At 61.8% G+C, this 57,091-nt stretch carries 50 protein-coding genes (2 of these 50 running past the window's edge); 23 read left to right on the forward strand and 27 right to left on the reverse strand.

What is annotated here, in order from left to right:
- The 3 genes from AC1DZ5_RS03995 to AC1DZ5_RS04005 form a co-directional block, all read left to right on the forward strand.
- Positions 1 to 88, forward strand: the 3' portion of a protein-coding gene (locus AC1DZ5_RS03995) for a sigma-70 family RNA polymerase sigma factor (RefSeq protein WP_477886281.1). 482 nt of this gene lie to the left of the window's left edge; the window shows 88 of its 570 coding nt (coding positions 483-570); its start codon lies off the left edge, out of view; its stop codon occupies positions 86 to 88.
- A complete protein-coding gene (locus tag AC1DZ5_RS04000; protein ID WP_477886283.1) occupies positions 85 to 318 on the forward strand; it encodes a zf-HC2 domain-containing protein in 234 nt (77 codons plus the stop codon). The genes AC1DZ5_RS03995 and AC1DZ5_RS04000 overlap by 4 nt, the downstream gene beginning before the upstream one ends.
- 165 nt (positions 319 to 483) lie before the next feature.
- Positions 484 to 933 carry an RNA recognition motif domain-containing protein gene (locus tag AC1DZ5_RS04005; protein ID WP_477886284.1) on the forward strand — a complete coding sequence of 150 codons (450 nt, stop codon included), beginning with the start codon at positions 484 to 486 and terminating at the stop codon, positions 931 to 933.
- Between the two features lie 72 nt (positions 934 to 1,005).
- On the opposite strand, the gene AC1DZ5_RS04010 is transcribed toward AC1DZ5_RS04005, so the two are convergent.
- The 4 genes from AC1DZ5_RS04010 to AC1DZ5_RS04025 are packed head-to-tail and all read right to left on the reverse strand — an operon-like array spanning position 1,006 to position 3,958.
- A complete protein-coding gene (locus AC1DZ5_RS04010; RefSeq protein WP_477886286.1) occupies positions 1,006 to 1,782 on the reverse strand; it encodes an SDR family oxidoreductase in 777 nt (258 codons plus the stop codon).
- Between the two features lie 21 nt (positions 1,783 to 1,803).
- Positions 1,804 to 2,415: an LPS export ABC transporter periplasmic protein LptC gene (gene lptC, locus AC1DZ5_RS04015; RefSeq protein ID WP_477886288.1), complete on the reverse strand. Its 612-nt coding sequence runs from the start codon at positions 2,413 to 2,415 to the stop codon at positions 1,804 to 1,806.
- Complete coding sequence (locus AC1DZ5_RS04020; RefSeq protein WP_477886291.1) at positions 2,412 to 2,957, reverse strand: KdsC family phosphatase; 546 nt, start codon at positions 2,955 to 2,957, stop codon at positions 2,412 to 2,414. Before AC1DZ5_RS04020 ends, lptC begins: the two co-directional genes overlap by 4 nt.
- A complete protein-coding gene (locus tag AC1DZ5_RS04025; protein ID WP_477886292.1) occupies positions 2,957 to 3,958 on the reverse strand; it encodes a KpsF/GutQ family sugar-phosphate isomerase in 1,002 nt (333 codons plus the stop codon). Before AC1DZ5_RS04025 ends, AC1DZ5_RS04020 begins: the two co-directional genes overlap by 1 nt.
- 44 nt (positions 3,959 to 4,002) lie before the next feature.
- Between AC1DZ5_RS04025 and AC1DZ5_RS04030 the strand changes: the two genes are divergently transcribed.
- Both AC1DZ5_RS04030 and AC1DZ5_RS04035 read left to right on the forward strand, forming a co-directional pair.
- On the forward strand, positions 4,003 to 5,988 hold the full coding sequence (locus tag AC1DZ5_RS04030) for a monovalent cation:proton antiporter-2 (CPA2) family protein (RefSeq protein ID WP_477886293.1): 1,986 nt from the start codon (positions 4,003 to 4,005) through the stop codon (positions 5,986 to 5,988).
- Between the two features lie 72 nt (positions 5,989 to 6,060).
- The gene (locus AC1DZ5_RS04035; protein WP_477886295.1) at positions 6,061 to 6,615 is read left to right on the forward strand and encodes an adenine phosphoribosyltransferase; all 555 of its coding nucleotides are present in this window, start codon (positions 6,061 to 6,063) and stop codon (positions 6,613 to 6,615) included.
- Between the two features lie 20 nt (positions 6,616 to 6,635).
- On the opposite strand, the gene AC1DZ5_RS04040 is transcribed toward AC1DZ5_RS04035, so the two are convergent.
- The 6 genes from AC1DZ5_RS04040 to rpmH are packed head-to-tail and all read right to left on the reverse strand — an operon-like array spanning position 6,636 to position 11,428.
- Positions 6,636 to 7,349, reverse strand: coding sequence for a hypothetical protein (locus AC1DZ5_RS04040; RefSeq protein WP_477886297.1), 714 nt, complete (start codon positions 7,347 to 7,349; stop codon positions 6,636 to 6,638).
- A 43-nt stretch (positions 7,350 to 7,392) separates the two neighbouring features.
- On the reverse strand, positions 7,393 to 8,775 hold the full coding sequence (mnmE, locus tag AC1DZ5_RS04045; RefSeq protein WP_477886299.1) for a tRNA uridine-5-carboxymethylaminomethyl(34) synthesis GTPase MnmE: 1,383 nt from the start codon (positions 8,773 to 8,775) through the stop codon (positions 7,393 to 7,395).
- A gap of 45 nt (positions 8,776 to 8,820) precedes the next feature.
- On the reverse strand, positions 8,821 to 10,515 hold the full coding sequence (gene yidC / locus AC1DZ5_RS04050; RefSeq protein ID WP_477886301.1) for a membrane protein insertase YidC: 1,695 nt from the start codon (positions 10,513 to 10,515) through the stop codon (positions 8,821 to 8,823).
- On the reverse strand, positions 10,512 to 10,784 hold the full coding sequence (gene yidD, locus AC1DZ5_RS04055) for a membrane protein insertion efficiency factor YidD (protein ID WP_477886303.1): 273 nt from the start codon (positions 10,782 to 10,784) through the stop codon (positions 10,512 to 10,514). Before yidD ends, yidC begins: the two co-directional genes overlap by 4 nt.
- Complete coding sequence (locus AC1DZ5_RS04060) at positions 10,781 to 11,257, reverse strand: ribonuclease P protein component (protein WP_477886305.1); 477 nt, start codon at positions 11,255 to 11,257, stop codon at positions 10,781 to 10,783. Before AC1DZ5_RS04060 ends, yidD begins: the two co-directional genes overlap by 4 nt.
- Positions 11,258 to 11,293: 36 nt before the next feature.
- Positions 11,294 to 11,428: a 50S ribosomal protein L34 gene (rpmH, locus tag AC1DZ5_RS04065; RefSeq protein WP_006299042.1), complete on the reverse strand. Its 135-nt coding sequence runs from the start codon at positions 11,426 to 11,428 to the stop codon at positions 11,294 to 11,296.
- 262 nt (positions 11,429 to 11,690) lie between these two features.
- Between rpmH and dnaA the strand changes: the two genes are divergently transcribed.
- From dnaA to AC1DZ5_RS04105, 8 genes are all read left to right on the forward strand, one after another.
- Entirely contained in the window at positions 11,691 to 13,103 is a 1,413-nt protein-coding gene (gene dnaA / locus AC1DZ5_RS04070; RefSeq protein WP_477886309.1) for a chromosomal replication initiator protein DnaA, read from the forward strand.
- Positions 13,104 to 13,225: 122 nt separating this feature from the next.
- On the forward strand, positions 13,226 to 14,332 hold the full coding sequence (gene dnaN, locus AC1DZ5_RS04075) for a DNA polymerase III subunit beta (RefSeq protein ID WP_477886311.1): 1,107 nt from the start codon (positions 13,226 to 13,228) through the stop codon (positions 14,330 to 14,332).
- A gap of 84 nt (positions 14,333 to 14,416) precedes the next feature.
- Positions 14,417 to 17,020 carry a DNA topoisomerase (ATP-hydrolyzing) subunit B gene (gene gyrB, locus AC1DZ5_RS04080; RefSeq protein ID WP_477886314.1) on the forward strand — a complete coding sequence of 868 codons (2,604 nt, stop codon included), beginning with the start codon at positions 14,417 to 14,419 and terminating at the stop codon, positions 17,018 to 17,020.
- Positions 17,021 to 17,087: 67 nt separating this feature from the next.
- Positions 17,088 to 18,137 carry a GSU2403 family nucleotidyltransferase fold protein gene (locus AC1DZ5_RS04085; RefSeq protein WP_477886317.1) on the forward strand — a complete coding sequence of 350 codons (1,050 nt, stop codon included), beginning with the start codon at positions 17,088 to 17,090 and terminating at the stop codon, positions 18,135 to 18,137.
- 34 nt (positions 18,138 to 18,171) lie between these two features.
- On the forward strand, positions 18,172 to 19,671 hold the full coding sequence (locus AC1DZ5_RS04090; protein ID WP_477886319.1) for a DUF3375 domain-containing protein: 1,500 nt from the start codon (positions 18,172 to 18,174) through the stop codon (positions 19,669 to 19,671).
- Between the two features lie 74 nt (positions 19,672 to 19,745).
- A complete protein-coding gene (locus AC1DZ5_RS04095; protein WP_477886322.1) occupies positions 19,746 to 20,468 on the forward strand; it encodes a DUF4194 domain-containing protein in 723 nt (240 codons plus the stop codon).
- A complete protein-coding gene (locus AC1DZ5_RS04100) occupies positions 20,465 to 23,758 on the forward strand; it encodes an ATP-binding protein (RefSeq protein ID WP_477886324.1) in 3,294 nt (1,097 codons plus the stop codon). The genes AC1DZ5_RS04095 and AC1DZ5_RS04100 overlap by 4 nt, the downstream gene beginning before the upstream one ends.
- Before the next feature lie 42 nt (positions 23,759 to 23,800).
- Complete coding sequence (locus tag AC1DZ5_RS04105) at positions 23,801 to 24,994, forward strand: Wadjet anti-phage system protein JetD domain-containing protein (RefSeq protein ID WP_477886326.1); 1,194 nt, start codon at positions 23,801 to 23,803, stop codon at positions 24,992 to 24,994.
- Between the two features lie 16 nt (positions 24,995 to 25,010).
- Here the strand turns inward: AC1DZ5_RS04105 and AC1DZ5_RS04110 are convergent, their stop codons facing one another.
- From AC1DZ5_RS04110 to AC1DZ5_RS04165, 12 genes are read right to left on the reverse strand one after another with little or no spacing between them, the layout of a single operon-like run.
- Entirely contained in the window at positions 25,011 to 25,751 is a 741-nt protein-coding gene (locus AC1DZ5_RS04110; RefSeq protein ID WP_477886328.1) for an ABC transporter ATP-binding protein, read from the reverse strand.
- Position 25,752: 1 nt separating this feature from the next.
- A complete protein-coding gene (locus AC1DZ5_RS04115; protein WP_477886330.1) occupies positions 25,753 to 27,594 on the reverse strand; it encodes a branched-chain amino acid ABC transporter ATP-binding protein/permease in 1,842 nt (613 codons plus the stop codon).
- Between the two features lie 4 nt (positions 27,595 to 27,598).
- A complete protein-coding gene (locus AC1DZ5_RS04120) occupies positions 27,599 to 28,657 on the reverse strand; it encodes a branched-chain amino acid ABC transporter permease (protein WP_477886332.1) in 1,059 nt (352 codons plus the stop codon).
- Between the two features lie 38 nt (positions 28,658 to 28,695).
- Positions 28,696 to 29,832, reverse strand: a complete 1,137-nt coding sequence (locus AC1DZ5_RS04125; protein ID WP_477886334.1) for an ABC transporter substrate-binding protein — start codon at positions 29,830 to 29,832, stop codon at positions 28,696 to 28,698.
- 40 nt (positions 29,833 to 29,872) lie between these two features.
- Complete coding sequence (locus AC1DZ5_RS04130; protein WP_477886337.1) at positions 29,873 to 30,838, reverse strand: alpha/beta hydrolase; 966 nt, start codon at positions 30,836 to 30,838, stop codon at positions 29,873 to 29,875.
- A 44-nt stretch (positions 30,839 to 30,882) separates the two neighbouring features.
- Entirely contained in the window at positions 30,883 to 32,004 is a 1,122-nt protein-coding gene (locus tag AC1DZ5_RS04135) for an ABC transporter substrate-binding protein (protein WP_477886338.1), read from the reverse strand.
- Positions 32,001 to 34,430, reverse strand: a complete 2,430-nt coding sequence (locus AC1DZ5_RS04140) for an efflux RND transporter permease subunit (protein WP_477886340.1) — start codon at positions 34,428 to 34,430, stop codon at positions 32,001 to 32,003. Before AC1DZ5_RS04140 ends, AC1DZ5_RS04135 begins: the two co-directional genes overlap by 4 nt.
- 10 nt (positions 34,431 to 34,440) lie before the next feature.
- Positions 34,441 to 35,517 carry a WD40/YVTN/BNR-like repeat-containing protein gene (locus tag AC1DZ5_RS04145; RefSeq protein WP_477886342.1) on the reverse strand — a complete coding sequence of 359 codons (1,077 nt, stop codon included), beginning with the start codon at positions 35,515 to 35,517 and terminating at the stop codon, positions 34,441 to 34,443.
- Positions 35,517 to 36,875: a DUF1329 domain-containing protein gene (locus AC1DZ5_RS04150; protein WP_477886344.1), complete on the reverse strand. Its 1,359-nt coding sequence runs from the start codon at positions 36,873 to 36,875 to the stop codon at positions 35,517 to 35,519. The genes AC1DZ5_RS04145 and AC1DZ5_RS04150 overlap by 1 nt, the downstream gene beginning before the upstream one ends.
- Positions 36,876 to 36,896: 21 nt before the next feature.
- On the reverse strand, positions 36,897 to 38,552 hold the full coding sequence (locus tag AC1DZ5_RS04155) for a DUF1302 domain-containing protein (RefSeq protein WP_477886346.1): 1,656 nt from the start codon (positions 38,550 to 38,552) through the stop codon (positions 36,897 to 36,899).
- Between the two features lie 55 nt (positions 38,553 to 38,607).
- Entirely contained in the window at positions 38,608 to 39,375 is a 768-nt protein-coding gene (locus tag AC1DZ5_RS04160) for a coniferyl-alcohol dehydrogenase (protein ID WP_477886347.1), read from the reverse strand.
- A 36-nt stretch (positions 39,376 to 39,411) separates the two neighbouring features.
- On the reverse strand, positions 39,412 to 40,866 hold the full coding sequence (locus AC1DZ5_RS04165) for a benzaldehyde dehydrogenase (protein WP_477886349.1): 1,455 nt from the start codon (positions 40,864 to 40,866) through the stop codon (positions 39,412 to 39,414).
- 257 nt (positions 40,867 to 41,123) lie between these two features.
- Here AC1DZ5_RS04165 and AC1DZ5_RS04170 point away from each other — a divergent pair, with 257 nt between their 5' ends.
- The gene (locus AC1DZ5_RS04170) at positions 41,124 to 42,959 is read left to right on the forward strand and encodes a sigma 54-interacting transcriptional regulator (protein ID WP_477886351.1); all 1,836 of its coding nucleotides are present in this window, start codon (positions 41,124 to 41,126) and stop codon (positions 42,957 to 42,959) included.
- 62 nt (positions 42,960 to 43,021) lie between these two features.
- On the opposite strand, the gene AC1DZ5_RS04175 is transcribed toward AC1DZ5_RS04170, so the two are convergent.
- On the reverse strand, positions 43,022 to 44,038 hold the full coding sequence (locus AC1DZ5_RS04175) for a LacI family DNA-binding transcriptional regulator (protein WP_477886353.1): 1,017 nt from the start codon (positions 44,036 to 44,038) through the stop codon (positions 43,022 to 43,024).
- Between the two features lie 360 nt (positions 44,039 to 44,398).
- On the opposite strand from AC1DZ5_RS04175, the gene AC1DZ5_RS04180 reads away from it, so the two are divergent.
- From AC1DZ5_RS04180 to AC1DZ5_RS04205, 6 genes are read left to right on the forward strand one after another with little or no spacing between them, the layout of a single operon-like run.
- Positions 44,399 to 45,673 carry an ABC transporter substrate-binding protein gene (locus AC1DZ5_RS04180; RefSeq protein ID WP_477886355.1) on the forward strand — a complete coding sequence of 425 codons (1,275 nt, stop codon included), beginning with the start codon at positions 44,399 to 44,401 and terminating at the stop codon, positions 45,671 to 45,673.
- Between the two features lie 30 nt (positions 45,674 to 45,703).
- The gene (locus AC1DZ5_RS04185; RefSeq protein ID WP_477886357.1) at positions 45,704 to 46,600 is read left to right on the forward strand and encodes a carbohydrate ABC transporter permease; all 897 of its coding nucleotides are present in this window, start codon (positions 45,704 to 45,706) and stop codon (positions 46,598 to 46,600) included.
- Between the two features lies 1 nt (position 46,601).
- Positions 46,602 to 47,420, forward strand: a complete 819-nt coding sequence (locus AC1DZ5_RS04190) for a carbohydrate ABC transporter permease (RefSeq protein ID WP_477886359.1) — start codon at positions 46,602 to 46,604, stop codon at positions 47,418 to 47,420.
- 9 nt (positions 47,421 to 47,429) lie between these two features.
- Entirely contained in the window at positions 47,430 to 49,667 is a 2,238-nt protein-coding gene (locus AC1DZ5_RS04195; RefSeq protein ID WP_477886361.1) for a glycoside hydrolase family 2 protein, read from the forward strand.
- Between the two features lie 14 nt (positions 49,668 to 49,681).
- Positions 49,682 to 50,782: an ABC transporter ATP-binding protein gene (locus AC1DZ5_RS04200; RefSeq protein ID WP_477886363.1), complete on the forward strand. Its 1,101-nt coding sequence runs from the start codon at positions 49,682 to 49,684 to the stop codon at positions 50,780 to 50,782.
- Between the two features lie 2 nt (positions 50,783 to 50,784).
- On the forward strand, positions 50,785 to 52,959 hold the full coding sequence (locus tag AC1DZ5_RS04205) for an alpha-galactosidase (RefSeq protein WP_477886364.1): 2,175 nt from the start codon (positions 50,785 to 50,787) through the stop codon (positions 52,957 to 52,959).
- 6 nt (positions 52,960 to 52,965) lie between these two features.
- Here the strand turns inward: AC1DZ5_RS04205 and AC1DZ5_RS04210 are convergent, their stop codons facing one another.
- Entirely contained in the window at positions 52,966 to 53,547 is a 582-nt protein-coding gene (locus AC1DZ5_RS04210; protein ID WP_477886367.1) for a TMEM175 family protein, read from the reverse strand.
- Between the two features lie 82 nt (positions 53,548 to 53,629).
- On the opposite strand from AC1DZ5_RS04210, the gene AC1DZ5_RS04215 reads away from it, so the two are divergent.
- A complete protein-coding gene (locus AC1DZ5_RS04215; protein WP_477886370.1) occupies positions 53,630 to 53,944 on the forward strand; it encodes a rhodanese-like domain-containing protein in 315 nt (104 codons plus the stop codon).
- A gap of 6 nt (positions 53,945 to 53,950) precedes the next feature.
- Positions 53,951 to 54,457 (forward strand): DNA-deoxyinosine glycosylase, encoded by a 507-nt coding sequence (locus AC1DZ5_RS04220; protein WP_477886371.1) that lies wholly within the window; start codon positions 53,951 to 53,953, stop codon positions 54,455 to 54,457.
- Here AC1DZ5_RS04220 and AC1DZ5_RS04225 read toward each other — a convergent pair.
- Positions 54,454 to 55,296: an NmrA family NAD(P)-binding protein gene (locus AC1DZ5_RS04225; RefSeq protein WP_477886373.1), complete on the reverse strand. Its 843-nt coding sequence runs from the start codon at positions 55,294 to 55,296 to the stop codon at positions 54,454 to 54,456. The genes AC1DZ5_RS04220 and AC1DZ5_RS04225 overlap by 4 nt on opposite strands.
- Positions 55,297 to 55,422: 126 nt before the next feature.
- Between AC1DZ5_RS04225 and AC1DZ5_RS04230 the strand changes: the two genes are divergently transcribed.
- A complete protein-coding gene (locus AC1DZ5_RS04230; protein WP_477886375.1) occupies positions 55,423 to 55,881 on the forward strand; it encodes a winged helix-turn-helix transcriptional regulator in 459 nt (152 codons plus the stop codon).
- Between the two features lie 14 nt (positions 55,882 to 55,895).
- Here AC1DZ5_RS04230 and AC1DZ5_RS04235 read toward each other — a convergent pair whose 3' ends face one another.
- Positions 55,896 to 56,420: a retropepsin-like aspartic protease family protein gene (locus tag AC1DZ5_RS04235; RefSeq protein WP_477886377.1), complete on the reverse strand. Its 525-nt coding sequence runs from the start codon at positions 56,418 to 56,420 to the stop codon at positions 55,896 to 55,898.
- A gap of 73 nt (positions 56,421 to 56,493) precedes the next feature.
- Positions 56,494 to 57,091 carry the 3' portion of a helix-turn-helix domain-containing protein gene (locus AC1DZ5_RS04240; protein ID WP_477886380.1) on the reverse strand. The gene runs 530 nt beyond the window's last position, so 598 of the gene's 1,128 nt are visible here — the last part of the coding sequence; its start codon lies off the right edge, out of view; the stop codon is at positions 56,494 to 56,496.

Below are 57,091 nucleotides of genomic sequence, written 5' to 3' on the forward strand. Positions count from 1 at the left end.
CAATCTCTACGTCCAACTGCACCGCGCCCGTCTGCGCTTGCGCGAATGCCTTGAAATGAACTGGTTTGCGAAGGCCCTCACCCCATGATGCCACTCAGAAGAACATGCCGCGAAGCCGCTGCCCTGATGGTGGGCCGTGAAGACCGCGCCCTGGGCCTGGCCGACCGCGTAGCCCTGCGCCTGCATTTGATGGCCTGTGACGCCTGCCCAAAGTTCGAGCGGCAGATACTGGCCATGCGCAATGGCTTGCGCCAATGGCGCAATTACGCCGAAAACGACGATTCCAACGGGGTTTTGCCGGAAAAGTTCAAAAATTAGCTTGCTTTTTTAAAAACAGGCGCATAATGGTCTTGCATTGCCGTAAATACGACGGTGCAAGTTTGCGGTGATTAGTCAGTTTCGCGTCTGCTTTAAGTCTTCATTGGTTTGTTGATTGCGGTTAAGGACTCCATCGCGTTTTGAGTTATTTAGAGGAGTCCTTTCATGGGCAACAAACTTTACGTAGGCAACCTGCCTTATTCTTTCCGTGACGAAGACCTGCAACAAGCTTTTGCAGCACACGGTTCCGTTTCCAGCGCCAAAGTCATGATGGAACGCGACACCGGTCGCTCCAAGGGTTTCGGCTTTGTGGAAATGGGCAGCGACGCTGAAGCGCAAGCCGCTATCAACGCCATGAACGGTCAACAATTCGGTGGCCGTGGCCTCGTGGTGAACGAAGCCCGTCCTATGGAACCCCGTCCTCCCCGCTCCGGCGGCTTCGGCGGTGGTGCTGGCGGTGGCGGCTACGGCGGCGGCGCTGGTGGCGGCCGTTCCGGTGGTGGCGGCTACGGCGGCGGCGGTGACCGCTCCGGTGGCGGCGGCTACGGTGGTGGCGGTGGCCGTTCCGGCGGTGGCGGCGGTGGTGGTTACGGCGGTGGTCGTAGCAGCTACTAAGCACTGAACTGCTTGCAGCTCAAACAAAAGGGACCTTAGGGTCCCTTTTTTATTCCCGGTGATTACTGCGGGTCAGGCTTCGTCTACGCGACGCTTACGCGGACGCCCCGCAAGCGCCTTGTCGTACAGCGCATTCGGCAGGCAGCGCATGAGCTTGGCCACCCAACCCATTTGCCAGGGAATCACCCGGTAGGATGCTCCCGCCGCAATGGTGGCAAAAGCCTTGTCGGCAAATACTTCCGGTTTCATCAAGAACGGCATCGAATACCGATTGGCCTGGGTCAACGGCGTATCGATATAACCCGGACAGATCGTCACCACCTTCACCCCGCTGGCGCGCAACTCCCCGCGCAGGGACTCGCAGTAGCTGATGACCGCAGCCTTGCTTGCGCAGTACGCACCGTGGCCTGGCAGCCCGCGGATACCCGCCACACTGCCAATGCCCACCAGCGCGCCGCTGCCGCGCTGCTCCATCGCCCGCACAAACGGGTGGAACGTGGCAGCCAGCCCCAGGTTGTTGGTGGCAAACGTGCGCGCCATCACCTCCAGGTCCCCACGCACCGCGGTGTCCATGCCAATACTGATGCCCGCATTGGCAATCACCACATCGGGCACGCCCTGCTCACGCAAGCAGCTCTGGCCTGCCGCCACGATGCTGTCCACATCCGCCACATCCGCACCGTAGATGCGGAACCGCGCAGGCTCTAACCGCTGGGCCTCGGCCCAGGCCTGCATGTCCTGTGTACGCCGGGCTACCAGGGCCAGCGCATAACCTGACTGGTAGAACCGCCAGGCCAGGGCCTGTCCGATGCCGCTGGAAGCGCCAGTGATGAAAATCAGTTTGGACATGGACGCCTTTCGGTGCAGGGACTATTTGTTTTCTGGCACCAACGTGCCGCGCACGCGACCACGCAGCTGCATGACCTGGTCCACATTGTCAAACTCCATGGCGTCGGCCGTGAAGCGGTCTTTGCCACGCAGCAACTCCACCGGCTTGTGGGATTTGACTTGCTCGGTGTCCATAAAGGCGTGCAGAAATTCGCCGCGGTATTCCATGCGGGGCGTAGTTTTGGCGGCCGTCGCATCCGCCTCGCGCACCACGACCGCATTGCCAATCAGTTGCACCTCGGAACCGCCCTCATTGGTCAGCCCGCGCAATGCCGTGGCCGTGGTCAGGCGACCCTGGGCATCAAAAGAGCGTATACGAATGCCATCGATCTCCAACCACTGGGTGTCCGGGTAGTGGCGTGCCACATCGCCCTGCACTTCGGAACGCATGTGGCCGGCGGTGTCAAAGGTCTTGATGGAGAAGCCGTGCATGAAGTAGTCGGGCTCATGGCCACGCACGCGCTCCGCTTGGGCCACGTCTTGCACCGGCGTGCTACGCACCAGCCAGTAGGTTCCCAACGCCAACACGCCCATGATGGCAATGGGCAGGTACAGGAGCGCCCGCTCCCAGGCATCGTAGAGAAAACGGTTCACTGGGTGTAGGCTTCCAGCAGGCTGGCGTAGCGGCCACTTGCCACCATCAGTAGGTCGCAAAGCTCACGCACTGCGCCGTGGCCACCCTCGGCCCGGGTGACGTAGTGGGCCATCGCCGTTATCTCGACATGGGCGTTGGCTGGCGCGCAGGCAAATGCAGCGCGACGCATCATGGGCAGGTCGGGCCAGTCGTCGCCCATGGCCGCTGCCTGCGTCCAATCCAGCCCCAGCGCTTGTAGCGTTTGCTCGGCAGCAGGGCGTTTGTCTTCTGTACCGAAGTGCGCGTGCTCAATGCCCAATGCCTTCAAACGCACGCGCAGCGGCTGGGAGTCACGGCCGGTGATCACCGCAGGCATGATGCCCGCCTTTTGCAAGAGCTTCAGGCCGTGACCATCCAGGGTGTTGAAGCGCTTGATCGTCTCCCCGGCATCCGAGAAGTACAAGCCACCGTCGGTCAACACACCGTCCACGTCCAGAAACACTACTTTGATGCCCTGGGCTTGCAGCAGCAACGGAGGTGGAAATTGAATATGCGGTTGCATCAGATCACCTTCGCCCGCATCAGGTCGTTGCTATTGAGGGCGCCGCACAGCACGCCCGCATCGTCCAGCACCAACACACTGGTGATGCGCCGCGCCTCCATGAGGTCAGCCGCATCCACCGCCAGAGCATGGATGCTGATGGTGCATGGCGACGCATGCATAACCTCTTGCGCGGTCTTGGCCCGCAGGTCTACACCCTGCTCCACCCAGCGACGCAAGTCGCCATCGGTGAAGATGCCCAGCACCTGGCCTTGCACATCCACCACCGAGGTGGCACCCAAGCCCTTGGTGCTCATCTCCCGCATCAGCTCGCTGAACGAGGCAGTCGGCACCACCTTGGGCACCGCATCACCGCTGCGCATCACATCGCTCACCAGCGTCAGCAGTTTGCGGCCCAGCGCGCCACCGGGGTGGGAACGGGCAAAGTCCTCGGCGCGAAACCCCCGGGCATCCAACAAGGCCACGGCCAGGGCGTCGCCCATGGCCAGTTGTGCCGTAGTGCTAGCCGTAGGGGCCAGGTTCAGGGGGCAGGCTTCCTTGGTTACTGCCGAATCAATCCACAGGTCTGCGTGCTGCGCCATGGTGCTGTTGCCATTGCCCGTCATGGCCACGAGAGGAACACCCAGTCGTTTGAGCACGGGCAGGATGGCGGCGACTTCTTGTGATTCGCCGCTGTTAGAGATCATGAGAACAAGATCGGTCTGGGTCACCATGCCCAAGTCGCCATGGCTGGCCTCGCCGGGGTGCACAAACATGGCGGGGGTGCCGGTAGAGGCAAGTGTGGCGGCAATCTTGCGCCCCACATGGCCACTCTTGCCCATGCCCATCACCACCACACGCCCCTGCAGGCCCAGGACCAATTCGACGGTGCGGGCAAAAGCCTCCCCAACACGGTCTTTGAGACCCAGCACCGCGGCCGATTCAATGTCAAAGGTTTCTTTGGCCAATGCCAATGCGCGGTCGGCGCGCGAGGAGCCGCCAGGGTGTGCGTGTGCTGTCATGCGCGCATTTTATAGACCCGCACTTCTCTTGCTAGTATGGCGCCATGACCGCATTGGAAATCACGCTCATCTACTTGCTGGCCGCAGTGCTGGGGGTGGTGGCCTGTCGCTCGCTCAAGCTGCCACCCATGCTCGGGTATTTGGCCGTCGGCGTGGTGATTGGCCCCAACGCGCTGGCCTTGTCCAAGAACTCCGAAGCCGTGCGACACCTGGGAGAGTTTGGCGTAGTGTTTTTGATGTTCGTAATCGGGCTGGAATTCAACCTGCCCCGCTTGCGGGCCATGCGCCAGCATGTGTTCGGACTGGGCCTGCTACAAGTGGTGGTGACCATCGTGCTGGCCACCGGGGCCACGCTGGGCCTAGCCTTAGTATTGCCACAGTTCTGGGCCATGGAATGGCAAACCGCACTGGCACTCGCCAGCGCACTGGCCATGAGCAGCACCGCGATTGTGGTGAAGCTCATGGTGGAACGGCTGGAGCTGGAGTCCGAACACGGCAAGCGCGTAATGGGTGTGCTTTTGTTTCAGGATTTGGCCGTGGTGCCCTTGCTGGTGTTAATTCCTGCGCTGGGGGCATCGGGAGAACGCCTGTTTGAATCACTGATCGTGGCAGGTTTCAAGGCCGTGGTGCTAGTTACTGTATTGCTTGTGGGCGGACAGCATGTGATGCGGCGTTGGCTCACTTTGGTGGCCCGCCGCAAGAGCGATGAGCTGTTCATGCTGAACCTGCTGTTCATTGCACTGGGGCTGGCCTGGCTCACGGAACTGGCAGGGCTGAGCTTGGCGCTGGGCGCCTTCATCGCCGGCATGCTGATTTCCGAGACCGAATACAAGCACCAGGTGGAAACCGACATACGGCCCTTTCACGACGTACTACTGGGCCTGTTCTTTATCAGCATTGGCATGCTGCTGGACTGGCGGCTAGTGCTGGAACGCTGGCCGCTGGTGTTGCTGCTGGTCGTAGTACCGACAGTGTTCAAGGCAGCGCTGGTGGCAGGTCTGGCCAAGGCATTGGGCGCCACGTCGGGTGTGGCCCTCCGCACCGGGCTCTACTTGGCGCAAGCCGGTGAATTCGGCTTTGTGCTGCTGACACTGGCGCAGGAAAACTCTCTGATACCCCCCAGCCTGCTGAATCCCATTTTGGCGAGCATGGTGCTGTCGATGTTGGCCACCCCCTTCATCTTGATGTACACCAACCGCATCGTGCTGAAGCTGGTGAGCAGCGAGTGGCTGCAACAGTCTTTGCAGATGACCACCATTGCGCGCAAGTCCATCAATGCCAACCGCCACGTCATCATCTGCGGCTATGGCCGTTGCGGCCAAAACCTGGGGCGCATGCTGGAAGCCGAGGGCATCCCCTATATGGCGCTGGACCTGGACCCAGATCGGGTGCGGCAAGCCGCCGCAGCCGGCCACTCCGTGGTGTTTGGCGATGCTGCTCGGTTGCAAGCCCTCATGGCTGCCGGCTTGGCGCGCGCCAGTGCGGTGGTCATCACCTACCTGGACGAGGGCGGCGCCCTCAAGGTGCTGGGCAACACCCGCGCGCATGCGCCACAGGTACCCGTAATTGTGCGCACCCAGGATGACCATAGCCTGGAAAAGCTGCAGGCCGCGGGCGCAACGGAAGTGGTACCCGAAGCCATTGAGGGCTCGCTGATGCTGGCCAGCCACGCGCTGGCGCTGGTGGGCGTCCCCATGCGGCGCGTGATCCGCATCGTGCAGGACCAGCGAGACGCACGTTACAACCTGCTGCGCGGCTTCTTCCACGGGGCCGATGACGATTCGGTGGACGAGTTGCAACACGAACGCCTGGTGACTCTGAGCCTGCCCGTAGGCTCCAAAGCCACTGGCAAGCCGCTGGCAGACTTTGATTTGCTGGCACTGGGGATTCGTCTGGTAAGCCTGCGCCGTGCTGATGGCAAACCGGCGGCGACCGATGAGGGCATGCTACTGGAAGGTGGCGACACCCTGGTGCTGTCGGGCAAAGCCGGGGCACTGGCCGTGGCTGAGCAAAAGCTACTCAAAGGATAGGCCCCGGCGGCGCACTCTACGGGCACAATAGCGCCTGCCCCGCACCTCCGTGTGCCCTACTGCCCTGCATCCATGCAACACCTCAGCGTCAACCAATATCTCCGCGACCACATCCGTACCGTGCCCGATTGGCCCGCGCCTGGTGTGCAGTTTCGCGACATTACGCCCCTGCTGCAGGACGCCAAGGTGTTCCGCGTCTTGATCGACGCGTTTGTGCACCGCTACATGGACCCTGCTATGCGCCCGGATGTGGTGGCAGGCCTGGATGCACGCGGCTTTATTCTGGGTGCCGTGGTGGCGTACGAGCTCAATATTGGTTTCGTCCCTATCCGCAAAAAAGGCAAGTTGCCCTTCACGACGGTGGAAGAAACCTACGAACTGGAATACGGCAGCGCCACCGTGGAGTTGCACACCGATGCCGTGAAGGCGGGTGACCGCGTGTTGCTCATTGACGACTTGATTGCCACCGGTGGAACCATGATGGCCGGCAAGAAGCTGCTGGAGCGCCTAGGCGCCCACGTCATGGAAGGCGCGGCGATTGTGGACCTGCCCGAGCTGGGCGGCTCCGCTCGCCTCAAGGAATCCGGCCTGCCTTTGTTCACTTTGTTGGACTTCGCCGGTCACTGACCTGCGGCCCCGCGCAGGGCCTAGTTCAAGTCACCGTACTGGGTGCCACTGAGAGGCGACTGGCGGTCGTCCAATTCAGTGTCCTGAAAGCTAGGTGGCGCCGGATTGCGGCGGCCCGAACGCACAATTTCTCCCGGAGCTGACAAGGCCGCCGGTGTCGGAATCGATGCCAAAGCCTGCTTGAACGCAGCGACCTCATCTGCCTGCAAGGGTTCAAAACGCGGCGCCACCGGCGCGCCAGGCGCAGCACCCACGGGCGCAGCGCGCGGAACGGGCGCAGATGCCGTGCGCGCCAAACCGGCCGTCACATGTTCGTTGACACGCCAGTAGACCGCCGTCACCAGGATGTCGTGCCGGGTCTTGGCAATTTTCGCGATGTGGCTTTCCATGTCGGCCAGGCGGGCGGTATCGCCCACATTCTGGCGCGCCATGTCCATCATGATCAGGTACTGGCGCCCGCGTGAATCCAGTGAGAGCACCTTGAACTTGTAGCTGGTGGAAAGCAGGCCTGCGCGGGTCATGGACTCACGCACCACGGTGTACAGCAACTCGCGGCGCTCTAGGCGCTCGCTCTTTCGATTGGCCGCACTCCCTGGCACGGACACCGGCGCTTTTATACGGCCTTTGCCACCTGGCAGGTAGGGAACGGTCGCATCCACATGGCCAAGGCCGGAGCTTTCGGCCGCGGGCGCTTGCTCATGCGGCTTTCGGGAGAACCAACCAAACAGGGACATTCTTATTGCTTTCGGATTCGACAACTTGCCGAGTGTAGTGCAGCTATTTGCCAATACAAAACTTGGAAAATATCACGCCCAGCAAGTCGTCAGAACTGAATTCGCCAGTGATGGCATTCAAGGCGTTTTGGCCCAAGCGCAGCTCTTCGGCCAGCAAGTCCAGCGTGCCGGCGCCTGCGCTCAGGTGGGTCAATGCCTCCACCAAATGCTGGTCTACCTGCTGCAAGGCATGCAGGTGGCGTTGCCGCGCGATGAACATGCCGCCGGCAGGCGGCTGCCAGCCGGCGGCCTCCAGCAGGCGGCGGCGCAAGGCCTCCAAACCCTGTCCGGTTTTGGCTGACAGGACTACTCCGTCCTGCGATTCGCCTGTGGTCACCGCATCCGCCTTGTTCCAGATATCGATGACAGGAATATTTTTGGCAAGTTTTTGGGCCAAAGCCCCCGCAATCTCTGCGTCAGCAGCTATATATTCGATAGCACTACTGCGCGTGAGGTCGTGCAAGAACAACACCGCATCGGCACCCTCTATGGCCTGCCAGGCGCGTTCAATGCCCATTTTCTCCACCGTGTCGTCGCTGGCACGCAGGCCCGCGGTGTCCACGATGTGGATGGGCACGCCTTCGATCTGGATAGTTTCTTGTACCTTGTCTCGGGTGGTCCCGGCAATCGGGGTAACGATGGCCAGCTCCGCCCCCGCCAGCGCATTTAGCAGCGACGACTTGCCCGCATTGGGCTGCCCGGCAATTACCACCTGGATGCCTTCGCGCAGCAGCGCACCTTGTGAGGCCCGCTGCAGCACCTGCTGCAAGGCCGCCTGCAGGCGCTGCAGCTGACCCAAGGCGTCGGCCTTTTGCAGAAAGTCGATCTCTTCTTCGGGAAAATCCAGCGTCGCTTCGACCAGCATGCGCAGGTGGATCAGCGCATCGCGCAGCGTGGCGACTTTTTTGGAAAAAACTCCCGACAACGACTGGGTGGCACTGCGCGCCGCGGCCTCGGTGCTGGCGTCGATCAGGTCAGCAATCGCCTCGGCCTGCGCCAGATCAAGCTTGTTGTTCAGGAATGCGCGCTCGGAAAACTCACCGGGCTCTGCCAGACGCAAGCCAGGCAAAACCTGTGCGGCGACTTCGAGGCAACGTGCCAACAGCAGCTGCAACACCACTGGACCCCCGTGGGCTTGCAGTTCCAGCACGTCTTCGCCGGTGAACGAGTGCGGGTTGGGGAAGAACAACGCCAGACCTTGGTCAATTGGCTGACCTTGGGCGTCGTTAAATGGCAGGTAGGTCGCCTCACGCGGCTTGAGATCACGCCCCAACAAGGCCGCGATGAATGCTACGAGATTCTTGCCGCTGACACGCACGATCCCGACCGAGCCACGCCCTGGGGCGGTGGCAATGGCCAGTATCGGATCGTTGTGACGGGGAAGCATCGCAGGCTCCATGAAGAAGGGCCGCTGAGTGCGGCCCTTGCGGGGTTACTTGAACTTCGGCAGGTTGAACTGGGGCGGCACACCCATGCGGGTATTGATGATCCACTGCTGCGCGATGGACAGAATGTTGTTGGTAATCCAGTACAACACCAAACCGGCGGGGAACGCGAAGAACATCACGCTAAAGGCCAGCGGCATGATCCACATCATCTTGGCTTGCATGGGGTCTGGTGGCGCGGGGTTCAGCGCAGTCTGCAGCAAGGTGGTCATGGTCATCAAGACCGGCAGGATGTACATCGGGTCTTTGGACGACAGGTCATGGATCCAGAAAATCCAGGGCGCGTCGCGCATTTCGATGGTGGACAGCAACACGGTGTAGAGCGCAATGAACACCGGGATCTGGACCACGATGGGGAAGCAACCACCCAACGGGTTGACCTTTTCTTCCCGGTAAATCTTCATCATTTCCTGCTGCATTTGCTGCGGGCTGTCCTTCAGGCGCTCGCGCATTTCCATAATCTTGGGGTTGATCGCCTTCATCTTGGCCATGCTGGAGTAGGCCTTGGCGTTGAGCCAGTAAAACGCGATCTTGAGCAACAGCACCAGCGCCACGATGGACCAGCCCCAGTTCTGGATGAAGCTGTGCAGCTTGTCCAGCAACCAGTACAGCGGCTTGGCCAAAATGGTCAGACGGCCATAGTCCTTGAGCAACTCCATGCCGGGAGCCAGCGACTCCAGCATTTTTTCTTCCAGCGGGCCCACGAACAACTTGGCATCCACCGTTTTGCTGGCGCCCGGCGCAATCGACTCGACCGGCGAGACCATCCTCACACGGTAGCAACAATCGGCTACTGGAGAATCCAAAGTCAATGCAGCCACTGACAAATTGCGTGGGATGCCATCGGGCATCAGCCAAGCGCTGGCAAAGTAGTGCTGCACCATGGCGATATAGCCATTGCTGCTAGTCTTTTCAAAGTCGGCCTTGTCCTTTTTGATGTCCGAGAAATCCACCTTCTGGAATTTCTTGGCTTCGGTATAGACCGCGGGGCCGGTGAAGGTGGAATAGAACGAGGAACCACCGGGAGGGCTGGTGCCGTCGCGCTCCAGCTGCAGGTAGAGCTGGGGCGAAATGGCCACGCTGGAAGTATTCACCAACTCATGCTTCACAGCAATGTCATAGGCACCGCGGCGCAGGGTGTAGGTCTTAACCAGCTTGATGCCACCCACATCGGGCGAAGTGAACTTGATCGAGATTTCGTTTTCGCCTTCGGCCAGCACGCGCGGACCGGACACCGACATCACCGTTTTGTGCGTTGGGAATGCACCGCCAGCTTCACTTGCCACCACGCCGGTCTGGGCGCGGTAAACGCGGTCCTTGCTGTCATCCAGCAACACGATGTTTTTGGACTTGTCGCCCGTTTCCGCGTACTTCAGCAACTCGGAACGCACCAACGTGCCACCTTCGGTATCCAGGGTCAGCTTGAGCACATCGGTGCTCACCTCAAACCGCTCCTTGGGTGTCCCGGGCTCTGCTGCAGGTGCCACGGGTGCGGCGGTACCTGCAGAGGCAGCAGCCACCGGTACGACTGGCTTGGCGCCATCCGCTACAGCCGCCTTTTGCTGCACCGGGCTGGGGAAGAAGGTTGCCTTCTTGCCGTTATGCACTTGCCATTGGTCCCAGAGCAACACCATGGAAAAACCAAAGATCACCCACAAAATGGTGCGGCGAATATCGTTCATGAAGGTTTCTTTTCAGAAGAAGGAGGAATCAGACGGCCAAAAAGCCGGGGACGTTGCACTGGCACGGGGTCATGACCACCCTCGCACCAAGGGTGGCAGCGCGCCAGACGCGCCACCGTGAGATAGGAGCCCGCGGCCACACCATGGGTCTGCAACGACTCCAGGGCATAGGCCGAGCAAGTGGGCTCGAACCGGCAGGCCGAACCCAGCCAGGGGCTCAGCAGCAGGCGGTAGGCCTTGACGGCGCCCACCAAGAACGCTTGCATCACGGGAGCACCTCGGCATTCATCACTGCGGATGGCGCCTGAACCGGGACGGGGGGAGCAATACGTGCGAACAGCTGCAGCAGTTCTTGGCGAACGGCTTTTTTAAGCGCCGTCGACGTGGCACTAACGTACTCCGCACGGTCAAACCCAGCGCGAAGGCGCACTAGATGCGCACGCGCCTGCAGCACCGGAGCGAACTCGGCGCCAACACTGTAGATCTGACGTTTGATGGCGTTGCGGGTCACAGCACGTTTGGCCCAGCGTTTGGGCACCATTCCTCCCAGCCACACGGAGGCAACCGGGAATACCGAATCCGGGGATGCGGCGGAAGAAGGGGGCGTCACTGGGCAGCAATGGAGCGCAAAGTGGGCTGTTTTGGAAACAGTAGTCCCACCCAACGCTGCCTGGAACTGCGCGCGCGTCTGAAGACGTCGCACCACGGCCTTGCCAGCACCTTGCGAATGTGCAATGTCCAAAAGCTGTTCAGCCCTGGATTGCAGAATTCGCGCAGATTAGACAGCCAGACGCTTGCGGCCCTTGGCGCGACGTGCGTTGATCACGGCGCGGCCACCGCGGGTCTTCATGCGAACCAGAAAACCGTGGGTACGTGCGCGGCGGATTTTGGAGGGTTGGTACGTGCGTTTCATGTGAAATTCCTAACAGGCTCAGTGGGTATCCGTACCCACTCCACAAGGAGAGCAAGGCACGAATGTCGGTCTAATCGCCCCGAACACAATCAGGGGAACCCGCGATTATCGCAAATTTTCTGAATCCCGGCAACACCTTAGGCCGCATACAGTGTGCAACGCTGGAACTTTCCGTTTGTCCACAAAAAATGTGGATAAAGGTTTGATAAATTACAATCCAGCTCGCAGCAAACAATAACTATCCACAGAAGCTGACTACCCAATGACCCAGGGACACTCCCACTCTTCTTCCGATTCCAGCGGCCTAGAACTCGGCCAAAGCCTGTGGCAAAGCTGCGTCGATCAGCTCGCGCAGGAGTTGCCCGAGCAGCAGTTCAATACCTGGATCAAGCCTCTCACCGCACAGGTGCAGGACGACATTTCCAAGGTCACCATCTTTGTCGCCAACCGCTTCAAACTGGACTGGGTGCGCGCGCAATACAGCAACCGCATCGCGGGCTTGCTGGAGAAGCTATACGGCCAATCGGTTCAGGTTGAGTTAGCGATTACTCCGCGAGAAGCCCCTGTTAAATCAACCTTCACGCCTCGCACAGTGGAGCCAGTAGTGGTGGTCGAGGAAGCCTATGTGGGTGAAGACCGCATGGCGGGTGGCCCGAAAAATCGGCTCAACAGCCTGCTCACCTTTGAGAGCCTGGTGGAGGGCACGGCCAACCGCATGGCGCGCGCAGCGGCCATGCATGTGGCCACCATGCCAGGGCATTTGTACAACCCACTTTTCATCTACGGCGGTGTCGGTTTGGGCAAGACTCACTTGATGCACGCGGTGGGCAACCGGCTGCTGGCGGACAAGCAAGGCGCCAAAGTTCTCTACATCCATGCGGAGCAGTTCGTTTCGGATGTGGTTAAGGCCTACCAACGTAAGACTTTCGATGAATTCAAGGAGCGTTACCACTCCCTGGATTTATTGTTGATTGACGATGTGCAGTTCTTTGCCAACAAAGACCGCACCCAGGAAGAGTTTTTCAACGCGTTTGAGGCGCTGCTGGCCAAAAAATCACACATAGTGATGACCAGCGACACCTATCCCAAAGGCCTGACCGACATCCATGAGCGTCTGGTTTCCCGCTTTGACTCTGGCCTGACAGTGGCCATTGAGCCGCCCGAGCTGGAAATGCGGGTGGCGATTCTGATCAACAAGGCACGCGCCGAAGGTTCGGAAATGCCGGAAGAGGTGGCGTTTTTTGTCGCCAAGAACGTGCGCTCCAACGTGCGCGAACTCGAAGGCGCACTGCGCAAAATCTTGGCGTACTCGCGCTTTAACCAGAAAGAGATCTCCATCCAGCTGGCCCGTGAGGCGCTGCGCGATCTGCTGTCCATCCAGAACCGGCAGATTTCTGTGGAAAACATCCAAAAGACCGTGGCCGACTATTACAAGATCAAGGTCGCGGACATGTATTCCAAGAAGCGGCCCGCCAGCATCGCCCGACCGCGCCAGATTGCCATGTACCTGGCCAAGGAACTGACCCAAAAGAGCCTGCCCGAGATCGGCGAGCTGTTTGGCGGGCGCGACCACACCACGGTGCTGCACGCGGTGCGGAAAATCGGGGGAGAGCGCCAGCAGCTGACGGAGCTGAACCAGCAGCTCCACGTACTGGAGCAAACCCTGAAGGGTTGATACAAAAACATGTGCCTCCCCACGGCGAGTCACGGTGAAAAAAGGTGAAAATGGTGGGATTGTTCGTAAATGCCGTGCTTTTTTGGCATGACATCCATGGCTGAGTTTAAAAAGAGGTTGACATGATCGTATTGAAGGCAACGCAAGACAAGGTTCTATCGGTTCTCCAGTCCGTGGCCGGTATTGTCGAGCGCCGCCATACGCTGCCTATCCTGGCCAATGTGTTGCTCCGCAAAACGGGCACGTCCATCCAGCTGACCACCAGCGATCTGGAAATCCAGATCCGCACCACGGCCGACCTGGGTGGCGACACCGGCAATTTCACCACCACCATCGGTGCGCGCAAGCTCATCGACATCCTGCGCACCATGCCCGGTGACCAGACCGTGTCGCTAGAGTCCAGCCAGAGCAAGATCATCCTCAAAGGTGGCAAGAGCAAGTTCACGCTGCAGACCATGCAGGCCGAAGACTTCCCACTGGTGCAAGAAAGCGCCAGCTTTGGCCCCGTCTTCAGCGTGCCCCAGAAAACACTGAAGGACTTGCTGAGCCAGGTGTCCTTCGCGATGGCGGTGCACGACATTCGTTACTACTTGAACGGCATCCTGTTTGTGGCCGAAGGCAAGCAGCTGAGCTTGGTGGCCACTGACGGCCACCGCCTGGCATTTGCCTCAGCCACGCTGGACGTGGAAGTGCCCAAACAGGAAGTGATCTTGCCGCGCAAGACCGTGATCGAGTTGCAACGCCTGCTCTCCGACGCCGAAGGCGCGATCGAGATGCAATTTGCCAACAACCAGGCCAAATTCACCTTTGATGGCATGGAATTCGTGACTAAGCTGGTCGAGGGCAAGTTCCCTGACTACAACCGCGTCATCCCTAAGAACCACAAGAACGGCATCACGCTGGGTCGCACTGCCCTGCTGGCCACACTGCAGCGCACCGCGATTTTGACCAGCGACAAGTTCAAGGGTGTGCGCCTGAACATCGACCCTGGCAGCCTGCGTGTGGCGTCCAACAACGCGGAGCAGGAAGAAGCCGTGGACGAGCTGGACATCGACTACGGTGGTGACAGCATCGAGATCGGTTTCAACGTCACTTACTTGATCGACGCCCTGAGCAATATGAGCCAGGACATGGTGAAAGTGGAGCTGTCGGACGGCAACAGCTCGGCGCTGATCACCATTCCCGACAACGCGACCTTCAAGTACGTCGTGATGCCCATGAGAATCTGACGCTATAAAAATAGTAGCTACCCGCACAATCAAACCCCCGGCCTTCGGGGGTTTGGTCATTAAAGAATCGTGAGAAAGTTAGCCATGACCGAAGAAAACAAGTCTGTTCCCAGCCCCGAAAACAACGATGGCCTTGTCCATACGGGCGATGCAGGCACAGACAGTTCCAACTTCCAGCCCACCATTGATACCAACCAGGCCGGCGCGACCGAGGCCTATGGCGAAGGCTCGATCCAGATCCTGGAAGGCCTGGAAGCGGTGCGCAAACGCCCCGGCATGTACATCGGTGACACGTCGGACGGCACGGGCTTGCACCATCTCGTGTTCGAAGTGGTGGACAACTCCATCGACGAATCGCTGGCCGGCCATTGCGACGACATCCTGGTCACCATCCACTCCGACAACTCCATCAGCGTGGTCGACAACGGCCGCGGCATTCCCACCGGCATCAAGCTCGACGACAAGCACGAACCCAAGCGCTCGGCTGCCGAAATCGCGCTGACCGAGCTGCACGCCGGCGGCAAGTTCAACCAGAACAGCTACAAGGTGTCTGGCGGCCTGCACGGTGTGGGTGTGTCCTGCGTGAATGCACTGTCCAAGATGCTGCGCCTGACGATTCGCCGTGACGGCAAAGTGCATGTAATGGAGTTCAGCAAAGGCTTTGTACAGAACCGGATCGTCGAAACGCAGAACGGCATTGAAGTCTCGCCCATGAAGGTGATTGGTGACACTGAAAAGCGTGGCACCGAGGTGCACTTTTTGCCCGACACCGACATCTTCAAAGAAAACAACGACTTCCACTACGAGATTCTGAGCAAGCGCCTGCGTGAACTCTCGTTCCTGAACAACGGCGTGAAAATCCGCCTGAAGGACGAGCGCACCGGCAAGGAAGACGACTTCTCGGGTGCGGGTGGCGTGCAGGGCTTTGTGAACTTCATCAACAAAGGCAAGACGGTGTTGAACCCCAACATCTTCCACGCCATGGGCGACCGTCAGAGCGACCAGGGCACCAACATCGGTGTCGAAGTGGCCATGCAGTGGAACAGCGGCTTTAACGAGCAGGTGCTGTGCTTCACCAACAACATTCCCCAGCGCGACGGCGGCACCCACCTGACCGGCCTGCGCGCCGCGATGACCCGCGTGATCAACAAGTACATCGACGACACGGAGTTGGCCAAGAAAGCCAAGGTGGAAGTGACCGGCGATGACATGCGCGAAGGCCTGTGCTGCGTGCTGTCGGTCAAGGTACCCGAGCCCAAGTTCTCCAGCCAAACCAAAGACAAACTGGTCTCCAGCGAAGTGCGCGGCCCGGTGGAAGACATCGTCAGCAAACTGCTGGCCGACTACCTGCAGGAACGCCCGAACGACGCCAAGATCATCGTCGGCAAAATCATCGAAGCCGCCCGCGCCCGCGAAGCCGCGCGCAAGGCCCGCGACATGACACGCCGCAAGGGCGTGCTGGACGGCATGGGCCTGCCCGGCAAGCTGGCCGACTGCCAGGAAAAAGACCCGGCGATGTGCGAGATCTACATCGTGGAGGGTGACTCCGCCGGTGGTTCCGCCAAGCAAGGCCGTGACCGCAAGTTCCAGGCGATCCTGCCGCTGCGCGGCAAGATTTTGAACGTGGAAAAAGCACGCTACGAAAAGCTGCTGACCAGCAACGAAATTTTGACGCTGATCACTGCGTTGGGGACCGGCATCGGCAAAGCCGGTGGCTCCACAGGCAATGACGACTTCAACGTCGCCAAGCTGCGCTACCACCGCATCATCATCATGACCGATGCCGACGTGGACGGCGCACACATCCGCACGCTGCTCTTGACCTTCTTCTACCGCCAGATGCCCGAGCTGGTCGAGCGCGGCCACATCTACATTGCGCAACCACCACTGTACAAGGTCAAGGCCGGCAAGGAAGAGCTGTACCTGCAAGGCCCCACCGACCTGGACAGCTTCCTGCTGCGCATTGCACTGGTGAACGCCTCAGTGTTCACCGGTGGCCCCAACGGCACCACCATCAACGGCGACACGCTGTCCGAACTGGCACGCAAGCATCAGGTCGCCCAGGCCGTGATCGCACGCCTGAAGAACTTCATGGACGCCGAGGCCCTGCGCTCGGTGGCTGACGGTGTCTCGTTGAACCTGGACACCGTGGCAGACGCCGAGGTGTCGGCCGCCGCGCTGCAAGCCAAGCTGCCCGATGCCGAAGTGGCCGGCGAGTTCGATGCCCGCACCGACAAACCCATCCTGCGCATCAGCCGCCGCCACCACGGCAACGTGAAGAGCAGCGTATTGACACAAGACTTTGTGCACGGCGCTGACTACGCCGCGCTGGCCGAGGCCGCCAATACCTTCAAGGACCTGCTGTCCGAAGGTGCCCGCGTCATGCGCGGCGAAGGCGAACGCCAGAAGGAAGAGAAGGTCTCCGACTTCCGCGAAGCCATGGCTTGGCTGATCACGCAGGCCGAGAACGGCACCAGCCGCCAGCGCTACAAAGGCTTGGGCGAGATGAACCCCGCCCAGCTGTGGGAAACCACCATGGACCCCACGGTGCGACGCCTGCTCAAGGTGCAAATCGACGACGCCATCGAAGCCGACCGCGTGTTCACCATGCTGATGGGCGACGAGGTGGAGCCCCGTCGCGAATTCATTGAAACCAATGCGCTGCGCGCGGGGAATATCGACGTTTGATCATTTTTCCACCGAGTACAAACAAATTTGTGTGAAGTAGGTGGAAATTGCCTAAAATCAACGACTTATGGCATACCAGAAGTCAGATTTCATCCCATTTCCAGGGGATTCAGGGCAAATCATCGCCAATCTGGAGGCCGCTTATGACCAGTGGCACCAAGCGCGACAGACATTGGCGAACCTGCCCACTTCGATGTTCTGGCAGTCCAAGCCAGATGCGGAGTATCTGGCCGTAAAAACCAGCGGTTACGACAGCGGCACCACCAAGGGGGTGCGATCGCCACAGACCGAGGCGATCATGGCAGCGTTTGTCGCTGATAAGGAGCTGGCCAAGAAGCTCGCTGCTGAGGCAGATACGCTCATCGAGCAACGAGCCCTTCAGTACCGCGCCCTGCGCCTACCGGCGATGCTGGACAAGCAGGGTGAAATGCTACGAGCGTTGGATGTGGCCGCCTTGCTGCGAAACGACTTGCTCGTGGTGGGCACCAACGCCTTCGCTGCCTATGAGGTCCTCTGTGGCGCAAAGTTTCCCGCAGGGAATGAGCCGACTCAGGACTTTGACCTAGCGTGGTGCCGCGGCTCAACCGTTTCACTGGCTAGACTGGCACCGGACGTCACGGCAGAACGCCGCAAGTCGCTGATGGCAGTGCTGCAGTCCATCGACTCCACCTACCGCCTCAATCCCAAAAAACCCTATCAAGCCATTAACAGCGCTGGCTATGAAGTCGAGCTGTTGGCTGCGCCAAGCCGCGCCCCGCTGCCGCAAACCGAGGCTTTCGAGCCAATGGTGTCTCTGGTGGAGCAAGAGTGGCTGCTGCGCGGGCGGGCTGCTTTCGTGGTGGTAGCAACCATGCGGCATCGCGCTTGCCCGCTCTATGTCCCGGACCCCCGGTGGATGGCCGTTCACAAACTGTGGCTGTCCAAGAAGCCTGAACGCAATGCCCAGAAGCGGCCCAAGGACGCCCGGCAAGGCCAGGTGTTGCTGGACGCCTGCCGTTACTTCCTGGCAGACTCCTACCCGCTGGACATTGATTTTGTGCTGGACCTGCCAGAAGAACTCCGCGATCTATTCAATGGCTGGGCAAAAGACGCCGGGTACGTACCCACTGACGCGTAAGTGTGAAGTGGACCCCATCGCAGCAATCCCGTCCATGGCTACCCTCAACCAACAGCGCACGCAGAAATACCTGCTCGCACGCCAGCAGCACCCCGCGTGGCTGTTGCTGGCATCGCGGCGTGCGCCTCTGATGCTCAGTTGCCTGGAGGCACTGTTCGAACACCAGCGCGACGGTGTGCCCTTTGATACGGCCATGCAGGCGCTTGCAAACCAACTGGCCGCTCACGCCAACGATCCTGACTTCGAGATCAGCACCGAGGACGTAGCCGCCCAGGCGCGGCACGAACTGCGCGAGTGGATACGGCGCGCGCTGGTCACAGAACGCGAAGGTCGCGTGTTCGAAACCGATGCGCTCAAGACGGCCATGCGCTTCGTGGCGCAGCTGGACCATCGCATGATGACCTCCACCGCTTCGCGCCTGGCCGTGGTGCAGCGTGAAATCGACAACCTGGCGGCTGCCCTCAACCCCGACCCGCAAAGCCGTACCGCGCATTTGGAGCGCCGCATGGCCGAGTTGCAGCAGCAGTTGGACGATGTCCGGGAGGGCCGTATCGCCACGCTGACCGAGGAACAGGCCACGGAGGGCATTCGCGAGGTCTATGCCCTGGCCACCAGTCTGCGGGCGGATTTTCGGCGCGTGGAAGATTCATGGCGCGAGGCAGACCGCGCACTGCGCCAAGCCATCATCAGCGCCCAATACCACCGGGGTGCTGTGATGGACCAGCTGCTCGACGGCCATGCCAGCCTGCTCAACACACAAGAAGGCCGTGTGTTCGAAGGCTTCCAGCAGCAGTTGAACCAGCAAAGTGAGCTGGCCGAAATGCGATTGCGCATCCGGGCCATCCTGAAACACCCCAGTGCGACACGGGCACTGGACGATGTGCAACACAGCACACTGAGCCTGTTGGTGCAGCAGCTCATCAAAGAAGCCCAAGTGGTACAGACCGTGCGCGCCCGCAGCGAGCGTGAAGTCAGCCAGTTCATGAAAACCGGGCAGGCCGCCGAGAACCAGCGCGTGGGCCAGTTGCTCAACGACATCCTGCAACAAGCCTTGGAAGTCGATTGGCAGCGCCAGGCCGTCCGGCGTCAGGATGCACCACTGCCACCGCTGGGTGTGGCGCTGGCCGGTCTGCCGCTGATCGAGCGGCTGCGCATCAAGTCGCTGGACGGTGGCGGTGAAACCGAGCTGCTGCTGACCACGCAATACGCCGACCTCGACGAAGTGGAAGATGAGTTCTGGCAAGCTTTCGAAGGCCTGGACCGGGAAGCCCTGCTGGCGCAGACGCTGCAAGCACTGAAACACAGCGACCAACCCATGACCCTGGCCGCACTGGCCCAAGCGCTACCGCCCGGTGCGCATGACCTGGAAACGCTGACCCTGTGGCTGGCCCTGGCACGCGAATCGGGGGTGGTGTTCAATGACGGGCAGCAAGAGCAGATCACGACCCGCACCCAAGAAGGCGAATGGCAATTCACCGTGCCGCGCGTGGCGCTGGAAGCGGGCGCAATGCGGGGAAGGAGCATCGATGGGTGATATAAAAATGATAGCAGCTTGCGCATATTCCACCGGGGCTATAGCCAGAAAACATTCTTTCTTGAAAGCCGTCGATGTCATCTGACAATCCAGACATCTTTGACCAGTGGGCCGATGCCGCGCCTATCCCGGAAACGGCTGACGCGACCGAGACACCAGAAATAGCAGTCGCACCCGCGGCAGAATCCGTCTCCGCCACGCCCGCCGCCCTGCGCCGTGCGGTACAGGAGCTGCTCAAGTACGGATTGCTGGAGCAAGCGACCAAGCCCCATCTGTTTCGCCAGATCACCACCCAGACCAGCCGTGTGGATACGCTACTGGAGCCGCTGGACCTGTGCGTGAAAGTAGACGACCACCGTGGCCTGGCTTTCGTCGCCATTGCGGCCACCTACCAACCGGACGGCGAAGACGAGGACGAATGGACGCACCCGCTGGTGCGCCGCCAACGGCTGACGCTGGAGCAATCGCTGCTACTGGCAATTTTGCGGCGCGAATTTCTGCAACGTGAGCAAGAAAGCGGCCTGGGCGCGCCCGTGCAAGTGGTGGTGGACAGCCTTCTGCCCCAGATTGAAATCTATCTGGGCAGCACCGGCAGCGACATGCAGGAGAAAAAGCGCCTGATGAATTTGCTGGAGAACCTGCGTGGACACGGCGTGGTGTCCGAGGTGGATACACAAGACCGCTTCACCATCCGACCCATGATCGTGCACTTGGCCAACCCCGAAAACCTGCAAACCCTGCTGCAACGGCTGCGGGAGATCAGCGGCAGCAGCGCCGCAACAGGGACCGAAGAATGACACCCGGCTACCGCCTGCAGGAACTGCACCTGTACAACTGGGGCGCCTTCGCAGGTCGCCACCAGGCCTATATCGACGCGGCCAACACCGCGATCATCGGCCCCACCGGCAGCGGCAAGACCACGCTGATCGACGCGCTCATGACGCTCCTGTGCGCCAACCCGCGCTACAACTTGGCCTCGACCGGCGGGCATGAAAGCGATCGCGATCTGGTGTCCTATGTGCGCGGCGCCAGCGGTCCCGGCCACGCCGGGGACGATAGTGACCACCTGGCCCGCACCGGCCGCTGCGTCACCGGCATAGCCGCCCGCTTGGTGCGGGGCGAGGATGCAGCAGACAGCGTGCTGATCGGCGCGATCTTCTGGTTCGACGGCAGTAGCTCCGGTGCCACCGACCTGAATCGGCGTTGGTGCTTTGCGCAAGGTGCCGGACATAGCCTGGACGGATGGCTGGAAGAGCACCACAGCGGCGGTGCGCGCGCCCTGAGCAAGCTGGAGAAATCCACCGAGGGCTTGCGTATCTTTCCCAGCAAGTCCACCTATCTGGCGCAGCTGCAAAGTTGCTTCGAGGTGGGGCCCAACGCCTTCACGCTGCTCAACCGCGCAGCGGGCTTGAAACAACTCAACAGCATCGACGACATCTTCCGCGAGCTGGTGCTGGACGACCACAGCGCGTTTGACAAAGCACTGGACGTTGCCAAAAGCTTTGACGAGCTCGCCGCCATCCATGCCGAGCTGGAGCTGGCCAACCTGCAATACATGGCCTTGTTGCCGCTGCGCGACATGGCCCAACGTGAGGCGCAGCTGCAGCAACGCCTACAGGAACTGCGCCAGCTGCAGGCCGCGCTGCCGCAGTGGTTTGCGGCGCAGGGCGTGCGGTTGTGGGGAGCGCGTTGTGAGGAGTTGCAAACCGCACTGGATACGCAACAGCGTCAGATCGAGGCGGACGGTCTCACGCTGGCGCAAGCTCGCAACCACGAACAGGCCCTACTGGAAACCTATCTGAATGCTGGCGGTGGCAACATTGAACTGCTGGAGCAGAACATCAAGGCGCAAGGCGACGCGCTGGCGCACAAGAAAAAGAATGCGGCAGACTACCAAGCGCTGGCGCAACACTTGGGTCTGCAAGCGGCCAAGCCGCTCAGCGCCGAGGCACTGGCAGACCACCAAACACAGGCTGGACCCGCGCTCCAAGCACTCGAAGCGCAACAGCATGGTCTGCAGGAAGCCGCCGAACAGGCAGTGGCCAACGAGCACAACGCACACGCAGCGTTGAAAGATTTGCGAGCCGAGTTGCAAGCCGTGCGCCAGCGCCCCGGCTCCAACCTGCCGACGGCATTCACCCAGTTCCGTGCCGCACTGGCAGCACAATTGCAGCTGCCACCTGACGACCTACCCTTCGTCGCCGAACTGGTAGAGGTGCAGAAAAAACAGCACCCCTGGCGCGGCGCCATCGAACGCGCGCTGGGCAGCCACCGCCTGCGTATCCTGGTGCCACCCGAGGCCATGGGCGCTGCGCTCACCTGGATCAACCAGCGCGACAACCGCCTGCATGTGCGCCTGCTCGAAGTTCGCGCGACGACCAAGCCCCAGCAGTTTCTGGGCGACGGCTTTGCGGTCAAACTCAACCTTAAAGATCATGCCCACAAAGGCACGCTGCATCAGTTGCTGGCGGAGCTGGACCTGCATTGCGTAGACAGCGCGGAAGCCCTGCGCACCACACCGCACGCCATGACCCGAGAAGGCCTGATGTCGGGCAAGGCGCAGCACTTCGACAAGCAGGACCAGAAGCGCATTGACCAGGACTGGTTGACCGGCTTTGACAACCGCGACCGCCTGGCGCACCTCGAGGGGCAGATTGCCGATCAAGCCGGGCACTGGGAAACGCTACAAGACGAGAAACGGCGTGCGCAATCCGCACAAGCGCAAGCGGCGGAAATCGCCCAATGGTGGAAGCATTTGCAAACGCTGCAATGGGACGATCTGGATGTTGGCAGCGTTGCGACAGAGTTGCAGTCCCTACAAGACCGTCTGGGCGCTTTGCTGGCCCCGCAGTCGGGCACCGCCCAGGCGAAAGTGCGCTGGGAAACCGCTCGGGAGCACAGCGCTGCGCTAGCCGGGGCCTTGCTCGACCTCCAGAGGGCGCAAGCGAGCATTAAAGAGCGCCACACAGCAGCAGAGGCCAGGCAGCGCGAATATGCGAATCGACAATCTGCCCTTGGGGAAGACGCGGCAGCGTGGCACGACGCCATCACTGCACAGCTCTCTGAGCCTTTGGCCTGCGACTCGCTCGATGGCCAAGAGCGCCGGGCACAAACCCAAACACTCCAGCAACTAAAAACCCAAGAAAGCCAACTCGCCGAACTGCACAAAGACGTCATCCGCCAGATGGGCCGGGCGCAGAAGGAAGACCGAGGCACACTGTCTGAACAGCTACAAGAAATCGAAGCCCTGCAGCCTTACCTGGACCGCCTGCGGGTTCTGGAAGAAGAAGACCTGCCAGCCAAGCGCCAGCGTTTCCAAGACTATCTCAACAGCGCCTCCGACCAGGGCGTGAGCACGCTGTTGTCGGGAATCGAGGCACAGGTCGCAGAGATCATCGAGCGCATAGACCGACTTAACGACACCCTGGCACGCGTGGATTTCCAGAGCGGGCGCTACTTGCAACTCGACCCGCAGACCGTCATCCACCCCGTACTGCAGGATCTGCAAAAAACCATGGCGCAACTGCGCAGCGAACGCCTGCGGGACGATGGTGGCCGCAGCCACTACCAGGCGCTGCAAACCATGGTGGAGCTGCTGCGCGAACATGCCACCAACCGCCGCACCAAGGCCGCGCAGGCGCTGCTCGATGCCCGCTACCGCCTGCAATTCACCGTCCTGGTGCTAGACCGCGAAACCCAGCAGGTGCTGGAGCGGCGCACCGGCTCCCAAGGTGGCAGCGGGGGCGAGAAGGAAATCATCGCCAGCTACGTGCTCACCGCCTCGCTGAGCTACGCGCTATGCCCTCAAGGGCGTAGCCTGCCCCTGTTTGCCACCATCGTGCTGGACGAAGCTTTCTCCAAAAGCTCACAGGCCGTGGCCGCGCGCATCATCCAGGCGCTGCGCGAATTTGGGCTGCATGCCCTTTTCGTCACGCCCAATAAGGAACTGCGCCTACTGCGCAACCATACGCGCAGCGCTGTGCTCGTGCACAGACGCGGACGCCAAGCCACACTGGCATCCCTGAGCTGGCAAGAGCTGGATGCACGGGCGCAGCAACGCCAGGATATGAATAAAAATGACCTCTAGCCCGTATGCAATAAGCGTGAGCAGCTATAGTTTTCAGAGCATATGAAGTCCCCCCGCCAACTCGCCGACCAGCTGGCTCGCCAATGGCAGCGCGGCGATTGGCGCGAGCAGCACCTGCTGCCCAACACGCAAGCCTGGCCGCTGCGACTGCCCATCGGCGAACCCGGCGCGCAAAGTTTTCGTGACGACAGTGCCGCCCTGCGCCAACATTTGCAGCAATGGCGGGCCATTGCCGAGCACGGCCCTGGCCAGGTGGAATGGAAGCCGCGCCAGTACCGCAGCGGTGCGGCCCCCGTTGACATTCCCACACACTGGCTCTTGCGCCCCTCGGACTGCGCAGAAGCCTTTGATCGCTGCGCCGGTAGAGACGGTGCGCAGGCCAGCGCAGATTACCGCGCGCTTGTGGCGGTACTAGGCCAGGTAGATGCACGCTTTCACCGCCTGCTGCTGCGCCGACTAAGCCTGTGGCGGGGCGTTACGTCAGAACAAGTCATCACGGCCACCCGCATCGCGATGCAACTGGAACCGGGTTGCGCAGAGGGTAGGCCACTGCGTTCGCTCGCTTTGGCAGGGAACGACAGCAAGTTTTTCGAGCGCCATGACAGCCTGCTAAGGGCGATGTTGGATGAACGCTTTGATGGGGAAGCTAGCCGCCAAGGTCTGACCGCTTTCCTGGGAGCTGCTCCGGAAGGTGAGCACTGGCTGCTGGTGACTCCACTCGCAGACGGTCTGCTGCCATTTCGGCGCCTACGCGTCACTGCCAACGAGTTGAAGACAACGGCGTTGCCTGCCAGCCGAATTTTGCTGGTCGAGAACGAGCGCAGCCTGCATCAGCTGCCTACGCCCGTACCAGACACCATTGCTATCTTGGGCGCCGGTATGAATCTCAGCTGGCTCTGCGCACCATGGCTGCAGAATCGGAACGTGGCGTATTGGGGCGATATCGACACTTGGGGTTTGAGCATGCTCGCCACCGCGCGCGGTCACATCCCCCTGCTACATGCGCTACTCATGGATGAGGCAAGTTTTGCGTCATACCAACATCTGGCCGTAGCGGAGCCTGTGCACGCCGATGTCCCATCGTCCGGCGTACTTCTGCCCAGTGAAATTGCCTTGGATCGACAGCTGCGCTCGCTGGTTTGCGGAAGACTTGAGCAAGAGTTCTTGCCAGCGGCAGAAATTGCATCTGCCGTCGACAATTGGCTACACACTCTTGCAGATAGCCCCATACCTTGAAGCTATCTGACTCCCGTCATACCGCAGCGCTAGCGCCCAAGTACGCGTCTATCACCCGCGGGTCCCGGGCCAGGTCTGCGGCTGGGCCCTCCAGCGTGATCTCTCCGCCCTCCAGCACATAGGCGTAATCTGCAACCGCCAATGCGGCGCGCGCGTTTTGCTCCACTAGCAAGATGCTCACCCCACTAGCCCGCAGCGCCGTAAGCTGTTGGAAAATATCCTGCATGACCAGCGGCGCCAGTCCCAGACTAGGCTCATCCAGCATCAGCAATTGCGGCCGCCCCATCAATGCACGACCGATGGCCACCATCTGGCGCTCGCCACCCGACAACGTACCCGCCAGCTGCTGCTGGCGCTCTTGCAGACGCGGAAACAGGGCGTAGACGCGCTTCAAATCATCCGCCCGATCCTGCTTTGCTCCCTTGGAAACCCCCGCCAGACGGTAGCTCCCTAACAACAGGTTGTCCAACACCGACATGGTGTTGAACAAGGCCCGGGTTTCCGGCACCAAGGCCACGCCGTGCTGCACGCGCTCCTCCAGCGTGCAGGCACTCAGGTCCCGCCCCTGGAAAACCATGCGGCCGGTGTGCGGCAAGATGCCCATCAGCGCATTGAGCAAGGTGGATTTGCCCGCTCCATTCGGCCCCACCACCGTGACCATGCTGGCTTGCGGTATGCGCAAGCTCACGGCGTTGAGCACTTCGGCCCGGCCGTAGCCAGCGTGCAGCGCCTTCACCTCAAAGTAAGCGGCTGTCATTTCAGTGCTCCGCGCCAAGGTAGGCCGCTCGTACCACCGGGCTGGCTCGCACGTCGGCGGGGCTGCCTTCGATCAGCTTGGTGCCGAACTCCATCACCACAATGCGATCCGTCAGGTTCATCAGAAACTCCATGTCATGCTCGACCAGCAGCAGGGATACGCCCTCGCGCTTGAGTTGCTGCAGTACGGCGGCCAACGCCTGCTTTTCCTTGTGGCGCAACCCCGCCGCAGGCTCGTCCAGGAGCAGCAACACCGGATCGGCGCACAGAGCGCGGGCGATTTCCATCAAGCGCTGCGGTCCCATAGCCAGATTGCCCGCCAGCTCGTCCATCTGGTCCAGCATGCCGATACGGGCCAGCTGTCGCTCCGCCTCCTTGAAGGCTTGGCGCTCATCCGCGCGATCCAACCGGAGCATGGCGCGCAAACTGCCAGCGCGCGTGCGCATATACGTTCCCAATGCCACGTTCTCCAGCACGGTCATGTCGGGCATCATCTTCACGTGCTGGAAGGTGCGCGCCATGCCGCGCTGCGCCATGTGGCGTGCACCCAATCCGGTCACCCACTCGTCTCCAAAGCGAATGGCTCCTCCACTCAGCGGCAACATGCCCGACACCAGATTGAAGGTGGTGGACTTGCCAGCCCCGTTGGGGCCAATCAAGCCCACGATCTCTCCCGCGCGGACGGAGAAGCTCACGTCATTCACGGCCACCAGCCCGCCAAACTGCTTGCGTACCGCCAGCACCTCCAGCAGCGGCGTGCCGCGCACCGGTTGGGTCCGCACCGGCAAGGCTTCGGCCCGCGCCCAATCCCGGCGCACCCTTGCCTTGGGCAAGCGCCACGAGACCCGCGCCACCAGCGCAGGCCAAAGCCCTTCCGGCACAAACTTGAGCACCACCACCAGCAACACACCAAAGACAATCATTTCAAAATTGCCCGACGACCCCAGCCACTGCGATAAGACGGTTTGCAGGCCACCCTCGGTGAGCTTGAACACCGCCGCACCGGCAAACGCCCCCCAGATGGAACCGACACCGCCGATCACCGCCATGAACAGGTATTCCATGCCCAGCTTGATACCGAATGGGGATGGATTGACGGTGCGCTGCAGATGCGCAAAAAGCCAACCCGAAATGGCAGCCAGCACCGCAGCCAACATAAAAATCACCATCTTGTAGCGGAAGGTGGAGATGCCCATGGCTTCGGCCATGGTGACGCCCCCATTCAACGTGCGGATGGCGCGTCCTGGTCGGGAGTCCAGCAAATTCAGCAGCAAGCAGGCGCACACCAATGCCACTGCCCAGATGAGGTAAAAAATAGCGCGGCTGTCCATCAAACTCACGCCCAACACCTGCAGGGCAGGAATACCCAGCAGACCGTCCGACTTGCCCAACACGGGCAGATTCATCATGCCGAAATTAAGCGCCAAGCACCACGCCATGGTGGCCAGGGGCAGATAGTGGCCAGACATGCGCAAGGTGATCCAACCCACCACCAAGGCTCCCATGCAGGTCAGCACAATGCCAACTGCCAGGGCCAGCCAGGGCGACACGCCCCACTGGGTGGTCAACAGGGCTGTGCTGTAGGCGCCAATGCCCACAAACCCCGCCTGCCCGAAAGAGGTGAGCCCCCCGACCCCCGTGAGCAGGGCCAGGCCCATCACCACCAGGGCATACAAGCCGATGTAGTTCAGCTGGGTAAACCACGACTCGGGTACGGGCAGCAAAGGCAGGAGTGCCAGCAGCGCAACGGCGCAACCGCCCAGCCTCCTGGGGGTTGTCCACGCATGAAGGGATAGGGGATGCGGGGCAAGCGCAACCGTACCTGGATGCAATGCAGGTTCCATGGACTCAACTCTCCAACGCAGGGGGATGGCGCAGGGAGCGCCACAACAGCACCGGCAAAATGGCCGCGAACACCAGCACCTCCTTGAACGCACTGGCCCAGAAGGAACTGAACGACTCCAGCACACCCACACCCAGCGCACCGACCAGGGCCAGCGGATAGCTCGACAAAGCCGCAAACACCGCCGCAATAAAGCCCTTGAGACCGATCAGAAATCCGCTGTCGTAAAACACGGTGGTCGTCGGCCCCAGCAGCAGGCCCGCCAGCGCACCGATGAATGCCGCCAGGGTGAAGGCCAGCTTGCCCGCGGCACGGGTAGAAATGCCCATCAACCGCGCGCCCAACCGGTTCACTGCCGCCGCCCGTAGCGCTTTGCCTTGCAGGGTCCGCTCAAAGAACAGCCAGAGCAACACAATCAGGGCGAACGTGCAGCCGTAGATGAGGAGGGTCTGCCCGGTCACATTCAATGGCCCCAGCGCAAAATCGGCCTCCCAAAAAACGGGGTTGCGGTAGCCCTCTGCACCGAAGAACAGCAAGGCCAGCCCCGTCAGCACGTAATGCACCGCCACCGACACGATCAACAGCACCAGAATACTGGCGTCGGCCAGCGACTCGAATGCCAAACGGTAAATCAACGGCCCCAAGGAGGTCACCAGGGCCAGCGCCAACAACGCCTGCACCAACAAGGGCGCCGCAGTGAACGAGAGGCCCACACTGAGCGCAACAAGACACAGCGGCCAAACCAGCGTGCCGGCTGCCTGCCGCGCCAGCGCGGACCAGTGCAGCACTCCCGCAGGCGCCTGGCGCTGGGCACGCAACCGTGCCAGCCCATCCAACAAGGCCACGGCAACGGCCAAGACCAGCAGCAACCAGGCCGTTCCCGGCACCTGGCCACGCTGCTGCAACCCTACGGTCAGAGCAGCGTAGGCGGCAAAGGCGCCCTGTGGAATGAAAATAATCCGCGTCACCGAAAACAACAACACGATCGCCATCGCCAACAGTGCGTAGATGGTGCCGTTGGTCACGCCGTCCTGCAGCAGGACCAGAAATATCTGCAGATCCATGGATGCCTTTGCCTATGCGATAGAAGCTTTGCGCAGCTTTACTTCAACAGCTTGAACTGGCCGTTTTCCACCGTCAGCAGCACCGCGCCACGCTTGTCAAAGCCGCCATGGTTGTCGGGGGAGTAATTGAGCACGCCATGGGAAATGACCATTTCCTTTTCCGACTCGATGGCATCGCGCAGCGCGGTGCGGAACTCCTGTGTTCCTGGCTTGCCCTTCTTCAAGGCGAGCGGAACCACCCGCTGCAACACCAGCAAAGCGTCCTGCATGTGGGCGCCAAACTGGCTGCGAGAGTTGGCACCGTACTTTTTCTCGTAGCGTGCCACGTAGTCCACGCCGGGCGCCTTGAACGGGCTGCTGTCGGGCAATTGCTCGGCCACCAGCACCGGACCTGCGGGCATGACGGTTCCCTCCATCGCCTTGCCACCCACCCGCAACAGTTCTGGTGACGCCGCGCCATGGGTCTGGTAAATGCGGCCCTTGAACCCTTTGTCCCGCAAGGTGATTTGCGGCAACGCGGCTGGCGTACCCGCACCGACGATCAACACGGCATCAGGCTTGGCCGCCATGACCTTGACCGTTTGCGCCATGACCGACGAGTCCATGGGCGAGTAACGTTCCTCCGCAATCACCTTGATGCCGCGCTGGGCTGCGGCCGCACCGAACAGCCCTTTCCACGCATCGCCGTAAGACTCGTTGAAGCCCAGGAAGGCGACCGTCTTCACACCATCCGCCACCATTTTGTCGGCCACCACATTGGCCATCAGGCCCATGGGCTGGGGAAGAATGAAGGTCCACTGGCCCTTGTCCTTGGGCAAGTCAAACGGTGCCATGCCGAGCTGGGGCACTTTTTGCTCCAGCGCCACACTGGCCATGGCAATGACGTTGGGCACGCTGGACGAGCCCAACAGCAAGTCCACCTTGTCGTCGGTGGCGAACTTGCGTGCATTCTTCACCGCTGTGGTGGGATCCGACGCGTCATCCAGCACCACCAGCTTGATTTTTTCTCCCCCCAAGCTGTCCGGCCAAAGCGCCAGCGAGTTTTTCTGAGGGATACCCAGAGAGGACAGCGGACCAGTCAGCGAGAGGCTCACGCCGATGTTGATATCGGCATGCGCAGCACCGCCCAGTGCAAGGGCTGCGGTCGCCATCAGAGTGCGAAAAAATGGTTTCATGTTGTCTCCTGTATCGTTGTGCATTTATTCGTGCATCGTTTCAAACGTTCTCACGCAGCCACTGCGCCAAGTCCGTCATGACAGCAAGGCCGACTGGCGACACTGCAGTGAAGTGGATGCAAGCGTGGATGGCACTGGGATAGTGGTGGTGTGCCACCGCCACTCCGGCACTGGCGATGCGCAGAGCCAGGGTGTGCCCCTCGTCACGCAACGGGTCGTGGCCCATGGTGCCGACCCAGGTGGCAGGCAAGGTCTCAAAGCCGCCGGACTTCAACAGCGCATAGTCCGGGTGCTTTAGCACCTCTGCTTGCCCGCCGAGGTAGCTGCCCATAAACCATTGCATCACGCCGATGGTCAGAAACTTTCCATCGTTCTCAGCGTACGACGGGCTGGGCTCGTCGGGATGTTGTGCCACCGGATAGATCATTCCCAACGCCCGCACGTTGGCGGCCCGCACACGCCGCGTGGCCACCAAAGCCAGTTGCGCGCCCGCGCTGTCGCCAGCCACTGCAATGCGGCTGGCATCGCCACCCAAAACCGTCGCGTGGTCCAACACCCAGTGCAACGCAGCTTCGGCATCGTCAACTGCTGCGGGAAACGGGTGCTCTGGCGCAAGCCGGTAGTCCACTGCGACCACCACCATGCCTGCGTGATGGCACAGGGTGCGGCAAACCTTGTCATGGGTCTCCAGGTCGCCAATCACGAAGCCACCGCCGTGCAAGAAGAGCAACACGGGCAGTGGTGTGTTCGCACCGCTAGCCTGCGGGCTGTAGATGCGCAAGGGCAATGCCCCCGCAGGCCCTGGGCAAGTAGTGTCTTCCACCTTGCCAACGGCAGGGGCCGGCAGCCCCAGGGAGTCGGCCATCCCACGGTAGATTTGCCGCGCGATGGCCGGTGGCAGGGACTCGATGGGCGGATTGCCCTGGGCCGCGGCCTGGGCCAGGAATCCGGCCAAGGCAGGGTCTATATCGGCGACTTCGAGCATGGGTTTGATGGCTGCGTTCACAGTGTCTTCTCCTGATTGGGGTTTAAAAAAATAGGGGTCGGCATTCAGCGCAGCTGTCTGCCATCGCGTGCGCGCATGCCGATCTCAACAAAGTCCGAGCCGTGGTGTCGGTCACGCCCCAACACCAGCCGAAAACCACCCAGGTCCAGCGTGCCCAGGTTTTCCAGCGCTTCGCCCAGCCGCTGCCCATCGGCACGCGGCCCGGCACGCTCCAGTGCCTCGGTGCACACGCGCAGGTTCAGATAAGCCTCCAGGCCCTCAAAAGTCGCCGCCTCGGGGCCAATAAAAGCATCGGCATCACGCTGCAAATCGCGAACAATGGGCAAGCGGGTGACATCCAGGTTTGGGACCACACTGGTGTAGCCAATCACGCGATCGCGGAACAGTTGGGTCATCTGTGTCAGCCCGGCCGATGACAAGGTTGCGATGGTCAAGGGGACGCCCGCCCGGGTCGACAGGGGCAGTCGGTCGAGTGCGTCCAGCGCCTCATAGCCCAGGCTGACGACCAGGGCCTGCGGTGCGGCTTTGGCCAAGCCCTGAAACGCGGCTTCCAGGGACTCCGTGCGCGCATCGGTCGTGATACGGGCGACCACCTGTCCGGCGCGCTGCAGCGCGGCTGTCAGTGCCTCGGTGCGCATGGGCTCAGAGTTATCGCTCAGCACCACCACCGTGGTGATGCCGACGGAGCGCAACTGACGCGCCAGGGTATCGGCTTCTCGCGCGTCGTCCGGTCGTGTGCTGAAGACATGGCGGATCGCGGTCGAGCGCAGTTGCAGCACGCCCGACATGGGGCCCACCAAGGGAACATGCAGTTCGCGCGTGACCTGGGCAGCCTCCAGGCAAGATCGCTCGCCCAGGCAGTTGACGATGACAGCTGCGCCGTGCTGACGCACCAGGGTGCGCAGATTGGCGGCCACGCGCTTGGGGTCCCCGCCATCGTCCAGCGTCACCAACTCGACCGGACGCCCGAAAAGACCTCCCGATGCGTTGACGCGTGACACATGAGCCTTGGCACCAGCCAGCACCCGGTTCGCGACCGGAAAACCCGCCCCTGTCAGCGGCAGCGACTGACCGATGACGACGGACTCAAGCGTTGCGCCGACCGCGATCCCCGCGCACAGCAGCACCGCCAGCACAAGGAGCAAACGCCGACTCTGCTGCATCATGCCGTCGCACCGATCACTTCCTGCTCGGCAGGCAGCACGCGCGTCTCGGGAACCGGAACGCGCAACAGGAAATGCGCCAGTGCCGGCAGCAGCACCAGGGCACCCACCATGTTCCAGACGAACATGAAGGCCAGCAGGATGCCCATATCGGCCTGGAATTTGATGGGCGAGAACGCCCAGGTGCCCACGGCCAGCGCCAGCGTGATGCCGGTGAGCATCACGACGCGGCCCGTGAACTGCAAGGCGTGGTGGTAGGCGTCCGACAAACTCGCGCCCTCGCGCAGACGGGCCAGCGTGATGCTCAGCACGTACAGCGCATAGTCCACGCCAATGCCCACACCGAGCGCAATCACCGGCAGGGTGGCTACCTTCACGCCCATGCCCAGGCCCACCATCAGCGCCTCGCACAGGATGGAGGTCAGCACCAGCGGCAGCACCGCCACCACCACCGCGCGCCAGGAACGGAAGGTGATCCAGCACAAAATCACCACGGCTGCGTACACCCACAGCAGCATCTCGTGCATGGCCTTGCCCACCACGATGTTGGTGGCCGCATCGATGCCGGCACTGCCGGCGGCCAGCTTGAAGTTGATCTCGGGCGTGTTGTTGGCGCCGGCAAACTGCTCCACCTCGGCCACCACGCGTGACAGCGTTTCGGCCTTGTGGTCCTTCAGGTACACGTACAGCGCCAGGAAGGAGCAGTTCTGGTTGAACAGCTCGCGCGGCGCGCGGGTCTGCACCCCGCCCAAAGCACCGTCGTTGGGCAACAGCTCAAACCATTTGAAGTTGCCTTCGTTGTAGCCCACCATGGCCAGCTTGGAGAGCGCCGCCATGGAGTTGGTGGACTCCACGCCGGGCAGTTGCTCCAGGCGCCAGGCCAGGGTGTCGAGTTTTGCCAGCGTCTCGTAGCGGGTGCACTGGTCGATGGGCGTCGTCACCATCACGGTCAGGATGTCCGCGCTGGCGGCGTAGTGAGAGATTTGGTAAGCGTTGTCGCGGTTGTAGCGCGAGTCGGGGCGCAGTTCGGACGCGCCGGGGTCTAGGTCACCGATCTTCAGGTTCAGGCTGACGGCATAGCCGCCGGCCGCCATGCACGCGGCCACCATCACGGCCGCCGTGGCCCAGCGTTTTTGCGTGAAGTGGTCCAGCAAGGCCCACAGCCAGGGGCGCTTGGCGCCTTCAAACACCACCTCGTCGCGCAAGCTGCGCGCCGCCGCAGAGGGCGTCACGCCGGTGTAGGACAGCAGGATGGGCAACAACACCAGGTTGGTGAAAATCAGCACCGCCACGCCGATGCTGGCGATCAGGGCCAGGTCCTGGATCACCTTGATCTGGATGATGATCAGTACCGCAAAGCCCACGGCGTCACACAGCAGCGCAGTCAGGCCAGCCATGAACAGGCGGCGAAACGTGTAGCGGGCTGCCACCACGCGGTGCGTGCCGCGCCCGATGTCTTGCATGATGCCGTTCATCTTCTGCGCACCGTGGCTCATGCCGATGGCAAACACGAGGAAGGGCACGAGCACCGAATACGGGTCCAGCTCATAGCCCAGTAAGGCCAACAAGCCGAACTGCCAGACCACTGCCACCAGCGAACACGCCACCACCAGCGCCGTGCTGCGCTTGCAGCGCGTGTAGCCATAGAGCACGACGGTCGTGATGGCCAGGGCCAACAGGAAAAACAATACGACCTGGTGCAGGCCTTCGATCAGATCGCCTACCACCTTGGCAAACCCGGTCACGCGAATCTGCAAGACGTCGCCGTCGTACTTGGCGCGCAGCACCTCGATCTGGCGCGACAGGTCGCCATAGTCCAGCGCCTTGCCAGTCTCCGGGTTGCGGTCCAACAAGGGCACGAAGACGATGCTGGACCTGAAGTCGCCCGCCACCAACTGGCCGATCTCGCCCGAGCGCTCTACGTTGGCGCGCAGTTCGGCCAGGCTGGCGGAGGAGCCGTCATAGCTGTCGGGAATCACCGGGCCGCCATCCAGCCCTTCCTCGGTTACCGCCACCCAGCGCGTGCTGGAGGTCCACAGCGACTTCATGAACGGGCGGTCCACGCCGGGAAGCAGGAAGATTTCGTCGTTGATTTTCTGCAGCGCTTCCAGGTAGGCCTTGTCGTAAATCGTGCCCTGCTTGGCCTGCACCACCAGACGCAGCGCATTGCCCTGGCCCGCCAGATCGCCCTTGTGCGCGAGGTAGTTGACGATGTAGGGGTGCGAGGTTGGGATAGTCTTCTCGAAGCTGGCATTCAATTGCAGCCGGGTCCCGAACCAACCCAACACCAGGGTTAGCAGCAGGCAGATCGCCACAACCCAGGGACGGTGGTTGAAAAAGGCGCGCTCCACCCAGTTGCCCGAGCGCGTGTCAAAGTCTTCCAGCCGCGCGACGACGGGCTGGGTGTTGGAAGAGGAATCGGCGTGCATGAAATTTTCTTCAGTTAACAAGCGGTGCGGACACGCGCCGCATTCCGCGCAAGCTGGCCAGCACCAGGCTGCCATCGGCCGCGATGGCAACACCCGACACCGGAACCGGTTCACGCGCTGGCGTGCGTTGCAGCGCAGCCGCCTCGTCACGTCCCAGCAAGATGTCGCCGGCCTGGCCCATCAGCACAAAGCCGCCTTTCGGCAAAGCCGTGCCCGCGCCCACCGCCATGGGCAGGCCGGTGTCGAGCTGTTTCCACTGCGTGCCTGCATCCAGAGAGCGGTAGGCAGACCCACGCAGGCCATAAGCGACCCAGACATCCCCGGCGGTGTGCAGCAAGCCGAAGAAGCTTCCTTTGTAGGGCGAGGCCAGCGCGTTGAAGCTGAGCCCACCATCGGTGGAACGCAGCAGCAGACCTTGTTCGCCCGCGATCAGCAGCGTCTGGCCGTGGGCGCGCAGGCCATACAGGTGCAGGGATTTGGGATTCGGCAAACGCGGAGCAACGCTCGCCCAGGTTTTGCCGCCATCTACCGTGGCGAACATCTGCCCGTAGGCGCCAACGGCAAAGCCGCGTTGGGCATCGATGAATTCGAGGTCAAAAAACGGTTTGTCCGCGCCTTCTTCCACCCAGCGCTGGGCATTGGCAATGGCCTTGTCATCCCCCTTGGCCTGCGCCGCTTGCAACATCAGCGCTGCGGCCTGGATGCCGTCGAGCTGCTTGTGCCAGCTGGCGCCAGCATCATCGCTGCGCAGGATCACGCCCAGATGGCCGGCCGCCCAGCCGGTTTTTTCATTGGCAAAACGTACCGTGGTGAGGGTGGTTTGCACCGGCACCGAGGCCTGTTTCCACGTGGTGCCATGGTCGTCCGACAGCAGCACTGTGCCGCGCTCGCCCACCGCCACCAGGCGCTGCCCAGCACGAGTCACGGCCAGTGTGGCCGCGCCCAGGGCCTTGGGGCTCATGAGGGCCGGCGCTGACAACACCGCCGGAGCGCTGGCCGCCCCGGCGAGCGGTGCCGCAGCGGCCCAGCCCGCAAGCGCCCCCAGGACCGCGCGCCGCGCCATGCCAGGGTGTGCAAATCTGTGCATCAGCGTGAGCCTTCGTTGGCCAGAGATTCGGGGCTGAAGAAGCTGCGTGGAATTGGCGGCACGATTTCGTACTGCTTGGGCAACTCGTTGGAGGCCATGTTCAGGTAGTAGGAGCCGTTTTGCATGTCGTAGCCACCCCAGAGCACAAAGTTGGTCACCACGGGCACGTCAGGCGCGGTCAGCATCAGTGCAAAGTTGGTGCGCCAGAGTTGGCCCTTGGCATCCCAGCCGTCGAACAACACGGTTTGCCAGGAGTCTTCGTCGATGTAGTACTTGCGCTTGGGCACCACATGGCGCTTGCCTGCGGCCAGGGTGGCTTCCACTTCCCACACGCGGTGCAGCTCCCAGCGCACCTGGGCCGGGTTCAAAGTATTGGGCGTCACCAGGTCTTCGACCTTCGCCGCCGCTGCACGGTTGTTGTTGTACGGGATGTAGACCTCCCGCTTGCCCACCAGCTTCAGTTCATGCTTGTCGATAGGGCCGAACAGCGTGAAGGCTTCGTCAAACAGGCCGATGCCGGAGGTCACCGAATCCGGCGTGTCGTAGGCCACGGAAGGGGCCTTGCGCACACGGCGTTGGCCCACCAGGTACTGCCACAGGCCACGCGGTACGGCGTCGGACACGCTGTCTAGCGCCAGAATCGCCTCTCCTGCTTTGGAGCCCGGCGCATTGGCGACAAATTTGCCGTACTGGTAGTAGCCGTCAAACTTTTCCAGGCTGCCCTCTTTGGCATAAAACGCCTGGCTGATGGTCTGCGTACCGCCAGAGGCCATCGCGCGCCGACCATCGGCCGTGACCACCCACACCCGCATCGGCAGCGTGACGTTACCCCCGTGCCAGGCCGTACGCTGGTTCCAGATGACCTCATAGCCGTCCTTGGGGATGGGGAACGGCACGCCGCCAAAGGCACCTTCCATGCCGTAGCCACCGTCGATGGTCTTGGCATGCGTGGCGTTCTTGAAGCTGTTGTCGTACACGAATTGCGGTGCGGCGGCGGTGCGGTGCGTGGGGTAGATATCGATGCGGAAATCCGGGTATTTCTTCATCAGCGCCTGCACGCCATCGGTCAGCTTGTCGGCGTGCTGAGCCATGTTTGCGGCGTTGATCGACAGGGTGGGCTTTTCGCCAGGAAACAGGTCGGGCCGGGGATCGCCGTTCTTGTAACCGGACGGTGCTTTGGTCAAACCACCGTCCCAAGCGGGAATGGTGCCGGCCTTGTTGCCCGCCTTCTCGGCCCCCAGCGGAGTGAGGGTGGTTTTGAGCTTCGCCGCTTCTTCAGCACTCACTGCGGCCAGGGCGGGCACGGAAACGGCCAGCGAAGCTGCAGCCAACAGGATGTGTTTTGTAATCTGCGTCATAAGATGTGTCTCAGTAGATTTTTAGAACGTGCGGGAAAGATTGAAGGACAGGTAGTTGCGGTCTGCCAGCGTCTGGCTATAGGACAACATGCGGGTGGGCGTACTGGGGTCGGTCACCGTGAAGGTCTTCGCGGTGCCAAAGAAGGCCGTGTAATTCAGACCAAAATTCCAGTCCTGGTATTTGCCTTTGACACCTACTGTCACATCCCCTGCCTCACTGGCTCCGCCTGCAAAATTGGAGATGGCAGAAGACCGCCCACCAAAGTTGTAGCCAATCCCCATCGGAATGGACAGGTCAAGCCCCGGCACCACCTGAAAGTACTGCGGCTCAAAAATCACGCGCACTGCGGAGGCGTCACGCGTGGCATTGGGGTCCAAACCACCAAAGCCAACGCTCCCGGGGTTTTTGGTCACGCTCAGCGTGCGGTTCCAGGCCAACTCAGCCACGATGGCGCCGCCGTCCCACAGGCTGGACTTGTTGAGAACGTAAATCCCCGAAAGATTCAAATGGCCCGTATCGCCCACCGCGTAGCAGGGGTTGCTTGCATCCCCACTGCAATCGTTGGCAGGCATGGTGGGAGCGCCTGCAAGCACCGCAGGGTCACTGGCCAGGGGAGCATCCTTCCGTACCGAACCTTCAAGCGCCCAGTTCAGCTGTCCCACCGAGGAACTCACGCTGGCTCCGACGGTTTTTATGTTTTTCGCATAGACAGTGCGAACATTGCCGTTGATGAAATCGAACACCAGTGCGGAAGGCGTTTTGTCGTGGTACTGGGCTGCATACAGCCCATACTCAAAGGCGCCTCCGGTCGGCGCCCAACGCACCTGTGCGCCAAATTGACCACTGTCTCCAGGGGTCTGGTCTTTGCTGGCGTCTGTGGTCAGTGAAGGAGGTGCACTGAAGTAGACGCGGCCGCCACCTATGTAATCCTGATTGGAAAAGTAACTGCCAACACCGGGGATTTTGCTGGGCCGCCACTTGAACTGGTAATAGCCTCCCAAGGTCACGCCTTCTGCAATCTGCAGCGTACCGGAGAGCTGCTCCACTGGCAGCAGTACCTCTTTGAACTGCCAGTTGGGAACTGACAGGATCTTGGCGACATCGACAGGTCCCTGCGCGGCTGCAATGCCGTTTTGGCCAAAGAACACGCTCTCCCCGTATTGCACGGCGTGCCGTCCAAGGCGTACCGAGGCAGGTATATCTCCCAGCGAGCCCTTGCCATACACAAAGGCGTCCAGGAACTGGTCTCCGCGCCCGTGCTGATCCACCGTGGCCTGGATGAACTCATTGGCCGCCTGACCACTGGCGTTGTTCACGCTTTTGGTGCCGTCATTGGCATTGCCACGCATGTACATTGCGTCGTACCAAGCGGTATGGCTCACACGCAGGCCCCAGTTACCGTGGTTGAAATCAAACTCGGTCAACAAGTCCACGCGATTGGAAATCAATCCTTTTGCGAAGTTCAGGTTGCCGTCGTTTTCATTCCCCGCGGGAGTGAGGTCCGTTGATGCATCCTGCATGCGATAAGCCATGCTGTACTTGGGCGTGAAATCCAACCGGATCTTGGTGTCCGGGTCTCCAGAGTCCAGCTCCAGTGCGTGTACGGGCAAGGCGCACAACAGGCTGGCGCCCAGTGCCAGGGCGCCCAGTTTGAAGGGTGTATGTTTCGGGTTCATGCAATGTCTCGTCGTTATGTGTTTTGGTAGCGTGAACGTCAGACGAATGCCTGCGCTAGATGTAGGTAGAAGCCAGGCCGCCATCCACCGGAATGTTGGCGCCGCTGACCCAGCGGGATGCATCGCTGCATAGCCAAGCAATCACCGGGGCAATTTCGTCGGCAAAACCGGGGCGCAGCATGCGGTGCGCATCTTTCTGCACGCGCTCTTCCCCCAGCATGGACACGAAGTCGCCCAAGATGGGCGTGAACACCGGACCGGGCGCCACGCAGTTCATGCGCACGCCTTTGTCCATGAACCACTTCTGCGACTGCACCGCACTCCACACAATCAGCGCTTCCTTGAAGTACTGGTAGCAGGTCTCATGGGGCACCTCATGCGTGCGCAACCATTGCGCACCAGCCTCAAAGCCCTGAGCTGCGGCCAACTCTTTGTGCAATGCCAAACGCTGCGGCCATTCCGCACCGAGGATGGAGGCCACGTTGACAATGCTGCCCCCGCGTGGAATAAGCGGTAGCACCTGCTCGGTCAAATGGCGCAGGCCCAGGTAATTCACTTTGGCCACCAAGTCGCCGCTTGCGGTGCCGGGCACGCCCGCAATGTTGCAGAACGCATCGATGCGCTTGGGTAGCTGGGCCACCGCTGCGTTGATGGCTTCCACCGTGGACAGGTCGGCCTTGACAAAGCCGTCCAGGGTCAGGCTGGGGTCATTGCGGTCTACGCCAATCACCGTGGCCCCCTGAAAGCGGGCCAGACGCGCTACTTCGGCACCAATACCGGAAGAGGTGCCCGTAACGACAATGGTTTTTCCTTGCAAACTCATGAGAATGTCTCCTGATGAAAAGATGTGGGATGCCGTTTAGAACGGGAACATGGGCGCGGTGTCTTTGATCGTGATCCACTGCCACTGGGTGTACTCCTCCCAATCGGCAGGGCCGCCCACGCTGGTGCCGTTGCCGGCAATGCCGGGACCGCCAAAGGGGTTCACGCAGTCGTCGTTCACCGTCTGGTCGTTGATGTGCACCATGCCCGACTTGAGCTGCTGCCCTATGGCCATGGCGCGCCCCACCGACTTGGAAATCACCGCAGACGCCAGGCTGCCGGTGTGGTTGTTGGCCAGGGCAATGGCTTCTTCGTCCGTCTTGTAGGTGACGATGTTGGCCACCGGGCCAAAGGTTTCTTCATCAAACACGCGGATACCGGGCTTCACGCCGGAGAGCACGGTGGGCTTGTAGAACAGGCCGTCAAACGTGCCGCCTGCCTCTAACTTGGCGCCGGCCTTGACGCTGTCTTGCACCATGGCATGGACGCGGTCGCGCTGCTTGGCATCGATCAGCGGCCCCAGAGCCACCTGGCCGCTGGCACCGTCGCCCACGGGCAAATGGGTCGCCTTCATGACCAGGCGCTGGGTCAGCTCTGCGGCAATGCTTTCATGCACCAGGATGCGGTTGGAGGCCATGCAGATCTGACCCTGGTGCAGGTAGGCACCCCAGGCCGCATTGCTGGCGGCAATGTCCAGATCGGCATCGTCCAGAATGATGAGGTTGTTCGCGCCCCCCAGCTCCAGCGACACCTTCTTGAGGTGGCGACCTGCCAGCTCGCCAATGCGGCGACCCACTGCGGGCGAACCGGTAAAGGCAATCATGGGCACCAGCGGGTCCACCACCAAAGCTTCGCCCGCCTCGGCATCCCCGGGGAGCACTTGCAGCAAATCTTTGGGCAAGCCCGCTTCGGCAAAAATGCGCGCAATCATCAGTCCGCCTGTCACGGGGGTGCGGGTATCGGGTTTGATCACCACCGCGTTGCCCGCCGCCAGCGCGGGCGCCACGGCACGGATAGTCAGAATCAATGGGAAGTTGAACGGCGAGATCACGCCCACCACGCCATGGGGCACACGGCGGGCCATGCTGATGCGGCCTTGCACACTGGGCAGCACATGGCCTTGTGATTGCAATGGCATGGCTGCAGCCAGGTGGCAGATGGTGATGGCCTCGCGAATTTCGTGCTGGCCCTTGGGCAATATGGCGCCCGTCTCGCGGGTGGCATACAGCGCCAATTCGTCAAAGTGCTGCTGGAACAGGGCCGCTGCACGGCGGAACACATCGGCCTTCTCGCGCGGAGGCACTGCCACCCAGGCTTTCTGAACGACGGCGGCGGCGGCAATGGCAGCCGTCATATCCTGCGCATTGGCGACCCCCACCGTGCACATCACCTGGCCGGTAGCCGGTTCAATCACGTCACGCGTTCCCGCACCGTGGGCGGTAGGCGCCAGGCTGGAAACGTCAAAAAATGCCATGGCTTCGGTAGCACCCATTTGCTTGTCCTTTCGGTAGGTTGATCAAATCGCCACATTCGTGCGGCGTACCCTTCTTTTGCAATGCGCGCGCCATGTGCGCGGCCCGTGGGACGCAGGACGACAGCGCGTCAGGTAGTTTTGGGAGGGAAATTAGGGACATACCCTAGGGAGGCCATTGGCCACCAACCAAGGGAAAACCAGCACCTGGTTTTTGATCATTTGGTAAACAATTTGCCAGAACGACTACTCATTTGCTCAAGCAATCGTTCCAAATCATGCAAATTTCGCAGCGCATCTCTCTGGCCGCCATGGCGCGCAACGCCGGCGCCACCATTCCGGAGTCCCTGGCTGTGGGCGGCGGCACCAAAGTCCTGGGTGGCTTCACCACCACCCAGGCCGGCAACAGCGCACACCCCACCGTGGCGGACATCAGCGAATGCCTGTTCTTCTCGCCGGGCGATGGCCGCATCTGGCTGCAGGACCAACGCATGGTGCTGCTGCACACCGAGGCCTTGGGCTCATTGCGTCGGGAAATGATTGACAGCCTGGGGACGGAGCGCGCACGCGGCCTCTTCACCCGGGCTGGCTACGTGAGTGGCGCGCGCGATGCGGAACTGGTACGCAAGCAGTGGCCCGAAGCCGACCCTTTGGCCGCTGCCATGGCCGGCACGCGCTTGCACGCCCTGGAAGGGCTGGTGAAGGTGGAACTGGTGCGCGCCGCCTACGACCCGGACACCGGCGGCTACGAAGGCGAATTCCTGTGGCACAACTCCAGCGAAGACGATGAGCACATAGCCGCCTACGGAATTGGCGGGTCCCCCAGTTGCTGGATGCAGGTGGGCTATGCCACCGGCTATGTGAGCACGCTGTTTGGCAGCCTCATTGTCTTTCGGGAAACGCTGTGCCGCTCCATGGGCGATGCCCATTGCGCCGTGATCGGCAAGTCGGCCCACAAGTGGGACGACATTGAGGAAGACATGCGTTACCTCAACGCCACCGAGTTTGTCGACACGGCGGCCTATGCGCGCCCCGGCCCCGAGGCCGCGTCACTCCCCGCGGTAGGAACCGCAGGTGACGCCATGGTGGGCGCGTCCTCCGCGTTCAACGCGGCGTGCCACCAGCTCAACCGCGTGGCGCGCACCTCCGCGACCGTCCTGTTCACGGGCGAGTCCGGTGTGGGCAAGGAAAAGTTTGCCAGCATGCTGCACAAAATCAGCCCGCGCAAAGACCAGCCCTTTGTTGCCATCAACTGCGCCGCCATCCCCGATACGCTGATCGAGTCCGAGCTGTTTGGGGTGGAGCGCGGCGCCTATACCGGCGCCAACCAGTCACGGCCCGGACGGTTTGAACGTGCCAACGGCGGCACGCTGTTTCTGGACGAAATTGGCTCCCTCAGTTTTGTGGCCCAGGGCAAGTTGCTGCGGGCCTTGCAGGAAGGCGAAATAGAGCGTGTGGGCGGCACCCGCAGCATTGCGGTCGACGTGCGCGTGGTGGCCGCCACCAATGAAACCCTGCGCCAGGCGGTGCACGAGGGGCGTTTTCGCAACGACCTGTTCTTTCGGCTCAACGTGTTTCCCATTCACCTCCCCCCTTTGCGGGAGCGGCGGGACGACATTCCGCTGCTGATGAACCACTTCCTCAACCACTACCGGCACAAACACGCCTGCAACGTCGGAGGTTTCACACAACCCGCTGTTCGCGCCCTGCTCAACTATGGCTTTCCGGGCAATATCCGTGAACTGCAAAACCTCATCGAGCGTGCCGTCATCATGGCGGAGGCAGATGGGCTGATTGGTGTGCACCACCTGTTTACCGGTGGAGAGGTGCTCAGCGAAGACATCATGACGCTGCGGATGCAGGGGGACTCTGGAACCCTGAACCGGGACTCCCCCACCCATCCGGGCCCGAACGCAGATGCTGCGCTGCTGAATGCGCCAACCGTGCCGCCCTCGTTGGAGCAAATGGAGCGTGACACCCTGCAGCGAGCGATCACCGCAGCCCACGGCAATTTGTCCGCCGCAGCACGACTGCTCAACACCACCCGCCCCAAACTGGCTTACCGGGCGCGCAAGCATGGCCTGCTGGTTGAAGCGCTCCAGGCTTCAGATTAAGGCAAAACGGCCGCTAGCCCCCGTGGAATGTGCGCGAGTAGCTCCTGTTTCAGGAGCAAATGCTAGATGCTGCGCACCGGCCCCGTAGAGGAACGCACCACCAGCACCGGATCAGGTACGCGCACGATGGTGGGTTGGTGCGCGGGGTTTTCAATCAGGTCCAGCAGCAGGTTGATGGAAAGGGTGGCCACCTGCTCAATGCCCAGCGCCACGGTGGTGAGCGCCGGGCGCATGTCCCTGGCCATCTGGATGTCCGTCACGCCGATGAGCGAGATGTCTTGCGGAATGCGGATGCCCTGGTCCGCCAGTGCCTGCGAGGCGCCATAGGCCATCAAGTCGTTGGTGCAGAAGATAGCGGTGATATCCGGGTGCCGCTCCAGCAGCGACACCGCCGCATCGTGGCCGCCAGCCACCGTGTCGCTCACATTGCGGATGGCTGCGTCAGGCAGCGCCACTCCCTCGACCTGCAGTGCGCTGCGAAAACCGTCCAGCCGCCCGACCTGCATCCCCTCCAGACCGCACCCCACAATTGCGCCGATACGCGTGTGCCCCAGCCCCAGCAGGTGCTGGCCGGCAATCTCCCCAGCACGGTGAAAGTTCACCACCACATGGGGGATGTTGTCGCCCAGATCCACCTTTTCTTCAGATGCCAGCACGATGGGGGAGCGCCGGGTCTTGAGCTCGTTGATGTCGTCTGCGCTGATACCGGTGTGCAGCACCAGCACGCCATCTGCCAACGTGCCGGCAATCTGGTGCAGGTAGGCACGGCCAATGTCGGGGCGCTCGTCGGTATTGCAGACCATGAGGAAGTAGTTGCGGTGCCGCGCCACGCGCTCGGCCACGCGCACGAACTCGGGGTAGAACGGGTTGTTGATATCGGGCAGTACCAGCGCCACCATGGACGACTTGCCTTCGGCCAGCGCGCGCGCCATGAGGTTGGGCCGGTAGCCGGTGGCGGCGATGGCCTCCTGCACCTTCTGCACCGTGGCAGGTTTGACCTTTTGCGTGTTGCGCAGCACGTTGGACACCGTGGCGGTGGTGACACCGGCCAAACGGGCGACTTCACTCAGGGTGGCCATGGCGCTGCAACTTTGTGTGAACTGGCATCAATGGATACGTTTTTTTGAATCCTAGGACTTACCCTAGGAGGCGGTTTATTTGCGAATACCCCTAGGTATACTCCAAAAACTGCTGAATTTAACCGCTTAAATTTTAATTTTCGGGGTGTTGCAAGAGAGCTTCCGGGATGTCGCTCCCTGGCTAGTCAGCGAACGCAGGCCGCAGATCGGGTCAAAAATTTAACCGCTTAAATTTTGGAAAGGATGCCAGTCGCACCACCGTCATTACACGCTTACCGGAGACAACAAGCCAAGCGCACCAGTGTTTTACTGAGCGCCACTTGCCACTTATTCATTGACACAAAGACAGGAAAACACATCATGAATTTCGCCAAACGCAGCACCCTGACCGCCATGATCGGCCTGGCCCTAGGCACCACCGGCCTGATGGCCAGCCACGCCGCCAACGCCGGTGAAGTCAGCATCTGGGCCTGGGACCCCAACTTCAACATTGCCATCATGCAAGAGGCGGCCAAGCGTTACACCGCCAAGCACCCCGATGTGACCTTCAAGATCGTGGACATGGCCAAGGCCGACGTGGAGCAAAAGCTGCAAACCACCCTGGCCTCCGGCGTGACCAAGACCCTGCCCGACATCGTGCTCGTGGAGGACTACAACGCCCCCAAGTACCTGCGCTCTTTCCCGGGTGCCTTCGAGCCCTTGTCTGGCAAGGTGGACCACAAGGCATTTGCCAACTACAAGGTCAACCTGATGAGCATGGGCGGCAAGGTCTACGGCCTGCCATTTGACACCGGCACCACCGGCATGTACTACCGCAGCGACCTGATCAAGCAGGCCGGCTTCAGCGACAAGGACATGCAAAACATCACCTGGGACCGCTACCTGGAAATCGGCAAGCAGGTCGAAGCCAAGACGGGCAAAAAGATGTTTGCCATGGACCCGCAAGACATTGCCAGCATCCGCATCATGATGCAGTCCGCCGGCCGCTGGTACTTTGACAAGGACGGCAAGCTCGACATCAAAAACAACCCCGCCCTGAAGGCCGCCCTGGAAACTCAGGTCAAGTTCATGAAGGCCGGCATTTACAAGCCCACCTCGGGCTGGGGCGAGTGGGTCGGTGCCTTGAACAAGGGCGATGTGGCCTCCGTCATCACCGGCGTGTGGATCACCGGCTCGGTGAAGGCCGAAGCCAGCCAGTCCGGCAAATGGGCCGTGGCTGCCACGCCGCGCCTGAACGTGCCGGGCGCCGTGAACGCCTCTAACCTGGGCGGCTCCAGCTGGTACGTGCTGGCCGCAGGCAAGGAGAAGGCTGCCGCAGCAGACTTCCTGAACGAGGTGTACGCCAAGGATGTGGACTTCTACCAAAACATTCTGCAGTCCCGCGGTGCCGTGGGCTCGCTGCTGGCATCGCGCAGCGGCAAGGCCTATTCCGAAGCAGACCCCTTCTTCGGTGGCGCCAAGGTGTGGCAACAGTTCAGCGACTGGATGGGCAAGGTGCCTAGCGTGAACTACGGCATTTACACCGCCGAAGGTGACGCCGCCGTGGCCGCTCAACTGCCTGGATTGGCACAAGGTCTGCCGGTGGAGAAGGCGCTGGAGAACATCCACAACCAGCTCGCCTCGCAAATCAAGTAAGACACAGCAACACTGCACCCTAGGAGCACCATGGCGCCCACGCCTACGACCAGCTACCGGCGTTTTTACGACGTCAACGGTTGGCTATTTGTTTCCATCGCACTGGGACTGATCGGGGTCTTCATGGCCTACCCGATCGTCCGGTCGCTGTGGATGTCCCTGCATGCCGGGCAGGGAACGGTGGTTGAGTTCGTAGGCACGGGCAATATGGTGCGTCTGGCCGGTGATCCGGTCTTTCTGAAAGCGCTGCAAAACACCTGCATCTTTCTGGTGATCCAGGTGCCCATCATGCTGATGTTGGCGCTGGTCATGGCCAGTTGCCTGAACATGCCGAACCTGCGCTTTCGCGGGCTGTTGCGCACTGCGGTCTTTCTGCCGTGCGTCACCTCCCTGGTGGCGTATTCGGTCGTGTTCAAGAGCATGTTTTCGTATGACGGCCTGGTCAACCACGCACTGGCGTGGCTGGGCCTGATCAGTGAGCCCATTCCCTGGCTGAACGATCCGTTCTGGTCCAAGGTAGTCATCATCATCGCCATCACCTGGCGCTGGACCGGCTACAACATGATCTTTTATCTGGCGGCCATGCAGAACATCGACAAGTCGATCTACGAGGCCGCGCGTATTGATGGCATCTCGGCCTACCGCCGCTTTGTCTCCATCACCATCCCCATGCTCAAGCCGGTGATCCTGTTCACCACGGTGACCTCCACCATCGGCACGCTACAGCTGTTCGACGAACCCATGAACATCACCACCGTGGGCACCGTGTTCTCCGATAACACGCTCACGCTGTCCATGTACATTTACAACCTGTCGTTCAAGTTCGTGCCCAACTTCGGCTACGCCGCTACGGTGTCCTACGTCATCGTGCTGCTGGTTGCCGCGCTGGCTGCCATCCAGTTTTATGCCGCCCGGGAGCGCAACTGACATGACCAACTGGGCTGAAAAATTCCGCATGGCCGGCGTCTACCTCTTTCTGGGAGTGATGGCCTTTGTTTCCTTGTTCCCGTTTGCCTGGATGGTGATCAGCGCAACCAACGCCTCGGTGGACGTGACCAAAGGCAAGTTCACCCTGGGCAGCGCCCTGATGGAGAACCTGGCCAAGCTCAACAAGAGCTTTGACGTCGCACAGGTCTTCTGGAACTCCGGAAAAATTGCCATCGTGGGCGGCTTCTTCACGCTGCTCATCTCGTCCATGGCGGGCTACGGCTTTGAGGTGTTCAGCTCCAAGGCGCGTGAACGCGTCTACAACGGCCTGCTGCTTACGCTGATGGTGCCGTTTGCTGCGCTGATGATTCCGCTGTTCATCCTGATGGCGCAGTTTGATTTGCTGGACACCCACCTGGGCGTCATCCTGCCCGCGCTGGCATCGGCCTACATCGTTTTCTACTTCCGCCAAAGCACCAAGGCCTTCCCCTCCGAACTGCGCGAAGCGGCTCGCCTGGACGGCCTCAAGGAATGGCAGATCTTCCTGTTTGTCTATGTGCCTGTGATGCGCTCCACCTATGCGGCGGCGTTCATCATCGTGTTCATGGCGGCCTGGAACAACTTCCTCTGGCCCCTCATCGTGCTGCAGTCGCCCGAGCTCAAGACCATCACCCTGGTGTTGTCCTCGTTGGGCTCGGCCTACTTCCCCGACTTCGGCGTGATCATGCTGGCCGCCATGCTGGCCACCTTGCCCACCCTGGTCGTTTTCTTCGCAATGCAACGGCAGTTCGTACAGGGCATGCTGGGCTCCGTCAAATAAGGTTTTCACATGCGTACCGTTACCAAGCTCGTCTCGGGCTGGACTTTTCACACCTCTTTCTCTGCAGAATTCGTGGCTAATGCCGCAACCGGCACCTCCGTGCGCCTGCCGCACAACGCGGTGGACCTGGAGATGACCTACCTGGACGAGCGCAGCTACCAGAAGGAATTCGGCTATCAGTACACGCTGGCCTGGCAACCCACATTCGCCGGGCGCGAGGTGAGCCTGCGCTTTGACGGCGCCATGGCCAACAGCGTGGTCTGGGTCAACGGCCAGCAAGTCGCAGCGCACAAGGATGGCTACACCCCCTTCAGCGCCCGCCTCACCGGCCTGCTCAAGGAAGGCGACAACCTCATCACCGTGAAAGTGGATGGCAGCGAGAACCCCGAGATCCCGCCCTTCGGCGGCCAGATCGACTACCTCACCTACGCCGGCATCTACCGCGACGTATGGCTGCAAGTGACGGATGCAGTGTCCATTGCCAACCTCAAGGTGGAAACATCGCACGAGCTGACGGACGCCAAGGGTGTGCTGGTCAAGGGATTTCTGGCCAACCCTACGAACACCCCCGTCAGTGGCAAGGCCCTGGTGGAGCTCTGCCACGTAGACGGCACCGTGCTGCACCAGCAGTCTGTTGCCCTGGGCGCCACAGGCTTTGAAGCCAGCTTTGCACAGCTCGCAGGAATCAAGCTCTGGGAACTGGACGCGCCCCAGCTGTACCTGGTGCGCGCCACCCTGGACAACCACGACCAGCTCAGCACGCGCTTTGGTTTCCGCACCGCACGCTTCACCACCGAGGGCTTTTTCCTCAACGGCAAGCACCTCAAAATCCGCGGCCTGAACCGCCACCAAAGCTACCCCTATGTGGGCTACGCCATGGGCCGGCGCGCGCAGGAAAAAGACGCCGACGTGATGAAGAGCGTGCTCAAGTGCAACCTGGTGCGCACTTCACACTACCCGCAGTCCACCTACTTCCTGGACCGCTGTGACGAAATTGGCCTCTTGGTGTTTGAAGAAATCCCGGGTTGGCAGCACATTGGCGGCCAAGCCTGGCAAGACGAGTCGGTAGAAAACGTGCGCCGCATGGTGGAACGCGACTGGAACCACCCCTCCATCATCATCTGGGGCGTGCGCATCAACGAGTCGCAGGACAACCACGACTTTTACACCCGCACCAACGCCATGGCCCGCAGCCTGGACACCACGCGCCAGACCGGCGGCGTGCGCTACATCGAAAACAGCGAACTGCTGGAAGACGTGTACACCGTGAACGACTTCTGCCACGTGGCCACACCCGAGTGGATGAAGGGCATTGCCCCCACACCGTTGCGCCAGCCCCGCCAGGTGACAGGCCTGGACCATGAGGTGCCCTACCTCATCACCGAGTTCAACGGCCACATGTACCCCACCAAGCGCATCGACCCCGAAGACCGCCAGGCCGAGCATGTCACGCGCCACCTGGATGTGCTGAACAAGGCGTACGAGAATCCCGTCATCAGCGGCGCCATTGGCTGGTGCATGTACGACTACAACACGCACAAGGACTTTGGTGCGGGCGACCGCATCTGTCACCACGGCGTGCTGGACATCTTCCGTGAACCCAAGTTCGCCGCCTGGGGCTATACCAGCCAGTGCAGCCCGGCGGAGCAAATCGTGCTGGAGCCCGTGACCTACTGGGCCCGCGGCGAAAAAGACCGCTGCGATGTACTGCCCCTCATCGTGCTGACCAACTGCGACTACGTGGAACTGAAGGTAGGCGACTTTGCGGCCAAGCGCGCAGAGCCCGACCGCGGGCGCTACCCCCACCTGCCACACGCCCCCGTGATTTTTGACAACCGCCATGTCAACATGGCCGACCTGGGCGCGTGGGGCATGCTGTGGCGCGATGCCACGGTGACCGGCTTTATCGACGGCAAGGCCGTCTCCACCGTCAAGCTCTCTGGCAACCCGCTGCCCACCACGCTGCAAGTGCAAGTGGACGACACCGAACTGCACGCCCATGAGAAAGACGCCACCCGCGTCATCGTGCGCGCGCTGGACCAGGCCGGCCGCCTGTTGCCGTTCATGGATGATGTGGTGCAGGTGGAAGTGACCGGTGCGGCCAAGCTGTTGGGCCCGGACTTGCTCACACTCAAGGGCGGCACCACCGGCTTCTGGCTGGAAACCACCGGCGCCGTGGGCGATATCACTGTGCGTGTATCGACCCGCCGCATGGGCGAGCAACGTCTGGCGCTGCGCGCCGCGTAATTGAGGAAAAGAACATGGCAGACGTCAAACTCACCCAGGTCCGCAAATCATTCGGCGAGATCGACATCATCCGCGGCGTGGACCTGGACATCAAACACGGCGAATTTGTGGTCTTCGTGGGCCCCTCGGGCTGTGGCAAGTCCACCCTCCTGCGCGCCATTTCGGGCCTGGAAGACATCACCAGCGGCGAGCTGCGCATTGGCGACCAGGTCATGAACCACGTGGACCCGTCCAAGCGCGGCATTGCCATGGTGTTCCAGAGCTACGCGCTGTACCCACACATGACGGTGCGGGAGAACATGGGCTTTGCGCTCAAGCACGCCGGTGTGGCCAAGGCCGAGGTGGCCACCAAGGTGGACGCGGCGGCCAACATCCTGGGCCTGGGCCCGCTGATGGACCGCAAGCCCAAGGCCCTATCGGGCGGGCAGCGCCAGCGCGTGGCCATTGGCCGTGCCATCGTGCGCGACCCGCAGGTGTTTTTGTTTGACGAGCCGCTCTCCAACCTGGACGCCGAGCTGCGCGTGCACATGCGCATCGAGATCGCGCGCCTGCACCGCGAGCTGGGTAGCACCATCATCTACGTGACGCACGACCAGGTGGAGGCCATGACACTGGCCGACAAGATCGTGGTGCTGCGCGCTGGGGTGGTGGAACAGGTGGGTGCGCCGCTGGAGCTGTATGACAACCCGGCCAACACCTTTGTGGCCGGCTTCATTGGCTCGCCACGCATGAACTTTTTTGACGGCACGGTGACCGGCCATAACCGCTTCAACGGTGTGAACCAATGCCAGGTGGCCTTGGCGGGTTTTGACAATGCCGTGGTGACCCTGCCGCTGGACGGCAACCTGCCCGCCGTGGGCACCGAGGTGTCGGTGGGGGTACGGCCCGAGCATTTCCAGGAAGACGGCAGCGCCACGCTGCCCGTCACCATCGACATGCTGGAGCACCTGGGCGGCGAGACCTTTGCCTACGCCCGCTCCAGCAGTGGCGTAATGGTGGTCATCGAGACCAAGCACGGCCGCAGCTTGCGTTCGGGCCAGATGCTGGAAGCGCGCTTTGACGCGGCCAAGGCCCTGCTGTTCGACAAGAGCGGCCAACGTATTTACTGCAACTGAACATGCCTACCCACGCGCCCGAGGCCTCTGCCACCTTCACAGTTTTGCATGGCACCCACAGCAGTGTGGTGCTGGAGGTGCGCCCGCATGAGGCACCGCTGTGGCGCTACTGGGGCCCGCGCTTGCCGGATAACTGCGTGCCCCTGGCGCCGCTGCGCGATGGCCGGGCCATCCCGCCCAGCAGCATGGAGTTTGACCAGCCGCTGACCGTGGCGCCCACCTTTGGCGTGGGCTGGTACGGCCAGAGCGCGCTGCTGGCGCACCGCGGCGGGCAGCAGTTTGCACAGCAGTTCACAGCCTGCCGCATCGAGACCCTGATGCCGGGCCAAAGCATCGCCATCCATCTGACAGACAGCGTGGCCCAGCTGCGCCTGGTGCTGCACATGGCGCTGGACGCACACGACGTGCTGCAGCTGCGCAGCGAGTTGCGCAACGACGGTGCCGAGGTGCTGGACGTGCACTGGCTGGCCGCGGGCACGGTGCCGTTGCCAGGCCATGCGCAGGGCGTGCGCTCCTACACCGGCCAATGGGCCAACGAATTCCAGCTGCAGGTGGATGCGCTCTCGCGCAGCACCTGGCAGCGCGAAAACCGGCGCGGCCGCACTTCGCACGACAGCTTTCCGGGCGCTGTGGTCACCACGCCGGGCAGCACGCAACACACGGGTACCGTGTATGGCGCGCACCTGGCCTGGTCAGGCAACCACCGCCAGGCCATTGAATGGCTGCACGATGGCCAATACCAGTGGCAAATGGGCGAATGGCTCGCACCCGGCGAAGTACGCCTGGCCGCGGGCGAATCGCTGCAGACACCCACGCTGTTCGCCAGCTGCGCCACCACGGGCCTGAACGGCCTGGCTGCCAACTTCCACGCCACGGTGCGCAGTCGCCTGCCCTGGCCCGGTGGCCGCATGCGCCCGCGCCCCGTGCACCTGAACACCTGGGAGGCGGTCTACTTTGACCACCGCACCGAAGACATCCGCGCGCTGGCCGCAGCCGCCGCCAGCGTGGGCGTAGAGCGCTTTGTGCTGGATGACGGCTGGTTCCAGGGCCGCCACAACGACCAGGCTGCGCTGGGCGACTGGTGGCCCGACGCCGGCAAGTACCCGCACGGCCTCCAGCCGCTGGCGAACTATGTGAACGAACTGGGCATGGAGTTTGGCCTGTGGGTGGAGCCCGAGATGGTGAACCCCGACAGCCAGCTCTTCCGTGCCCACCCCGACTGGGCGCTGCAGCTTGAGGGCCGCCCCCTGCTCACCATGCGCAACCAGCTGGTGCTGGACGTGGCCCGCCCCGAGGTGGCCGACTACCTGTTCACCAAGCTGGACACCCTGCTGCAGAACGTGCCCATTGCCTACCTGAAGTGGGACATGAACCGCGACCTGACCACGGCTGGCAACGCACTGGGGCGCCCCGCCTACCGCAGCTTCGTGCACGCGCTGTATGCGCTGCTGGACCGCGTGCGCGCCGCCCACCCACAGCTGGAGATTGAAAGCTGCGCCTCCGGCGGCGCCCGGCTCGATATGGGTGTGCTGGCCCACACCCACCGCGTGTGGACCAGCGACTGCAACGATGCGCTGTCGCGCGTGGCCATCCAGCGCGGTGCGCTGCAGTTCTTGCCACCGGAGATTCTGGGCGCCCACATTGGCCCCGCGCCCGCACACACCACCGGCCGCAGCCAGAGCCTGAACTTTCGCGCCGGTGTGGCACTAAGCGGTCACCTGGGCATCGAAGCCGACGTGCGCCACATGAGCGATGCCGAGCGCATGGCGCTAGGCCAGTGGGTGGGGCTGTACAAGCAGCTGCGCAACCGCCTGCATACCGGCCAGGTGTGGCTGGGCGAGGCCGGCGACGGCGTGCTGTGGCAAGCCCATGGCGACGCCAATGCCAGCGAGGTGCTGCTGCTGGTCTACCGCACCACGCCCACCAGCCACCGCAACACACCACCGCTGCGCCTGCCCATGCTGCGCCCCGCCGCCCACTACACCATCGAGCGGCTGGACCCCACACCGCCCGACTGGACCAGCAGCCCGCTGAACGACGCGGCCCTGGCCGCCGGCGCCCAGCAGGCCCTGCCACCCACTGCGCATGGCGCTTGGTTGGCCGCGGTGGGCCTGCCGCTACCCCGCATGAATGCGGAGAGTGCGTTGATCTACCGGCTGCGGTTTATTCCGCAGTAGCCAGCGTCACTCACCCACCAGCTTCTTCTCAATCCGCCGGTCGGGGATGAACCAGATGCAGGCCACGGCGGCCAACAGGATGCCGGACACCCAGGGGTAGCCCAATAGCGCCAACGGGATGGAGAGCACGTAGATGGCAACCGAGATCTTGCCCTTGCGGTCGTTGCCCACGGCCACATGCAGCAGCGACTCAGGCCCCTGCGACTTGATGATCTGCGCCTGTAGCAGCGTGTAGCTGATGGCGCACATCAACAGGTCCACCGCGTACACCGCCACCGGCACCGCGCCAAAATGGTTCTCGCCCATCCAGGCAGTGGCAAAAGGCATCAGCGACAGCCAGAACAGCAGGTTCAGGTTGGACCACAGAATGGCACCATTCACCTGCTTCACCGCGTGCAACATGTGGTGGTGGTTGTTCCAGTAAATGCCCACGTTGGCAAAGCTCAGCACATAGCTCAGGAAGATGGGCCACAGCGGCAGCAAGTCGGCAAACTCTTGGCCGTGCGGCACCTTGAACTCCAGCACCATGATGGTGATGATGATGGCGATCACGCCATCGCTAAAGGCTTCGAGTCGGGTTTTGTTCATCGGGGTGCTCCGGTCAGCAGGGGTCTTGGCAATTGTCCACAATGGCGGTTTGCCATTGGCACATTTTGAAGAAAGACACCGTATGAAAACACTGCTTGCCAGTTGCATGCTGGCCCTGCTCAGCCTGGGCGCCCAGGCCAAAGACGTGGTGATCGACGTGCGCACGCCCCAGGAATACGCGGCGGGCCACGTCGACGGCGCCATCAACATCGAACACGGCAACATTGCCCAGGGCGTGGCCAAGGCCGGCATTGGCAAGGACGACACCATCAAGCTGTACTGCCAGTCCGGCGTGCTGAGTGGCCGGGCGCTGACCACACTGAAAGACCTGGGCTACAGCAAGGCCGAGAACGCGGGCGGCATCGAGCAGGCGCGCAAGGCGCTGGCCAAGAAATAAGGCGCCATGGACGCCACACCTCTGGTCGGGCTGGCGCCCATGGTGTCATCCGCCACACGGGTGCTGATTCTGGGCAGCTTTCCTGGTGTGCGCTCGCTGCAGACGCAGCAATACTATGCCCACCCGCAAAACCAGTTCTGGAAGATATTGCAAGCCATTTGGCCCTCTAGCCCCCATGAAATATGCGCCAGCAGCTATGAAAAGCGTAGCGCCTGGCTGCTGGAGCGCGGGCTGGGCGTGTGGGATGTGTACGCCAGCTGCGAGCGCGAAGGCAGCCTGGACACCGCCATCCGCAACGCCGTGGTCAACGACATTGCCGGCCTGCGGCTACCGCAGTTGCAGGCCATTGCCCACAACGGCGGCGAGAGCCACAAGCACGCGCGCCACACGCAAACCCTGGGTGTGCCCGTCTACAAACTGCCCAGCACCAGCCCGGCCAACGCCAGCTGGACGTTTGAGCGCAAGCTGGCAGCGTGGCGAGTGGTTATGGAGCGGCACGGGCTGGTGCGTTAAGGCGCCAGCAAAGCCGCCCGGTTGTCCTGCGCGTAGGTGCGCAGGGAGCGCGGGGCGTGGCCCGTGAGGGTTTGCACCGCATCGGTAGGCGCCGCTGTCCAGCCTTCGCGCACGGGGTAGAAGATGGATGCCAGGAAACTGGCATAGCCCCGGGGCACGCCCGCGCCGGCGAGCATCTCCACAAAAGGCGCATCCTCAATTGGCGTGTAGGCCACGGGCTTGCCCAGCACCTCGGTCAGCAGCGTGGCGGCTTCGGCATAGCCTAGCGCTTCGGGTCCGGTCAGGTTGAACGCCCGGTTGTCAAACTGCGAAGAAGAGAGGGCGGCGGCCGCGCTGTCGGCAATGTCGCGCGCATCGACGAAGCTGGATTTGCCCTGTGCTGCGGGCACGGCGATCTGGCCATGGGCCACGCCGGCCTTCCAGTAGGTGTGGAAGTTGTCCGAGAACCAGTTGGGCCGCAGGATGACAAAGGGCACGCCCGCGCGCTCCACGGCCAGTTCCACCTGGCGGTAGGGGATGGAATCGTCTGCGTCCACCCCAATGGCACTCTGGAACACGATCTTGATCTTGCGTGCGGCCAGGGCATCCACCACGGGCAGCAGCAGCTGGGTGGCCTCCAGGTAGCCGGCGGGCAACAGCAGGTAGGCGCGGTCTACGCCTTCCAGGGCCGGGGCCACGGTGGCGAAGTTGGCAAAGTCAAACACCACGCCCTCGGCGCCCTCCACCGACGCGCCGCTGCGGCTGGCCGCCCGCACCACTTCGCCCCGCGCCCGAAGGGCCTTGACCAGAGGGCGGCCCACATTGCCACCCGCGCCGATAACCAAAATTTTTCCGCTCATGATGAAACTCCTTGATGGTATTTAAAAGAAACCAGGTATATTTTTGCCATCCGTTTGAATTTGCGATAGAACGCACTTCAACGTAACCAGGTTTCCTTGTGGAAACCACCCCACCCAGGAGCTCCCATGTCCATGAACCCGAACTGCATGCCTTTGGATGTGTACGAAGACCGCTGCCCCACCCGGCTGGTGCTGGAGCGCCTGGCGGACAAATGGGCCTTGCTCATCCTGGACCGGCTGAAGGGCGGGCCCTTGCGCTTCAATGCCCTCAAGCGCGACGTCAAGCGCATCACCCAAAAGGTGCTGACGCAAACGCTGCGCAAGCTGGAGCGCGACGGCCTGGTGGCGCGCCAGGTCTTCCAGACCAGCCCCGTGACCGTGGAATACACGCTGACGCCGCTGGGCGGCACGCTGACCCAAACGGTGTCGGTGCTTGCCCATTGGGCCGAGAGCAATATGGACGCGGTGTGGGCCGCGCAGGCCGCCTATGACTCGGCGGCACAGAAGGATGCGGCGCCGCAGGCCGGCGTGTACCGACTCAGCCAGCGGCCGGCGCCCAGCACGGCCAAGGCATCGCCCGCCTAGCCTGCGCAGCAGGGCTACTGCGGCTTGGGTTTGAGCGTCATCTGGCGGTCGGCCAGCGTGATCTCAAACTTGTTCAGAAAGCTCTGCCCCAGCAGCGCATCATCCGGTTCACCACCTACCAGCCCCACACCAACGCGCACCCCCGACACCTGCGCAGGGCCCAGAGATACGGGCACATCGGTCAGCACCCGCCCCTGCAAATCACCATTGGCTGTTTTGAACACCGTGGGCGTACCACCAGCCAACCCCGCCTGCTGCGCAAACGCCGCACTTACCGTCACCATGGACGCACCCGTGTCCACCAAAAACCGCGCCGGCTTGCCGCCCACGGTGCCCGTGGCATAGAAGTGCCCATCCGGCGCCATCGGGATCACCAGCACCCCACCCGGCAACACCGCCACGGCCTTGGGCTTGAGGTACTGCGCGGACAGCAGGTACAGCGCGCCCATGACCGCCAGCCACACGGCGACGATGCCTAGCGGGCCCCACTTGAGGCTGGTGGGCAAGTCGTTGGAGTTTTCGGATTCGTTCGTGCTCATTGCGTGGAATCGAAAATCCCTTATCGGCGTCTAAGCAGACTCTTCATTTGGCAGACATTCCCATTGCGGACTTTTATGGTCTGCCCGCAAAATTGAAACTCACCTTCAAGTCATTGAGCCATCGCACATCCAACAATCCGTCATGCTGCATGCGTCCAACAACAATGCCTGGATGCACACCAATAGACCGCGCAAATCGAATGATGGAGGGTTTAGTATGAGGGATATCTGTCAGCGCAGCAGCGGAGCCAGGTTCAATCAAAAAATCCCGCGCCCAAGCATTCGCTTCACGCTCCTCTGTCGAAGACGATTCTGCTTTTGAAGGATCATCTAAAAATACAGACTTCTTTTGCTGACTGTGCAGCAATATGTGCGCGGCCTCATGGAAGAAGCTGAACCAAAACCGGTCGTTGAGTTTTCCGTACAAGGACAGCTGAATCAGCGGCCGCCGCGCATGCAACCAGCGAGCGACCCCCGACACATGCGTTCGAGGCAAGGTAGGCACCAAAACAAACGCAACGCCTGCCTCGTGCAACAGCCGCTGCATGCGAGGCTGAAACTCTTGAGGCGTCTGGCAAGTGAGTCCTCGGATCTCAACCAACGCCGCCTTGAGTCGCGCCTCGTCGTAGGCTGGCCCGTCCAGCTTCTCGGCAATGCGTTCACCCATGCGC

The organism is Rhodoferax sp. P1_F3, from assembly GCF_056405715.1.

Bases quoted from the DNA above. Each gene is read 5' to 3' on its own strand.
- AC1DZ5_RS04000 (WP_477886283.1), top strand. From the start codon at position 85: ATGATGCCACTCAGAAGAACATGCCGCGAAGCCGCTGCCCTGATGGTG.
- AC1DZ5_RS04005 (WP_477886284.1), top strand. From the start codon at position 484: ATGGGCAACAAACTTTACGTAGGCAACCTGCCTTATTCTTTCCGTGAC.
- AC1DZ5_RS04010 (WP_477886286.1), bottom strand. From the start codon at position 1,782: ATGTCCAAACTGATTTTCATCACTGGCGCTTCCAGCGGCATCGGACAG.
- AC1DZ5_RS04020 (WP_477886291.1), bottom strand. From the start codon at position 2,957: ATGCAACCGCATATTCAATTTCCACCTCCGTTGCTGCTGCAAGCCCAG.
- AC1DZ5_RS04025 (WP_477886292.1), bottom strand. From the start codon at position 3,958: ATGACAGCACACGCACACCCTGGCGGCTCCTCGCGCGCCGACCGCGCA.
- AC1DZ5_RS04030 (WP_477886293.1), top strand. From the start codon at position 4,003: ATGACCGCATTGGAAATCACGCTCATCTACTTGCTGGCCGCAGTGCTG.
- AC1DZ5_RS04035 (WP_477886295.1), top strand. From the start codon at position 6,061: ATGCAACACCTCAGCGTCAACCAATATCTCCGCGACCACATCCGTACC.
- AC1DZ5_RS04040 (WP_477886297.1), bottom strand. From the start codon at position 7,349: ATGTCCCTGTTTGGTTGGTTCTCCCGAAAGCCGCATGAGCAAGCGCCC.
- mnmE (WP_477886299.1), bottom strand. From the start codon at position 8,775: ATGCTTCCCCGTCACAACGATCCGATACTGGCCATTGCCACCGCCCCA.
- yidC (WP_477886301.1), bottom strand. From the start codon at position 10,515: ATGAACGATATTCGCCGCACCATTTTGTGGGTGATCTTTGGTTTTTCC.
- rpmH (WP_006299042.1), bottom strand. From the start codon at position 11,428: ATGAAACGCACGTACCAACCCTCCAAAATCCGCCGCGCACGTACCCAC.
- dnaA (WP_477886309.1), top strand. From the start codon at position 11,691: ATGACCCAGGGACACTCCCACTCTTCTTCCGATTCCAGCGGCCTAGAA.
- dnaN (WP_477886311.1), top strand. From the start codon at position 13,226: ATGATCGTATTGAAGGCAACGCAAGACAAGGTTCTATCGGTTCTCCAG.
- gyrB (WP_477886314.1), top strand. From the start codon at position 14,417: ATGACCGAAGAAAACAAGTCTGTTCCCAGCCCCGAAAACAACGATGGC.
- AC1DZ5_RS04085 (WP_477886317.1), top strand. From the start codon at position 17,088: ATGGCATACCAGAAGTCAGATTTCATCCCATTTCCAGGGGATTCAGGG.
- AC1DZ5_RS04090 (WP_477886319.1), top strand. From the start codon at position 18,172: ATGGCTACCCTCAACCAACAGCGCACGCAGAAATACCTGCTCGCACGC.
- AC1DZ5_RS04095 (WP_477886322.1), top strand. From the start codon at position 19,746: ATGTCATCTGACAATCCAGACATCTTTGACCAGTGGGCCGATGCCGCG.
- AC1DZ5_RS04100 (WP_477886324.1), top strand. From the start codon at position 20,465: ATGACACCCGGCTACCGCCTGCAGGAACTGCACCTGTACAACTGGGGC.
- AC1DZ5_RS04105 (WP_477886326.1), top strand. From the start codon at position 23,801: ATGAAGTCCCCCCGCCAACTCGCCGACCAGCTGGCTCGCCAATGGCAG.
- AC1DZ5_RS04110 (WP_477886328.1), bottom strand. From the start codon at position 25,751: ATGACAGCCGCTTACTTTGAGGTGAAGGCGCTGCACGCTGGCTACGGC.
- AC1DZ5_RS04115 (WP_477886330.1), bottom strand. From the start codon at position 27,594: ATGGAACCTGCATTGCATCCAGGTACGGTTGCGCTTGCCCCGCATCCC.
- AC1DZ5_RS04120 (WP_477886332.1), bottom strand. From the start codon at position 28,657: ATGGATCTGCAGATATTTCTGGTCCTGCTGCAGGACGGCGTGACCAAC.
- AC1DZ5_RS04125 (WP_477886334.1), bottom strand. From the start codon at position 29,832: ATGAAACCATTTTTTCGCACTCTGATGGCGACCGCAGCCCTTGCACTG.
- AC1DZ5_RS04135 (WP_477886338.1), bottom strand. From the start codon at position 32,004: ATGATGCAGCAGAGTCGGCGTTTGCTCCTTGTGCTGGCGGTGCTGCTG.
- AC1DZ5_RS04140 (WP_477886340.1), bottom strand. From the start codon at position 34,430: ATGCACGCCGATTCCTCTTCCAACACCCAGCCCGTCGTCGCGCGGCTG.
- AC1DZ5_RS04145 (WP_477886342.1), bottom strand. From the start codon at position 35,517: ATGCACAGATTTGCACACCCTGGCATGGCGCGGCGCGCGGTCCTGGGG.
- AC1DZ5_RS04150 (WP_477886344.1), bottom strand. From the start codon at position 36,875: ATGACGCAGATTACAAAACACATCCTGTTGGCTGCAGCTTCGCTGGCC.
- AC1DZ5_RS04155 (WP_477886346.1), bottom strand. From the start codon at position 38,552: ATGAACCCGAAACATACACCCTTCAAACTGGGCGCCCTGGCACTGGGC.
- AC1DZ5_RS04160 (WP_477886347.1), bottom strand. From the start codon at position 39,375: ATGAGTTTGCAAGGAAAAACCATTGTCGTTACGGGCACCTCTTCCGGT.
- AC1DZ5_RS04165 (WP_477886349.1), bottom strand. From the start codon at position 40,866: ATGGGTGCTACCGAAGCCATGGCATTTTTTGACGTTTCCAGCCTGGCG.
- AC1DZ5_RS04170 (WP_477886351.1), top strand. From the start codon at position 41,124: ATGCAAATTTCGCAGCGCATCTCTCTGGCCGCCATGGCGCGCAACGCC.
- AC1DZ5_RS04175 (WP_477886353.1), bottom strand. From the start codon at position 44,038: ATGGCCACCCTGAGTGAAGTCGCCCGTTTGGCCGGTGTCACCACCGCC.
- AC1DZ5_RS04180 (WP_477886355.1), top strand. From the start codon at position 44,399: ATGAATTTCGCCAAACGCAGCACCCTGACCGCCATGATCGGCCTGGCC.
- AC1DZ5_RS04185 (WP_477886357.1), top strand. From the start codon at position 45,704: ATGGCGCCCACGCCTACGACCAGCTACCGGCGTTTTTACGACGTCAAC.
- AC1DZ5_RS04190 (WP_477886359.1), top strand. From the start codon at position 46,602: ATGACCAACTGGGCTGAAAAATTCCGCATGGCCGGCGTCTACCTCTTT.
- AC1DZ5_RS04195 (WP_477886361.1), top strand. From the start codon at position 47,430: ATGCGTACCGTTACCAAGCTCGTCTCGGGCTGGACTTTTCACACCTCT.
- AC1DZ5_RS04200 (WP_477886363.1), top strand. From the start codon at position 49,682: ATGGCAGACGTCAAACTCACCCAGGTCCGCAAATCATTCGGCGAGATC.
- AC1DZ5_RS04205 (WP_477886364.1), top strand. From the start codon at position 50,785: ATGCCTACCCACGCGCCCGAGGCCTCTGCCACCTTCACAGTTTTGCAT.
- AC1DZ5_RS04210 (WP_477886367.1), bottom strand. From the start codon at position 53,547: ATGAACAAAACCCGACTCGAAGCCTTTAGCGATGGCGTGATCGCCATC.
- AC1DZ5_RS04215 (WP_477886370.1), top strand. From the start codon at position 53,630: ATGAAAACACTGCTTGCCAGTTGCATGCTGGCCCTGCTCAGCCTGGGC.
- AC1DZ5_RS04220 (WP_477886371.1), top strand. From the start codon at position 53,951: ATGGACGCCACACCTCTGGTCGGGCTGGCGCCCATGGTGTCATCCGCC.
- AC1DZ5_RS04225 (WP_477886373.1), bottom strand. From the start codon at position 55,296: ATGAGCGGAAAAATTTTGGTTATCGGCGCGGGTGGCAATGTGGGCCGC.
- AC1DZ5_RS04230 (WP_477886375.1), top strand. From the start codon at position 55,423: ATGTCCATGAACCCGAACTGCATGCCTTTGGATGTGTACGAAGACCGC.
- AC1DZ5_RS04235 (WP_477886377.1), bottom strand. From the start codon at position 56,420: ATGAGCACGAACGAATCCGAAAACTCCAACGACTTGCCCACCAGCCTC.